Annotated in this window: 49 protein-coding genes, 1 tRNA gene and 3 pseudogenes (2 of these 53 running past the window's edge); 33 read left to right on the top strand and 20 right to left on the bottom strand. The window is 66.9% G+C overall.

Annotated elements, in window-relative coordinates; translation table 11 throughout:
- The 3 genes from car to M5I08_RS17625 all read right to left on the bottom strand — a co-directional run.
- A protein-coding gene (gene car / locus M5I08_RS17635) for a carboxylic acid reductase (protein WP_219067799.1) crosses the window boundary here: on the bottom strand, positions 1 to 2,063 show its 5' portion. It extends 1,396 nt beyond the left edge of the window; only the first 2,063 of its 3,459 coding nucleotides appear in the window; its start codon is at positions 2,061 to 2,063; its stop codon lies beyond the left edge, outside the window.
- A 219-nt stretch (positions 2,064 to 2,282) separates the two neighbouring features.
- On the bottom strand, positions 2,283 to 3,623 hold the full coding sequence (gene gabT / locus M5I08_RS17630; protein WP_219067800.1) for a 4-aminobutyrate--2-oxoglutarate transaminase: 1,341 nt from the start codon (positions 3,621 to 3,623) through the stop codon (positions 2,283 to 2,285).
- A gap of 31 nt (positions 3,624 to 3,654) precedes the next feature.
- Positions 3,655 to 3,978: a hypothetical protein gene (locus M5I08_RS17625; RefSeq protein WP_219067801.1), complete on the bottom strand. Its 324-nt coding sequence runs from the start codon at positions 3,976 to 3,978 to the stop codon at positions 3,655 to 3,657.
- 589 nt (positions 3,979 to 4,567) lie between these two features.
- Between M5I08_RS17625 and yajC the strand changes: the two genes are divergently transcribed.
- The 5 genes from yajC (at position 4,568) to M5I08_RS17600 (ending at position 10,239) form a co-directional block, all read left to right on the top strand.
- The gene (gene yajC / locus M5I08_RS17620; protein WP_219067802.1) at positions 4,568 to 4,897 is read left to right on the top strand and encodes a preprotein translocase subunit YajC; all 330 of its coding nucleotides are present in this window, start codon (positions 4,568 to 4,570) and stop codon (positions 4,895 to 4,897) included.
- A gap of 111 nt (positions 4,898 to 5,008) precedes the next feature.
- Entirely contained in the window at positions 5,009 to 6,772 is a 1,764-nt protein-coding gene (secD, locus tag M5I08_RS17615) for a protein translocase subunit SecD (protein WP_219067803.1), read from the top strand.
- Positions 6,773 to 6,776: 4 nt separating this feature from the next.
- Positions 6,777 to 8,036: a protein translocase subunit SecF gene (secF, locus tag M5I08_RS17610; protein WP_219067804.1), complete on the top strand. Its 1,260-nt coding sequence runs from the start codon at positions 6,777 to 6,779 to the stop codon at positions 8,034 to 8,036.
- Positions 8,037 to 8,068: 32 nt separating this feature from the next.
- Positions 8,069 to 9,712: an ABC transporter substrate-binding protein gene (locus M5I08_RS17605; RefSeq protein ID WP_249763393.1), complete on the top strand. Its 1,644-nt coding sequence runs from the start codon at positions 8,069 to 8,071 to the stop codon at positions 9,710 to 9,712.
- Positions 9,694 to 10,239, top strand: a complete 546-nt coding sequence (locus tag M5I08_RS17600) for an adenine phosphoribosyltransferase (protein ID WP_219067806.1) — start codon at positions 9,694 to 9,696, stop codon at positions 10,237 to 10,239. Before M5I08_RS17605 ends, M5I08_RS17600 begins: the two co-directional genes overlap by 19 nt.
- Positions 10,240 to 10,493: 254 nt before the next feature.
- Here the strand turns inward: M5I08_RS17600 and M5I08_RS17595 are convergent, their stop codons facing one another.
- The gene (locus tag M5I08_RS17595) at positions 10,494 to 11,180 is read right to left on the bottom strand and encodes a hypothetical protein (protein ID WP_249762878.1); all 687 of its coding nucleotides are present in this window, start codon (positions 11,178 to 11,180) and stop codon (positions 10,494 to 10,496) included.
- A gap of 274 nt (positions 11,181 to 11,454) precedes the next feature.
- On the opposite strand from M5I08_RS17595, the gene M5I08_RS17590 reads away from it, so the two are divergent.
- Complete coding sequence (locus M5I08_RS17590; protein WP_219067808.1) at positions 11,455 to 13,830, top strand: RelA/SpoT family protein; 2,376 nt, start codon at positions 11,455 to 11,457, stop codon at positions 13,828 to 13,830.
- A gap of 117 nt (positions 13,831 to 13,947) precedes the next feature.
- Here M5I08_RS17590 and M5I08_RS26985 read toward each other — a convergent pair whose 3' ends face one another.
- From M5I08_RS26985 to M5I08_RS17575, 3 genes and pseudogenes are all read right to left on the bottom strand, one after another.
- Positions 13,948 to 14,853 (bottom strand): peptidylprolyl isomerase, encoded by a 906-nt coding sequence (locus M5I08_RS26985; protein WP_370328656.1) that lies wholly within the window; start codon positions 14,851 to 14,853, stop codon positions 13,948 to 13,950.
- A gap of 132 nt (positions 14,854 to 14,985) precedes the next feature.
- Positions 14,986 to 15,675 (bottom strand): annotated as a pseudogene (locus tag M5I08_RS26980) (serine/threonine-protein kinase); the annotation flags it as partial.
- A 44-nt stretch (positions 15,676 to 15,719) separates the two neighbouring features.
- Complete coding sequence (locus tag M5I08_RS17575) at positions 15,720 to 16,601, bottom strand: peptidylprolyl isomerase (RefSeq protein ID WP_219067810.1); 882 nt, start codon at positions 16,599 to 16,601, stop codon at positions 15,720 to 15,722.
- Between the two features lie 111 nt (positions 16,602 to 16,712).
- On the opposite strand from M5I08_RS17575, the gene M5I08_RS17570 reads away from it, so the two are divergent.
- On the top strand, positions 16,713 to 17,375 hold the full coding sequence (locus M5I08_RS17570) for an MBL fold metallo-hydrolase (RefSeq protein ID WP_219067811.1): 663 nt from the start codon (positions 16,713 to 16,715) through the stop codon (positions 17,373 to 17,375).
- Positions 17,372 to 18,634 (top strand): histidine--tRNA ligase, encoded by a 1,263-nt coding sequence (gene hisS / locus M5I08_RS17565; protein ID WP_219067812.1) that lies wholly within the window; start codon positions 17,372 to 17,374, stop codon positions 18,632 to 18,634. Before M5I08_RS17570 ends, hisS begins: the two co-directional genes overlap by 4 nt.
- Here the strand turns inward: hisS and M5I08_RS17560 are convergent.
- Both M5I08_RS17560 and M5I08_RS17555 read right to left on the bottom strand, forming a co-directional pair.
- A complete protein-coding gene (locus M5I08_RS17560; protein ID WP_219067842.1) occupies positions 18,626 to 18,862 on the bottom strand; it encodes a hypothetical protein in 237 nt (78 codons plus the stop codon). The genes hisS and M5I08_RS17560 overlap by 9 nt on opposite strands.
- 60 nt (positions 18,863 to 18,922) lie before the next feature.
- Positions 18,923 to 20,479, bottom strand: coding sequence for a fibronectin type III domain-containing protein (locus M5I08_RS17555; RefSeq protein ID WP_219067843.1), 1,557 nt, complete (start codon positions 20,477 to 20,479; stop codon positions 18,923 to 18,925).
- Between the two features lie 330 nt (positions 20,480 to 20,809).
- Between M5I08_RS17555 and M5I08_RS26975 the strand changes: the two are divergent.
- The 5 genes and pseudogenes from M5I08_RS26975 to M5I08_RS17525 all read left to right on the top strand — a co-directional run.
- Positions 20,810 to 21,373: pseudogene (locus tag M5I08_RS26975) on the top strand (dihydrodipicolinate synthase family protein); the annotation flags it as partial.
- A gap of 247 nt (positions 21,374 to 21,620) precedes the next feature.
- Positions 21,621 to 21,920: a PE family protein gene (locus M5I08_RS17540; RefSeq protein WP_219067815.1), complete on the top strand. Its 300-nt coding sequence runs from the start codon at positions 21,621 to 21,623 to the stop codon at positions 21,918 to 21,920.
- 15 nt (positions 21,921 to 21,935) lie between these two features.
- Positions 21,936 to 23,171 (top strand): PPE family protein, encoded by a 1,236-nt coding sequence (locus tag M5I08_RS17535; protein WP_219067816.1) that lies wholly within the window; start codon positions 21,936 to 21,938, stop codon positions 23,169 to 23,171.
- A 68-nt stretch (positions 23,172 to 23,239) separates the two neighbouring features.
- Positions 23,240 to 23,536 carry a WXG100 family type VII secretion target gene (locus M5I08_RS17530; protein ID WP_219067817.1) on the top strand — a complete coding sequence of 99 codons (297 nt, stop codon included), beginning with the start codon at positions 23,240 to 23,242 and terminating at the stop codon, positions 23,534 to 23,536.
- A 31-nt stretch (positions 23,537 to 23,567) separates the two neighbouring features.
- Positions 23,568 to 23,852, top strand: coding sequence for a WXG100 family type VII secretion target (locus tag M5I08_RS17525; protein ID WP_219067818.1), 285 nt, complete (start codon positions 23,568 to 23,570; stop codon positions 23,850 to 23,852).
- A gap of 80 nt (positions 23,853 to 23,932) precedes the next feature.
- Here M5I08_RS17525 and M5I08_RS17520 read toward each other — a convergent pair whose 3' ends face one another.
- Positions 23,933 to 24,958, bottom strand: coding sequence for an ESX-1 system-associated protein (locus tag M5I08_RS17520; RefSeq protein ID WP_219067819.1), 1,026 nt, complete (start codon positions 24,956 to 24,958; stop codon positions 23,933 to 23,935).
- Positions 24,959 to 25,051: 93 nt separating this feature from the next.
- Here M5I08_RS17520 and M5I08_RS17515 point away from each other — a divergent pair, with 93 nt between their 5' ends.
- The gene (locus M5I08_RS17515; protein ID WP_219067820.1) at positions 25,052 to 26,065 is read left to right on the top strand and encodes an Rv2578c family radical SAM protein; all 1,014 of its coding nucleotides are present in this window, start codon (positions 25,052 to 25,054) and stop codon (positions 26,063 to 26,065) included.
- 3 nt (positions 26,066 to 26,068) lie between these two features.
- Here the strand turns inward: M5I08_RS17515 and ypfJ are convergent, their stop codons facing one another.
- Positions 26,069 to 26,950 carry a KPN_02809 family neutral zinc metallopeptidase gene (ypfJ, locus tag M5I08_RS17510; protein ID WP_219067821.1) on the bottom strand — a complete coding sequence of 294 codons (882 nt, stop codon included), beginning with the start codon at positions 26,948 to 26,950 and terminating at the stop codon, positions 26,069 to 26,071.
- 246 nt (positions 26,951 to 27,196) lie between these two features.
- Here ypfJ and M5I08_RS17505 point away from each other — a divergent pair, with 246 nt between their 5' ends.
- The 3 genes from M5I08_RS17505 to M5I08_RS17495 are packed head-to-tail and all read left to right on the top strand — an operon-like array spanning position 27,197 to position 30,779.
- Complete coding sequence (locus M5I08_RS17505) at positions 27,197 to 28,246, top strand: 3-oxoacyl-ACP synthase III family protein (protein ID WP_219067822.1); 1,050 nt, start codon at positions 27,197 to 27,199, stop codon at positions 28,244 to 28,246.
- A gap of 53 nt (positions 28,247 to 28,299) precedes the next feature.
- Complete coding sequence (locus M5I08_RS17500; RefSeq protein ID WP_219067823.1) at positions 28,300 to 29,361, top strand: sulfotransferase family protein; 1,062 nt, start codon at positions 28,300 to 28,302, stop codon at positions 29,359 to 29,361.
- On the top strand, positions 29,361 to 30,779 hold the full coding sequence (locus M5I08_RS17495; RefSeq protein ID WP_249762875.1) for a hypothetical protein: 1,419 nt from the start codon (positions 29,361 to 29,363) through the stop codon (positions 30,777 to 30,779). The genes M5I08_RS17500 and M5I08_RS17495 overlap by 1 nt, the downstream gene beginning before the upstream one ends.
- Positions 30,780 to 30,809: 30 nt before the next feature.
- Here the strand turns inward: M5I08_RS17495 and M5I08_RS17490 are convergent, their stop codons facing one another.
- Positions 30,810 to 31,691, bottom strand: a complete 882-nt coding sequence (locus M5I08_RS17490; RefSeq protein ID WP_219067825.1) for an oxidoreductase — start codon at positions 31,689 to 31,691, stop codon at positions 30,810 to 30,812.
- A gap of 169 nt (positions 31,692 to 31,860) precedes the next feature.
- Here M5I08_RS17490 and aspS point away from each other — a divergent pair, with 169 nt between their 5' ends.
- Complete coding sequence (aspS, locus tag M5I08_RS17480) at positions 31,861 to 33,639, top strand: aspartate--tRNA ligase (protein WP_249762874.1); 1,779 nt, start codon at positions 31,861 to 31,863, stop codon at positions 33,637 to 33,639.
- 58 nt (positions 33,640 to 33,697) lie between these two features.
- Here aspS and M5I08_RS17475 read toward each other — a convergent pair whose 3' ends face one another.
- Positions 33,698 to 34,141, bottom strand: coding sequence for a transglycosylase family protein (locus M5I08_RS17475; RefSeq protein ID WP_219067827.1), 444 nt, complete (start codon positions 34,139 to 34,141; stop codon positions 33,698 to 33,700).
- Positions 34,142 to 34,375: 234 nt separating this feature from the next.
- Positions 34,376 to 34,765 (bottom strand): MmcQ/YjbR family DNA-binding protein, encoded by a 390-nt coding sequence (locus tag M5I08_RS17470; protein ID WP_219067828.1) that lies wholly within the window; start codon positions 34,763 to 34,765, stop codon positions 34,376 to 34,378.
- A gap of 97 nt (positions 34,766 to 34,862) precedes the next feature.
- Between M5I08_RS17470 and M5I08_RS17465 the strand changes: the two genes are divergently transcribed.
- A complete protein-coding gene (locus M5I08_RS17465) occupies positions 34,863 to 35,816 on the top strand; it encodes a transglutaminase family protein (protein ID WP_370328502.1) in 954 nt (317 codons plus the stop codon).
- Positions 35,817 to 35,818: 2 nt separating this feature from the next.
- On the top strand, positions 35,819 to 36,874 hold the full coding sequence (locus M5I08_RS17460) for a zinc-binding metallopeptidase family protein (protein ID WP_219067830.1): 1,056 nt from the start codon (positions 35,819 to 35,821) through the stop codon (positions 36,872 to 36,874).
- On the opposite strand, the gene M5I08_RS17455 is transcribed toward M5I08_RS17460, so the two are convergent.
- Positions 36,864 to 39,521 carry a circularly permuted type 2 ATP-grasp protein gene (locus M5I08_RS17455; RefSeq protein WP_219067831.1) on the bottom strand — a complete coding sequence of 886 codons (2,658 nt, stop codon included), beginning with the start codon at positions 39,519 to 39,521 and terminating at the stop codon, positions 36,864 to 36,866. The genes M5I08_RS17460 and M5I08_RS17455 overlap by 11 nt on opposite strands.
- Positions 39,521 to 42,859 carry a transglutaminase family protein gene (locus M5I08_RS17450; RefSeq protein ID WP_219067832.1) on the bottom strand — a complete coding sequence of 1,113 codons (3,339 nt, stop codon included), beginning with the start codon at positions 42,857 to 42,859 and terminating at the stop codon, positions 39,521 to 39,523. The genes M5I08_RS17455 and M5I08_RS17450 overlap by 1 nt, the downstream gene beginning before the upstream one ends.
- Before the next feature lie 351 nt (positions 42,860 to 43,210).
- Between M5I08_RS17450 and M5I08_RS17445 the strand changes: the two genes are divergently transcribed.
- A complete protein-coding gene (locus tag M5I08_RS17445; protein ID WP_219067833.1) occupies positions 43,211 to 44,098 on the top strand; it encodes a DUF3097 domain-containing protein in 888 nt (295 codons plus the stop codon).
- Here M5I08_RS17445 and M5I08_RS17440 read toward each other — a convergent pair.
- Positions 44,053 to 45,090, bottom strand: a complete 1,038-nt coding sequence (locus tag M5I08_RS17440) for a hypothetical protein (protein ID WP_219067834.1) — start codon at positions 45,088 to 45,090, stop codon at positions 44,053 to 44,055. The two genes, M5I08_RS17445 and M5I08_RS17440, sit on opposite strands and share 46 nt — an antisense overlap.
- A 123-nt stretch (positions 45,091 to 45,213) precedes the next feature.
- On the opposite strand from M5I08_RS17440, the gene M5I08_RS17435 reads away from it, so the two are divergent.
- Both M5I08_RS17435 and M5I08_RS26200 read left to right on the top strand, forming a co-directional pair.
- Positions 45,214 to 46,557 (top strand): replication-associated recombination protein A, encoded by a 1,344-nt coding sequence (locus M5I08_RS17435; RefSeq protein ID WP_219067835.1) that lies wholly within the window; start codon positions 45,214 to 45,216, stop codon positions 46,555 to 46,557.
- Between the two features lie 110 nt (positions 46,558 to 46,667).
- Complete coding sequence (locus M5I08_RS26200) at positions 46,668 to 46,796, top strand: hypothetical protein (RefSeq protein WP_255564704.1); 129 nt, start codon at positions 46,668 to 46,670, stop codon at positions 46,794 to 46,796.
- On the opposite strand, the gene M5I08_RS17430 is transcribed toward M5I08_RS26200, so the two are convergent.
- Complete coding sequence (locus tag M5I08_RS17430) at positions 46,793 to 47,413, bottom strand: antibiotic biosynthesis monooxygenase (protein ID WP_219067836.1); 621 nt, start codon at positions 47,411 to 47,413, stop codon at positions 46,793 to 46,795. The two genes, M5I08_RS26200 and M5I08_RS17430, sit on opposite strands and share 4 nt — an antisense overlap.
- Before the next feature lie 124 nt (positions 47,414 to 47,537).
- On the opposite strand from M5I08_RS17430, the gene M5I08_RS17425 reads away from it, so the two are divergent.
- The 9 genes from M5I08_RS17425 to M5I08_RS17385 all read left to right on the top strand — a co-directional run bounded on the left by M5I08_RS17425 (position 47,538) and on the right by M5I08_RS17385 (position 54,926).
- On the top strand, positions 47,538 to 47,927 hold the full coding sequence (locus M5I08_RS17425; protein WP_219067844.1) for a secondary thiamine-phosphate synthase enzyme YjbQ: 390 nt from the start codon (positions 47,538 to 47,540) through the stop codon (positions 47,925 to 47,927).
- Between the two features lie 119 nt (positions 47,928 to 48,046).
- Entirely contained in the window at positions 48,047 to 50,740 is a 2,694-nt protein-coding gene (alaS, locus tag M5I08_RS17420) for an alanine--tRNA ligase (RefSeq protein WP_219067837.1), read from the top strand.
- Positions 50,741 to 51,238, top strand: coding sequence for a Holliday junction resolvase RuvX (gene ruvX / locus M5I08_RS17415; protein WP_219067838.1), 498 nt, complete (start codon positions 50,741 to 50,743; stop codon positions 51,236 to 51,238).
- Positions 51,231 to 52,532 carry an endolytic transglycosylase MltG gene (gene mltG, locus M5I08_RS17410; RefSeq protein ID WP_249762873.1) on the top strand — a complete coding sequence of 434 codons (1,302 nt, stop codon included), beginning with the start codon at positions 51,231 to 51,233 and terminating at the stop codon, positions 52,530 to 52,532. The genes ruvX and mltG overlap by 8 nt, the downstream gene beginning before the upstream one ends.
- On the top strand, positions 52,510 to 53,325 hold the full coding sequence (locus M5I08_RS17405) for a shikimate dehydrogenase (protein WP_219067840.1): 816 nt from the start codon (positions 52,510 to 52,512) through the stop codon (positions 53,323 to 53,325). Before mltG ends, M5I08_RS17405 begins: the two co-directional genes overlap by 23 nt.
- A 10-nt stretch (positions 53,326 to 53,335) precedes the next feature.
- On the top strand, positions 53,336 to 53,755 hold the full coding sequence (locus M5I08_RS17400) for a prepilin peptidase (protein ID WP_219067841.1): 420 nt from the start codon (positions 53,336 to 53,338) through the stop codon (positions 53,753 to 53,755).
- 82 nt (positions 53,756 to 53,837) lie between these two features.
- Complete coding sequence (locus M5I08_RS17395; RefSeq protein ID WP_249763459.1) at positions 53,838 to 54,161, top strand: PE family protein; 324 nt, start codon at positions 53,838 to 53,840, stop codon at positions 54,159 to 54,161.
- Positions 54,162 to 54,190: 29 nt separating this feature from the next.
- Positions 54,191 to 54,382 carry a hypothetical protein gene (locus M5I08_RS17390; protein ID WP_249763458.1) on the top strand — a complete coding sequence of 64 codons (192 nt, stop codon included), beginning with the start codon at positions 54,191 to 54,193 and terminating at the stop codon, positions 54,380 to 54,382.
- A 385-nt stretch (positions 54,383 to 54,767) separates the two neighbouring features.
- Positions 54,768 to 54,926: a hypothetical protein gene (locus tag M5I08_RS17385; protein ID WP_219070672.1), complete on the top strand. Its 159-nt coding sequence runs from the start codon at positions 54,768 to 54,770 to the stop codon at positions 54,924 to 54,926.
- A 65-nt stretch (positions 54,927 to 54,991) separates the two neighbouring features.
- Here M5I08_RS17385 and M5I08_RS17380 read toward each other — a convergent pair.
- A pseudogene (locus M5I08_RS17380) lies at positions 54,992 to 55,243 on the bottom strand (helix-turn-helix domain-containing protein); the annotation flags it as partial.
- Between the two features lie 92 nt (positions 55,244 to 55,335).
- Here M5I08_RS17380 and M5I08_RS17375 point away from each other — a divergent pair.
- Positions 55,336 to 55,412: transfer RNA gene (locus tag M5I08_RS17375), tRNA-Pro, on the top strand.
- Between the two features lie 150 nt (positions 55,413 to 55,562).
- Here the strand turns inward: M5I08_RS17375 and M5I08_RS17370 are convergent.
- A protein-coding gene (locus tag M5I08_RS17370; RefSeq protein WP_219070676.1) for a DEAD/DEAH box helicase crosses the window boundary here: on the bottom strand, positions 55,563 to 57,671 show its 3' portion. 261 nt of this gene lie beyond the right edge of the window; 2,109 of the gene's 2,370 nt are visible here — the last part of the coding sequence; the start codon falls outside the window, past its right edge — the gene reads right to left on this strand; the stop codon is at positions 55,563 to 55,565.

Raw genomic sequence — 57,671 nt, 5'->3', positions numbered from 1 at the left:
CTGACGATCACGCCCACCGGCACGTCGACGTCGAAAATCTCGTGCAACAGGTTGCCGAATGTCAACGCGGACAACGAGTCTCCGCCCAAATCAGTGAAGTGGGCGTCGGGTGTCAGGTCGGACTTCGCGGCGCCCAGCATGGCGGCCGCGGCCCGGCTGACGGTCTGCAGCGCCGGCGCCCGCGCGCCGCTGCGGCGCAGTTCGGTCAACTCGTTGGCCTGGCCTTCGGCCAAGTCGGCGTAGAGCTGTTCGAGGCGCTCGCCGTAACGCTGCTTCAGCTTGGGCCACGCCAGCTTGCGGATCCCGGTCAGCAGACCGTTCTCCAGGCTGAAAGGCGTTGCCTCGATGATGAAGTCGCGCGGCACCTCGTAGGACTGCAGACCGGCCTGCCGGGCGGCCTGCTGCAGCGACTCGGCGATCGCTGCCTTCGACGTGTTCACGTCGGTCGGCACCACGACGGCCAGCAGGTAAGGCTGCGCGCTGTTGCCGTAGAGGTAGATCTGGCGGACCAGCGGGCTGTTGCCGAACACCGCCTCCAGCTTCGCCAAGGCGACGAATTCGCCCTGCGCGAGCTTCAAGACGTTGTTGCGGCGATCGACATACACCAGCCGGTCAGGGGCAACCTCGGCGAAGACGTCGCCGGTCCGGTAGTAGCCGTCGTCGTCGAAGACGTCGGCGGTGGTTTCGGCCCGCTTGTAGTAGCCGGGGAACATGTTCTGCGTCTTGAGCAGCAACTCGCCGCGCGGATGGGGGCGGTCGGTGGCAAAATAGCCCAGGTCCGGCACGTCGACCAGCTGGTAGTCGAGCACCGGCGGACGCCGAATTTCGCCGTCGAACAAGACCATGCCGGCCTCGGTGGAGCCGTAACCGTCCAGCAGGTGCATCTCGAGCAGCGACTCGACCCAGGCCCGCAACTCGGGAGAGGTCGGCGCCGAGCCCGTCATCGCGAAGATGTAGCGCCCGCCGAGGAGGTGCTGCCTGAACTCCGCCATCACGTCCGACTCTGCGGCGCCGCGCCCCACCTCGCTTTGGTACTCGTCGTAGAGCATTTCCCAGATGCGCGGGACGAAGTTCAACTCGGTGGGCCGCACCAGACGCAGATCCTCCAGCAGCGTCGACAGGTCGCTCTTGGCGGCGAAGTACGCGGTGCCGCCGTTGCCGAGCGTGCCGTAGAGGATGCCGCGGCCCATCACGTGGCTCATCGGCATGAAGTTGACGGTGATCGAGGCGGCGCTGGGCCCAAACCAGTTCTTGGTCGAGCGGTTCCACATTTTGGCGACGTTGCTCTGCGGGTACATCGCGCCCTTGGGCGCGCCGGTGCTGCCGGAGGTGTAGACCAGCAGCGCCAACGGGTCTTCGGACTCGTCGGCCTCAAACGCCGGCGCCGCCGGCAGCCCGGCGCCGCGCTCGCGGACCTCGTTGAGCGTGTCGATGGCCAGTGCGATGTCGGCCAGCCGCTCGTGGGCGGCCTGCAGCGCCTCGCGGTGGTCGTCGACCTCGCTGCGGTAGTCGAAGATCACCAGCCGTGCGGGGGCGTCGCCGGCTTCGGCCGCGCCGACGATCAGGTCGACCGCGTCGGACAGGTAGTCGGCGCCGGCCACCAGGACCGTGGGTTGGGTCTCGGTGACGATCGGCAGCAACTGCGCGGTTGCCGCGCTGGTCTGCAGCGGAACCGACACCGCGCCGATACGGCCGAGCGCGATGTCGATGCTGGTGTAGTCGACGCTGGTGAAGCCGAGCAGACAGACCCGGTCACCGACCGCCACGACACCGTCGGCCAGGGCGCGAGACACCGCGTCGACCCGGTCGGCCAGCTCGCCGTAGGAGATGGTGTCGAACCAGGGGAGCAGCTTGGCTGACGTGCGTCCGGTCTGCGGGTCCTTGACCAGCTCGACGGCGCGTTGTCCCAGCGCCGGCCGGTCTGGGTAGCCCTCCAGCACCGCCTTGACCACCTGTGGGAGCCGTGTCCCGGCGTTCTCGACGGCGGCGCTGACGGCCTCGTCGGGCCGCGCAGCGGCGAACTGCGGGTCGTTGGCGGCTAGGTACTGGGCATCAATCGACATAAAGCAACCTCGCAACGTGTGAATCGGGAAATCTTGGCGGCGCGACGCTGCGCCTGAAAACTTGGCGGCGCGACGCTGCGCCCGGAAATTACTACGTTAGCGAAGCTAACTATATTCCTGCCGAACGCGAAACGCGACGTGAAATCGGCCACTGCCGGTGCAGGCGGGCGGCTTGGTCCTCATCTGCCTCATCGGTCACGGGCCGGAGGGTGGGACTAGCTACAGCCCGGCCAGCACCCCGGCCACAACGTCGAGGCCCTCGGCGAGAAGCCCGTCGCTGATCGTCAGCGGCGGCAGGAAGCGCACGACGTTGCCGAATGTGCCCGCCGTCAGCACGATGACGCCGGCCGCCACCGCGGCGGCGGCCAACGCGCTGGTCAGCGCGGCGTCAGGCTCGGCGGTGTCGCTTTTCACGAACTCGACGGCGATCATCGCGCCACGGCCACGCACATCGCCGATCCGATCGTCGGCGGCCTGCAGCGCAAGCAGCCGGTCCTTCATCAGCCGTTCGATCTGGCGGGCCCGCTCCAGCAGCCCGTCGGCCTCGATGGTCTCGATGGTGGCCAGCGCAGCCGCGCAGGCGAGCGGGTTACCACCGAACGTGCCGCCGACGCCGCTGGAGTGCGGGGCGTCCATGATCTCGGCGCGGCCGGTGACGGCCGACAGCGGAAGCCCGTCGGCGATTCCCTTCGCGATGCAGACCAAGTCGGGCTCGACGCCTTCGTGTTCGCAGGCGAACCACTTGCCGGTCCGCGCGACGCCGCTTTGCACCTCGTCGGCGACGAAGACCACGTCATGCCGTCGGCACCAGTCCAGCAGCGCGGGCAGGAATCCCTCTGCCGGAACGATGAAGCCGCCTTCGCCCTGGATGGGCTCAATGACGACGGCGGCCAGGTTCTCCGCGCCGACCTGCTTGGCGATGACGTCGATGGCGCGCTGCGCGGCCCGCTCGCCGTCGGTGGCCAGTCCCTTGTCAATCAGCCCGTCGCGGTACGGGTAGGACAGCGGCGCCCGGTAGATCTCCGGCGCGAACGGCCCGAATCCGCTCTTGTACGGCATCGACTTGGCGGTCAGCGCCATCGCCATGTTGGTGCGGCCGTGATAGGCGTGGTCGAACGCCACCACCGCCTGCTTGCGGGTGTACGACCGGGCGATCTTGACGGCGTTCTCCACCGCCTCGGCGCCGGAGTTGAACAGCGCAGAGCGTTTTGCACCCGAGCCGGGCGTGAGCCGGTTGAGGTGTTCGGCGACGGCGACGTACTGCTGGTAGGGCGTCACCATGAAGCAGGTGTGGGTGAAGTCGGCGACCTGGGCGCGCACCGCGTCGACGACACGAGGTGCGGAGCTGCCGATCGTGGTCACCGCGATCCCCGAACCCAGGTCGATGAACCGGTTGCCGTCGACGTCCTCGAGGATGCCGCCGGCGGCGCGGGCCGCGAAGACCGGCATGCTGGTTCCGACGCCGCGCGACACCGCCGCGGCCCTGCGCTTGGTCAGCTCCCGCGATGCCGGACCGGGGACCTCGGTCGCGAGGTGGCGACTCTGTTCGACAGCGGACACGTCAGCAGCCTAGACCGCCGGCGGCCCGAAGCTATCCGGCCGGCGGCCCTTGTCCCAGCGGCCGGCACACGTTGGTCGTCGGGTCCCAGTACTGGCCGGGATCGCAGCCCACGGGTGTCGGCCCTTGGCCCAACGGCCGGCAGACGTTGCCGCTCGGATCCCACCACTGCCCGGGATCGCAGTTCAGCGGTGTCGGCCCGACGCCCAGCGGATAGCAGGTCTTGCTGAACGGCTCCCAATACTGGCCGGCGTCGCATTGCGCCGAGCTCACCGCCGGCGTCGCGATCGTCACGAAGGCCATCGGCGTCAACGCCGTCGCCGCGATCGGCGCCAGACGGCGAACGAACTTTCTCATCCACACATCTTGGCTGACATCCGCGTCCAGCGTGCAGCCACGGCGAAAATCCGGCGAAAACTTCGCAACAGTTTCACGCTCCATGCTGCAGGAGCGGGGGAGCGAACAGGAGCGGGGGAGCGAACATGTACAGCGCCTGGCAGACGTTCTGCAGCGGGTTGTAACGCCAGCCGACATTGCATTGGCACACATCGGCATCCGGATCGAACGATGAGCCGGAAGGACATGGCAGCGTCATGCACGCATTGGCGTGCGGGCTCCAAAATTGGCCATCTTCACATGGGGCCGAGCTTGCCGTCGGCACCGTCATGGCCCCCATCGGCATCAGCGCGATGGCTGCTACTAGCGCCCGGCGGCGAACGGAGTTTTTCATGTGCCAGCCTCCCCTACACGGTACCGCTAGGGCGGGCCAAATGGTGTTCCCCCTGCGGGCGGCCGGATGATCGATGACGTCGGCCCATAGCGAAGCGCAACCCGGTTTCCCACGCCGCCACCCGGGCGGTCGAGACCGCGCGGCCGGGCAGTTGCCAGGCCTGAGGTGGCAGACTGGTGACCGACTCACCGACCAACAGGAAAGATCGTTGCCGTCATGAACCAAATGGTTGTCTTCTTGCCGCTGCTCATCGTGTTGGGCGCATTCATGTTTTTCTCGTCTCGGCGGCAGAAGCGCGCGACGCAAGCCACGATCGACCTGCACGAGTCGCTGCGCGTCGGCGACCGGGTGCACACCACCTCCGGGTTGCAGGGAACGATCAGGCACATCACCGACGACGACGTGGACCTCGAGATAGCGCCGGGAGTGGTGACCACCTGGATGAAGCTGGCGGTCAGGGACCGCGTCCAGCCGGAGATCCTGGACACCCCGGCCGACCGGGCCGACGATTTGGCCGATGGCCCGGAGCGACTGCCCAGGGACTGAGGTGGGCAATCCGCCACGTACCCTTTGCGGGTGCAGTCGAACTGATCGACACGCGACAACCGAGCGCGGGCCGCTGCCGACCCGCGCGGACCGGATGAGGAGACTCGACACGTGGCATCGCCTTCGACGCCGGTGCACCCCGCCCGTCATCTGACGGTGTTCCTGATCCTGCTCGTCGGTGTTTACCTGCTGGTCTTTTTCACCGGGAACAAGCGGGCCGACGCCAAGCTCGGCATCGACCTGCAGGGCGGCACCAGAGTCACGTTGACCGCACGAACCCCGGACGGATCGCGGCCGACACGCCAAGCGCTGTCTCAGGCGCAGGAGATCATCAGCGCCCGCGTCAACGGGCTGGGCGTTTCAGGTTCTGAGGTTATTGTCGACGGCGACAACCTGGTCATCACGGTTCCGGGCAAAGACAGCAGCGAGGCGCGCAACCTGGGCCAGACCGCGCGGTTGTACATCCGTCCTGTGATCAACGCGATTCCGGCGGAGAGCGGTCCGCTGCCAGGGGGCGCGCAACGGCCACCTCCTCCACACGGCAGACCGCGGCTGCCGCCGGGACGACTGCCCGGCCAACCTGTGCCTGGTGGACCCGCAGCACCGGTGCAGCCGGGCGGTCCCGCACCCGGTGCGATTCCTGGCGGCGGCGCGCCTGGCGGTGTTGCGCCGGGCCCGGCGGCGCAGCCGCGGCCTTACCCGCTGGAGCCGCCGCCGACACCGGCACAGCCCGCGCCGGCACAGCCCGGCCCGCCTGATCCGCGGCTGGCACTCGCCGAGCGCATCGCCAAGGAAAAGGAATGGCGCCAGAGCACCAATCAGGGCGTGCAATTCCTGGCGCTGCAAGTCGAGGCCAGGCAGTGCAACAAAGACGACATTCTGGCCGGCAACGACGACCCCAACCTGCCGCTGGTGACCTGCGACAAGGACCACAACGAGGCGTACCTGTTGGCGCCGTCGATCATCAGCGGCGACCAGATCGCGAACGCCAGCTCCGGGTTCAACCAGCAAAACGCCAACTACGTCGTCGATCTGCAATTCAAAAGCGACGCGGCAAACACCTGGGCGGATTTCACGGCCTCCCACATCGGTACCCAGACCGCGTTCACCCTGGACTCGGAGGTGGTGAGCGCACCGCGGATCGAGGAAGCCATCCCCGGCGGGCGGACTCAGATCCACGGCGACTTCACCTCGAGCACGGCACGCCAGCTGGCCAACGTGCTCAAATACGGCTCGCTGCCGTTGTCGTTCGAGTCCTCGGAGGCCCAAACCGTCTCGGCGACATTGGGATTGACGTCGCTGCATGCAGGCCTGATTGCCGGCGCCATCGGGCTGGCGCTGGTGCTGCTGTATTCGCTGCTGTACTACCGGGTGCTGGGGTTGCTGACGGCCCTGTCGTTGGTGGCTTCCGGCGCCATGGTTTTCGCGATCCTGGTGCTACTCGGCCGGTATATCGACTACACGCTCGACTTGGCCGGCATCGCGGGTCTGATCATCGGTATCGGGACGACGGCCGACTCGTTCGTGGTGTTCTTCGAACGCATCAAAGACGAGATACGCGAAGGCCGTTCGTTCCGGTCGGCGGTCCCGCGGGGCTGGGCGCGGGCCCGCAAAACGATCGTGTCGGGTAACGCGGTGACCTTCCTGGCCGCCGCGGTGCTGTACTTCCTGGCGATCGGCCAGGTAAAGGGATTCGCGTTCACCCTGGGCCTGACCACCATCCTCGACATCGTCGTGGTGTTCCTGGTGACCTGGCCGCTGGTGTACATGGCGTCCAAGTCGGCGACGCTGGCCAAGCCGGCGTACAACGGCCTGGGCGCGGTCCAGCGAGTCGCACGCGAACGGCGCGCAGCCCAACTTACGGGACGGGGGTAGCGCGATGGCCGACGAGACGACCGCCGTTGAACTGTCCGACGACACGGCAACCGTCGCCCGCTCAACCGGCGACGAGACCGGCGCTGGCCTGCCCCACCACAGTTTCCTGTCGCGGCTCTACACCGGCACCGGCGCGTTCGAAGTCATCGGCCGGCGGCGGCTGTGGTACGGCGTCAGCGGGACGATCGTCGCGATCGCCATCGTCAGCATCGTGTTGCGGGGCTTCACCTTCGGCATCGATTTCAGCGGCGGCACCACGATGTCGTTCCCGCGCGGCGGTGCTCAGGTGAGCCAGGTGGAGCAAGTTTTCCGGCAAACGCTGGGCAGCGACCCCGAGGCCGTCGTGATCGTCGGCAACGGCGCCGGCGCGACCGTGCAGATTCGCTCCGAGACGCTGTCCAACGACAAGACCGAGAAGCTGCGCAACGCGCTGTTCGACAGATTCCAGCCCAAGGGCTCCGACGGTAAGCCCAGCAGGCAAGCGATCTCCGACTCGGCGGTGTCCTCGACCTGGGGCGATCAGATCACCACGAAGGCCGTGATCGCGCTGGCGGTGTTCCTGGTGCTGGTCAGCCTGTACATCACCGTCCGCTACGAGCGCTATATGGCGATATCCGCGTTGACCACGATGTGTTTCGACCTGACCGTCACCGCGGGGGTGTACTCGCTGGTGGGCTTCGAGGTCACCCCGGCGACGGTTATCGGCTTGCTGACCATCCTGGGTTTCTCCCTCTACGACACCGTCATCGTGTTCGACAAGGTCGAGGAGAACACCCACGGCTTCCAGCACACCACCCGGCGCACCTTCGCAGAGCACGCCAACCTCGCGATCAACCAGACCTTTATGCGCTCGATCAACACCAGTCTGATCTCGGTGCTGCCGGTGCTGGCGCTGATGGTCGTTGCGGTGTGGCTGCTCGGCGTCGGCACGCTGAAGGACCTGGCGCTGGTCCAGCTGGTCGGGATCATCGTCGGGACCTACTCCTCGATCTTCTTCGCCACCCCGCTGCTGGTCAGCCTGCGTGAACGCACCGAGTTGGTGCGGACCCACAGCCGCCGAGTGGGCAGGCGCCGCGGCCCCGTTCCCGAAAAGGACACAGCCGCGCAGGCCAAGGACGAGCCGGACGGGCCGGACGGGCCGGGCGCCGCAACCGTCGCGGCCAGTGCCGGCGCGCCGGCCAACAAGCCGGCCCCCGGTGCGCGGCCGGTGCGCGAGGGCGCGAGTCGCCACCCGCGTCCGACCGGCAAGCGAAACAAGCGATAGCCGCGGTGGCCGCAGCTGCCCGACGTTGGCGTGTGGCCGCCAGCTGGCTGGCGGCGGTGCTCGCGGCAGCCGCGCCGGGCACGTTGACGGGCTGCTCCGGCAGCGCCGCCGGGCAGATCGACTACATCGTCGACGGCACACTGGTCAGCTATAACAGCAACACCGTCACCGGTGCCGCCTCGGCGGGCGCGCAGGCCTTTGCCCGCGCGCTGACCGGATTCGGCTACCACGGCCCGGACGGCCAGGTCGTCGCCGACCACGACTTCGGCTCGGTCTCGATGGTGGGTGGTTCGCCGCTGGTGCTCGACTACCAGATCGGCGACAACGCCGTCTACTCCGACGGTAAGCCGGTCACCTGCGACGACCTGGTGCTGGCCTGGGCAGCCCAATCCGGTCGGTTTCCCGGCTTCGACGCCGCCAGCCAGGCCGGCTATGTCGACATCGCGGGTATCGACTGCCAACCGGGACAAAACAAAGCCCGAGTGACGTTCGACCCAGACCGCAACATCGTCGACTACAACCAGCTGTTCACAGCGACGGCGATGCTGCCGTCGCACGTCATCGCCGAAGAGTTGGGGATTGACGTCACCACGGCGCTGATGCGCCACGACCTGCCGGCCATCGGGCGCATCGCGCAGCTGTGGAACACCACCTGGGACCTCAAACCCGGCACGGAGCCGGGCGCCATCGCCAAGCACTTCCCGTCGTCGGGGCCGTACAAGATCGAATCGGTGTTGGACGGCGGGGCGGTGGTACTGGTCGCCAACGACCGCTGGTGGGGCCCCAAGCCGATGACCAGACGGGTCACCGTGTGGCCGGAGAAAGCCGACATCCAAGACCGCGTCAACGACAAGAGCGCCGACGTCGTCGACATCGCGGACGGCTCGTCGGGAACACTGACCACCCCCGACACCTACCGCCGCAGCGATTACCCGTCGGACGGCATCGAGCAGCTGATCTTCGCGCCGCACGGCCCGCTTTCGGACGTCGCCGCGCGCCGGGCGCTGGCCTCGTGCACACCGCGTGACGCCATCGCGCGCGACGCCCGGACACCGATCTCCAACGCGCGGTTGCACACCGCGTCCGACGACGCCATCGGACTGGCGGAAAACGTTCCCGAGGCGGGCCGGTACGTGAAGGCGAACCCGGTCGCCGCGCGCGGCGCGTTGGGCGGCAAGCCGCTGACCGTGCGGATCGGCTATCGGGCACCCAACGCGCGGCTGGCCGCAATCGTCGGCGTGATCGCCAAGGCCTGCGCCCCGGCCGGCATCACGGTCTCCGACGTCACCTCCGACACGACGGGCCCGCAGACGCTGCGGGACGGGAAGATCGACGTCTTGCTGGCCAGCACCGGCGGCGCGACCGGTAGCGGTTCGAGCGGGTCGTCGGCGATCGACGCCTACGACCTGCACACCGGCAACGGCAACAACCTGTCCGGGTACAGCAACGCCCAGATCGACGGAATCATCGACGCGCTGATCGTGTCGGCCGACCCCGCCGAGCTGGTCCGGCTGCTGGCGCAGAGCGCGCCGGTGCTGTGGGGCGGTATGCCGACGCTGCCGCTGTATCGCCAGCAGCGGACCTTGCTGGCGTCGAAGAAGATGTACGCCGTCAGCAATAACCCGAGCCGCTGGGGGGCCGGCTGGAATATGGATCGATGGGCCCTGGTGCGGTGACCGACCTGCCGGTTGCCGACCTCATCGCGTCGCTGACTCGGGAGGTCGCCGATTTCCCCACGGCCGGCGTCGATTTCAAGGATCTAACTCCGCTGTTCGCCGATCGCCGGGGCCTGGCCGCGGTGACCGACGCGCTGGCCGGTGTGGCGTCCGGCGCTGACCTGATCGCCGGAATCGACGCGCGCGGGTTCCTGATCGGGGGCGCGCTCGCGGTCCGGCTGGGCACCGGCATGCTGGCCGTCCGCAAGAGCGGCAAGTTGCCGCCGCCGGTGCGCGCCGTCGAGTACCAGCTCGAATACGGCACCGCGCGCCTGGAGATTCCCGCCGAGGGAATCGAATTGGCCGGCCGCAACGTCGTGATCGTGGACGACGTGCTGGCCACCGGGGGCACGGTGGCCGCAGCGCACCGGCTGCTCGAGGAGGCCGGTGCGCACGTGACGACGGCCGCGGTGGTGTTGGAGCTGACCGCGCTGGGCGGTCGTGGGGTGGTGGCGCCGCTGCGGGTGCACAGCTTGCGCCGCATCTAAGAGCTCACCTGACCGGCTCAGGCGATGAGCGGTCAAGTCGGTCGGCTGTCTTCCAAGCAAATTCCCAGCAGCGACAAGCACGCCGCCAATGGCGTCCTGCCTCGTCCCATTTCTAAACAATCAGCACGGCTGCTCGGTTCGGGTGATGTGATGTGGCACCAAATGGGCCTGCAGCTTGGCTGACTGTCCGTTTCAGCGTTCCCGTTAGCCATCCCGGGATGTTTATGGAGTCGTTCAGCTCACCCGGTTAAGCCTCACAGGCCGAGGAACGACAGCGGGTCGGTGCTCCCGACCGCGTCAGCTGCAGCGCCGGCCGCGTCAGTGCCGACACCGAAGGCCGCACCCGGGTCGAGGCTCAAAAGGTCAACCGCGCTGACCAGGCTGGACAGGATGTTGTCCCCGGACTGCGGGGTGACGATGTCGAAGACCCCGGTGTTGACGACATCGGTGTTGGGCAGGCCGTTGCCTATACCGAATGCAAAGTCGTGGCCGCCGCCGGCGACGATATTGTTGGCGCCGTTACCGACGCCAGAGCCCAAGTCGTAGACGGTGTCGTAGTTGTAAGTGGCCTGAGCAAAGCTGTTGCTGCCGATGTCCGTGGCGGTGTCGTTGCTGCCGTCGCCGGCGCTGGCAAAGGAGTAGGTGCCGATGGCGGTGGCGGTGTCGTCGCTGCCGCTGCCGCTGCCCAGGTTGCCGGCCTGGGCGAGGTCGCCGCCGCCGTCGGCGAAGGCGACGTCGTTGCTGCCGCGGGTGGCGTCGGCGATGGTCTGGTTGAGGATGGCGGGGCTATTCGTGGCGATGGCGGCTGCGACGTCACTGTCGGGGCTCGACACGGCGACCGCGCCGGTCAGCGGGTTGACAATCTGGTTGGTGTCGACCACGAGGTTCCCGTCATAGGACACCTCAACCGGGAGGCCGTTGTTTTCGGCTTGCACCGGCATACCAATCATTGGTATTACGGCGCTCCCTTCAGGCGCCGCGTGGACAAAGCCCGGCCAAAGTCGCCGTTTAGGAATGACAGGCATCGGGTATCACGCGTCAGGTAGCTCCGTGTTGTCATCCGACCCCCAACCCGATGGCAGCGCGGAGCTTTCCCATTGCAGTTAGTCGACGGCTCCCGTTGAAACGCAGGGAAGTCCTCCGCGGCGGCGAGCAGCCTGGCGTCGCATCTAGCCCAGGGATGAGCGATATCCTTGGACGTCGGAGGTGACCAACGTGGCGGACGATAAGGTGACGGCGATTCAGCCGCCCACCGAGCCGCTGCAGCTTGCCGACATCCCTAAGCCGGCCGAGCCGCTGGCCTCCGAGCCTGCGATCAGCCTCAAGACGTCCAGCAGCGCCTCGCGCCGGGTTCGGGCCCGGTTGGCGCGGCGGATGACGGCTCAGCGCGGCGCGTTGAGCCCGGTGCTCGAACCACTGGTGGCGGTGCACCGGCAGTTCTACCCCAAGGCCGACCTGTCGTTGTTGCAGCGGGCCTACCAGGTCGCCGAGCAGCGGCACGCCACCCAACTGCGGCACTCGGGGGACCCGTACATCACCCACCCGCTGGCCGTGGCCAACATCCTTGCCGAGCTGGGCATGGACACCACCACGCTGGTGGCCGCCCTGCTGCATGACACCGTCGAGGACACCGGCTACGCGCTCGATGCATTGGCCCAGGATTTCGGCGAAGAGGTCGGCCACCTCGTCGACGGGGTGACGAAGTTGGACCGGGTGGTGCTGGGCAGCGCCGCCGAGGGCGAGACCATCCGCAAGATGATCACCGCGATGGCACGCGATCCGCGCGTGCTGGTGATCAAGGTTGCCGATCGGCTGCACAACATGCGCACGATGCGCTTCCTGCCGCCGGAGAAGCAGGCCCGCAAAGCCCGTGAAACGCTGGAAGTCATTGCGCCGCTGGCGCATCGGCTGGGCATGGCCACCGTCAAATGGGAGCTGGAGGATCTGGCGTTCGCTATCCTGCATCCCAAGAAATACGAGGAAATCGTGCGGCTGGTCGCCGACCGGGCGCCGTCGCGGGACACCTACCTCGCCAAGGTGCGCGCCGAGATCATCGCCACCCTCAATGCGTCGAAGATCAGCGCGGTGGTCGAGGGACGGCCCAAACACTATTGGTCGATCTATCAGAAGATGATCGTCAAGGGCCGCGACTTCGACGACATCCACGACCTGGTCGGCATCCGCATCTTGTGCGACGAAATCCGGGACTGCTATGCGGCAGTGGGTGTGGTGCATTCGCTGTGGCAGCCGATGGCGGGCCGGTTCAAGGACTACATCGCCCAACCGCGCTACGGGGTGTACCAGTCGCTGCACACCACCGTCGTCGGCCCGGAGGGCAAACCGCTGGAAGTGCAGATCCGCACCCGCGATATGCACCGTACCGCCGAATACGGCATCGCGGCGCACTGGCGCTACAAAGAAGCCAAGGGCCGCAACGGAGTTCCGCATCCGCATGCTGCAGCCGAGATCGATGACATGGCCTGGATGCGGCAACTGCTCGACTGGCAGCGAGAGGCCGCCGACCCCGGTGAATTCTTGGAGTCGCTGCGTTACGACCTTGCGGTACAACAGATCTTCGTGTTCACACCGAAGGGCGACGTCATCACGCTGCCCACCGGATCCACGCCGGTGGACTTCGCCTACGCCGTGCACACCGAAGTCGGCCACCGCTGCATCGGCGCTCGGGTCAACGGCCGACTGGTAGCGCTGGAACGCAAGCTTGAAAACGGCGAAGTCGTCGAGATTTTCACGTCGAAGGCGCCCAACGCCGGGCCGTCGCGGGACTGGCAGCAGTTCGTGGTGTCGCCGCGCGCCAAAGCCAAGATTCGCCAGTGGTTCGCCAAGGAGCGCCGCGAGGAAGCACTCGAGACCGGCAAGGAAGCGATTACCCGCGAAGTTCGCCGCGGCGGACTTCCGTTGCAGCGCTTGGTCAACGGCGGGTCCATGGCGGCGGTGGCCAGCGAGCTGCACTACGCGGACGTATCGGCGCTCTACACGGCGGTCGGGGAGGGTCACGTATCGGCCAAGCACGTCGTGCAGCGGCTGGTCGCCGAGCTCGGCGGTATCGACCAGGCCGAAGAGGATCTCGCCGAACGGTACACCCCGGCCACCACGCCGCGACGTCGACCCAGCACCGACGACGTCGGGGTGGCGGTGCCCGGTGCCCCGGGCGTTTTGACCAAGCTCGCCAAGTGCTGCACGCCGGTGCCCGGCGACCAGATCATGGGTTTCGTCACCCGCGGCGGCGGAGTCAGCGTGCACCGCACCGACTGCACCAACGCCGCGTCGCTGCAGCAGCAGGCCGAGCGGATCATCGAGGTGCACTGGGCACCGTCGCCGTCGTCGGTGTTCCTGGTGGCCATCCAGGTCGAGGCGCTCGACCGGCACCGGTTGCTGTCGGATGTCACGCGCGTGCTGGCCGATGAGAAAGTCAACATCCTCTCGGCGTCGGTGACCACGTCCGGTGACCGGGTGGCGATCAGCCGGTTCACTTTCGAGATGGGCGACCCCAAGCATCTGGGACATCTGCTTGGCGTGGTCCGCAACGTCGAGGGCGTCTACGACGTCTACCGGGTGACGTCCGCGGCGTAAGCGAATCGCGTTACCGCAGCGGAAAGGCGGGGATAACCGGCGGCGTCCGTTCCATGGGACTGCGTCCAGCGTCGTGGTCTTTCGAAAACCACAGCCCTGGCTGCAATCTCGCGCCGCTCAGTCCGGCCGCACCGAGGTGATGGTGACTTCGGTGGCGGGCGTGCCGTCGTCGCCGCCACCGGCGACGCCCGCCGCGGCGATCTTGTCCAGCGTCGCCAGGCCGGCGGCGCCGATTGTGCCGAATACGGTGTATGCCGGCGGCAATTGCGAGTTGCGGTAGACCATAAAAAATTGGCTGCCGTTGGTGTTCGGGCCGGCATTGGCCATCGCCAGCGTGCCGCGCGGATACGTGACCGGCTTCTTCAGCGCCGGATCGCCGGGCGGGTACTGATCGACCGGGTATTCGTCGGCGAACTGATAGCCCGGGCCACCGGTGCCGTCGCCTCGCGCGTCACCGCACTGCAGTACTGACAGCCCCGGCGACGTGGTCAGCCGGTGACATTGCGTGTCGTCGAAGAACCTCTGCTTCACGAGGCTGACGAAACTGTGCACTGCGCAAGGTGATTCGTTGTTCGCGAGCTGCAGTCCGATCTTGCCCCGGTTGGTGACGACGGTCACGTCGATCCGGGCGGGATGGGTGGGCACAGCGCCGGTTTTGGGCGGGTTCACCGGCTTGGCGGCGGAATCGGTGGTCGCGGGGTATCGGCAGTCGGCGCCCAGGCCAGCGGAGGGGACGAACGGCGGCAGCTGCGGCCCGGCCGACGGTTTGGCCGTGGCCGGGGTGGTCGCAGTGGTGCTGCTGCTGGTGGTGGCCGACGTCTTGGTCGGGGCCGCCGACGACGTCACGGTGGTGCCGCGATCCGAGGTTGCGGCGCTGACGACTACCAGCGCGATCACCCCGAACAAAGCCAACCCCGCTGCGGCCAATCCCGCGATCAGCGCCACGGTGTGCCTAGTTTCGGATTCCACCGGCTGCTCTGGCTGCCGCGCCGGTGCGGGCCGGGGCCCGGCCGATGGCGACAGGCTTGCCGGTGGACTGAACCGGTTCTCCAGCGCTGCGCGTGCGGCTTCGGCGAACTGCAAAGCCGTCTGGTAGCGGGCCTGCGGGCTTTTGGCCATAGCGGCGGCGATCACTGCGTTAAATGCCGGCGCTACACCGGGGGAGGACGTCGACGGTCGCGGCGGCGGGGCCGTCAAGTGCCCAACGCGTTGTTCTTCGAAGGTGTCTCCGGGATAAGGCTGTTGTCCCGTCAAGCATTTGTGCAACACACCGGCAAGTGAATAGATATCAGCGCGGGAATCGCCTGTGCCGCTGAACAGTTCGGGCGCCATGTAGGCGCCGGGGACATGGCCCACGCTGGCCCCGGCGATATCTGCGGCGCTGCGGGCCATCCCGAAATCGGTCAGGTAGACGAAATCTCGCGGCCCAATCAAAATATTCGAGGGCTTGACGTCGCGATGCACGAGTCCCACCCGGTGGGCGCTGTCGAGGGCCGCGGCGACTTGCTCGACGATCGTGACCGAGCGGGCAGGAAGTATGCGGCCGCCTTCGTTTCTGATCAGCCGACCAAGGTTGGCGCCCTCGATCAGCTGCATGTCCACATACAGCCGGCCGTCGATCTCGCCGTAGTTGTGAATCGGGACCACGTGCCGGTTGTCAAGGCCGGCGGCCGCGGCTACGTCGCGGCGAAACTGCTCGAGGAACTCTGCATTCTCGCCCAATTCCGATGGCACTATCTTGAGCGCGACCACCTGGTTGGTGACGGTGTCGTTGGCCCGGAAAACGTTTCCGGTTGTGCCGCGACCGATGAGATCGAGAAGCTGGTAGCGCCCGAATGTCGTCACCTGCACAAAGAGTTCTCCTGTTAGCTAGGGCGCCGAAGCCTCGATCAGTCCAGCCGCACTGATGTGATCGTGACCGGGACGGCTGGCTGGCCGTCCTGACCGCCGCCGGCAACGCCGCCCTTAGCGATCTTGTCCAGGGTGGCCAGCCCGTCTTGTTGGATCTTGCCGAACACGGTGTATTCCGGTGGCAGCTGGGTGTCCTTGTACACCATGAAGAACTGGCTGCCGTTGGTGTTCGGGCCGGCATTGGCCATCGCCAGCGTGCCGCGCGGATAGATCACCGGCTCGTGGGCGGCGGGGTCACCAGGCTTGTACTGGTCGGTCGGATACTCGTTGGCGAACTGATAGCCCGGCCCGCCGGTGCCGTCGCCGGTCGGGTCGCCGCACTGCAGCACCGCCGACGTCGGCGCGGCGGTGAGCCGGTGGCACTGGGTGTTGTCGAAGAATTTCTGCTCCGCCAAGCTGACGAAATTGTTGACGGTGCAAGGTGATTCGTTGTTAGCGAGCAACAAGCCGATATTGCCCTGGTTGGTGACCATGCTGACGCTGACCTGAGCCGGGTCGGTGGGCACTTTGCCCTGCCTCGGCGGCTTCACCGGCTTGCTGGCCGGCTCAGCCGAAGGCGCGTACTGGCAGTTGGCGCCCAGGTTGGCGGCCGGCTTGAACGGTGGCAACGGCGGAATCCCGGACGGCGAGGCCGCAGCGGCGCTGGTCGTCGTGCCGGGGCTGGCCGAAGCCTGCTTGTTCTGGTGCTCCCTGTTGGTCTTGACGACGGTGAAGACCGCCGCGGCCAACACGACCACTGCCGCAACCGAGCCGCCGACGATCGCCAGCATCCGGCGACGACGGGCCTGCTGGGCGCGGCGCTGCAGCTGCCGTTCGAGTTTGCGCCTGGCCGTCGCACGTCGCTCTTCGTTGGTGGGCACCGCCGATATCCCTCCGTGGTTGTGTGGCTGAGTCAGCAAAGAGTGTGCCAGTTGACGCCGGACAGGGGTGGCGCGACCCATGCCCGCTGCAGGGATGGGAAACTGGAGACCGTGTTTGTCACCGGATTTCCCGCCGGGTTGCTGCAGTGCAACTGCTATGTGCTGGCGCCGCACCCCGGAGCCGACGCCATCATCGTCGACCCTGGCCAGCGCGCGATGGGCCCGTTGCGGCGCATCTTGGACCAAAATCGGCTTGCGCCCGCGGCGGTCCTGCTCACCCACGGCCACATCGACCACATCTGGTCGGCGCAGAAGGTGTCCGACACCTTCGGCTGCCCCGCTTACATCCACCCCGAGGACCGGTTCATGCTGGCTGACCCCATCAAGGACTTCGGGCCGAAGCTGGGCCAGCTGGTGTTCGCCGCGATTTTCCGCGAGCCCCAACAGGTCGTCGAACTCGATCGGGACGGCGCCTTGATCGACCTCGCCGGAATCAGCGTCACCGTCGACCACACACCGGGCCACACCCGCGGATCGGTGGTCTTTCGAGTCGGCGGCGATGAAGAACTGGCGTTCACCGGCGACACCCTGTTCGAGCGCTCGGTGGGTCGGACCGACTTGTTCGGCGGCAGCGGACGCGACCTGATGTGCTCGATTGTCGACAAGTTGCTGGTCCTCGACGACAAAACAGTGGTGCTGCCCGGGCACGGCAATTCCACGACCATCGGCGCGGAACGTCGGTTCAACCCGTTCCTCGAAGGCCTCAGCCGGTGAGCGGCGACTTCTCCGGCCCCAAAGGCGTACCGGACTACGTCCCGCCGGATTCGGCGCGGTTCGTCGCGGCGCGCTCGGGGCTGCTCGACGCCGCCCGCCGGGCCGGCTACAGCGACATCGAGCTACCGATCTTCGAGGACACCGCGCTGTTCGCCCGCGGGGTGGGTGAGTCCACCGACGTGGTGACGAAAGAGATGTACACCTTCACCGACCGCGGCGGCCGCTCGGTGACGCTGCGGCCGGAGGGCACGGCCTGTGTCGTGCGCGCGGTGATCCAGAACGGCCTGGACCGCGGCGCGCTGCCGGTCAAGCTGTGTTATGCGGGGCCGTTCTTCCGCTACGAGCGGCCACAGGCCGGCCGCTACCGCCAGATGCAGCAGGTCGGTGTGGAGGCGATCGGCATCGACGACCCCGCGTTGGACGCCGAGGTGATCGCCGTCGCCGATGCCGGATTCCGCTCGTTGGGCCTTGACGGGTTCCGGCTGGAGATCACCTCACTGGGCGACAACACCTGCCGTCCGCGCTATCGGGAACTGTTGCAGGACTTTCTGTTTCAGCTTGACCTCGACGACCAGACCCGAAAGCGCGCCGAGATCAATCCGCTGCGGGTGCTCGACGACAAGCGCCCGGAAGTCAAGGCGATGACGGCCGATGCCCCGGTGATGCTCGACCACCTCTCCGATGTGGCCAAGCAGCATTTCGAGACCGTGCTGGCCTACCTCGACGCGCTGGGCGTGCCCTATGTCGTCAACCCGCGGATGGTCCGCGGCCTGGACTACTACACCAAGACCACCTTCGAATTCGTGCACCCTCGCCTGGGCGCGCAATCCGGCATCGGCGGGGGCGGCCGCTATGACGGCCTGATGCGCCAGCTCGGCGGAGCCGACCTGTCCGGTATCGGGTTCGGTATCGGCGTCGACCGCACCTTGTTGGCGTTGCAGGCCGAGGGCAAAGAGGTCGGGCCGACCGCGCGATGCGACGTGTTCGCAGCGCCGCTGGGCGAGCCGGCCAAGCTGCGGCTGGCGGTGCTGGCCGGGCAGCTGCGGGCGGCGGGGGTGCGGGTGGATTTGGCGTACGGCGATCGCGGCATCAAGCCCGCGATGCGCGCCGCGGACCGATCCGGTGCACGCGTGGCGCTGGTCGCCGGTGATCGCGACATCGAAGCCGGAACCATCGGCGTGAAGGACCTCACGACCGGGGAGCAGGTCGACGTTGCGACGGATTCCGTTGTCGCCGAGGTCCTTTCGCGGCTAAGCTAGGCCGACTCGCCGCGAGTTGGGGGCCGAGACGACTTCTCCGCCGGTGACGCTCACCGTGTAGCCGTTCGGGAACTCGACGGGCGGCACGGAGATGGTGGTCTTCGAGTCGGCCGGGAAGCTGCCCATGCCATCGGCCTTTTCGGTGGCGTAGCTGAACTCGAAGGCGCCGTTGTCGAACGAATAAGACGTCGGGGTGACATGTTCGCGACGAGTCGGGCGCGCTTCAATCTAACAAACTACTTAGAAACAATCTAGTTTTCCTAACCCTGCCGGCCAGTGGGGAAACACTCAGCCGCGGCGGGGCCGAGTGAGCGTGAATTGTTCGACCACGCTGATCGCCCCGTACGGGCCGTTAACCGCATAGTGCGTTGCCTTGATCGACGTGTTGCCGCCCGCCGAGCCGGGGTCGACGTCGAAAGCCGCGAATCCGTACGGGTTTTCGCGGTCGCGGAACGCCGACCACGGCGCCTCCTCTACCACGTAGAAGGGCGCCTTGCGTCCGATTGCCGGATCGAATTGCCCGACGCTGGTCAGCACGCGGCATTTGGGCTCGGGGAAGAACATGGTGTTCGACGGCGCCGACGTGCCCCCACCGCCGATGACCAGGTGCACGGTGCCCTTGCTGGTGTCGATCACGTCGCCGCGGGAATCGGCCGGGATCGGCGTTTTGGTTTCGCTGTCTTGTGTTCCCCGCACCGGATGCGAGCGTTCGTAGTGGTGCTCATGACCGCACACCACCAGGTCGACCTGGTAGCGGTCGAACAGCGGCAGCCAAACCTGGCGGATGCCCAAGTCGGCGCCGTTGGTGCGGTCGGCGGTGGACACCGCGGTCTGGTGCATGCAGACGACCACCCAGTCGATTCGCTGGTCAGCTCGCGCGGCGGCGAGTTCGGTTTCCAGCCAACGCTTTTGCGCGCCGCCCGAGTAGCCGTGCACGTAGAAGTTTCCGCCGTCCTGAAAGCAGACGTCGTCGTTGCTGAGGCTGATGACGCGCACCGACCCGGCGGTGAACGAATACCACAGTCCGCGCAGTTCGGCGTCGGACCCCGAGTCGGGCAGGGCGAAGTACGTCTGATACGCGGCGTAACCGACCGGCCCGTTGCCCAATTCGTTCTCATGGTTGCCGGCCGCCGGCATCCAGGGCCGGTAGCGGGCCGAGCGGGTGTTGTTGTCGAACCAGTCCGACCAACTGCGGATGCGGTCGTCGGCCAGGTTGGCGTAGCACAGGTCGCCGTTGACCAGGTTGAACAGCGGGCCGAGGCGTTCGACGGCGGTGGTGGTGTCCCCGGCTGCCGGGGAGCCGAGATTGTCGCTGCGGTAACTGTTGTCCTTCAGCCGGCCAAGAGTCGGAGTGGCCTGGTCGCCGAAACTGGTGAAGCGGAACGGCTTTCGCCCGAACGGCGCAGTTCGGAGCGTCCCCAGCTCGGGGTCGGCGCCGTCGTGCACCGCGGCGTACACGTAGTCGGTGTCGGCAGCCAGGTTGTCGAGCACGGCGTGGTTGACCCGAACCTCGGTCTTGGACTTCGCATCCCGATACGTGCGGGTCTCGGCGTGCACCACGCGGCCGAAACCGGACATCGGTGTGCCGACCATCACCCGCGGGTTGTGAACGGGATCGGTGGTGTGCCATGAGACGACGACTTCGGTGGAAGCGTCCCTGCCGAATTGCAGATGCAGCCCGCCAACCGGTTGCGCCCCGCTTCGAGTGGGCCGAGTCCACAGGGTGGGCCCACGATGCGCTGCGCCGAGCAGTGCAACGCCGCCCGCGCCGACACCCGCGCCGACGATCGCGGCCGCAGCCCCCGTCGTCAGCACCGTCCTGCGGCTGATCCCGTCGCTCACCACTCCTTCATACCTGGCGCCGAGTGTGGGGTTCGGAGCTGTTGCGGCTGACACGAGCCCACATTCGACGCGCTGCCCGCCGGCGCGGCGCGCACCGCGTTCGACTTCGGACGGCGAAAAGCTCCGAGGGCTGCGGTCGTTCGGCTCGATGCTCTGGCCAACGCTACCGGGTTGACCCCGGAGGCGGTCAGAGCCGTCGCTCAACGTCGTGCCGGCGGGTGGCCTGCTTCGACTGCGGCGTGTGATCGAGCCGATACACGATCGTGTCGGCTATCCGTTCGCCCGCACCGACATGGGCTTGGCCGGTGTCTCCGATTTGACGACGGCAACGACGGCGCTGATGCGGTGATGGTCTTGCCGGGTCTTCTGGAAACTTTCCGAACGAGAAATCTTTAAGCATTTTCTCAGAATTGGCGAAGTGATTAGGGATTTCGATCATGACGGACAACAACCCGGCCACTAGCGGGTCGATATTGCTATCGACGACGTCACACAACAGCGCAATGGTCAAAGAGTGCACCGGTGGTCTTTCCCGGATGCGGCGCATCGACGAGCTCAGCGGCGGCCGGCTGCCCTTCTGCGCCGGCAGCAATCCGCTAGTGCTGGACGCGCTGCGGGCCGGTGCCGCCGGTGTGTGCACGGCCGCGCGGTGTCGGCGTCTGCAGCCCTGTATCGACGTGTACGATGAGGCTAACCGCTGGCGAATTGCCAACAGCACAAGCCACTTACACCGAGCTCAAGCCCGTGCTCGAGTTCATCGTGGTCGGCGGGGTGGCCACCACAGTCGAGGCCGGGTTGGAGTTGATCGCAGCCGGAGTCGGGGATCCGCGCGGACCACCGCTGCCCTTGGACCTCGACAGCCGAGCGAAGCCGCAGAAGATATTGACAAGTATCTAATCGCGCCACTAGGTAAGGTGCGGTTGAGCGGGTTGCGGCCTTGCTCGAGAGCACGGTGTCTGAACATTGGAAAAAAATGTCGATGCGGGCTGAATGTCTTTGGTTCTTATCAGCTCAACGCGCGTGTTCGTGATTTACGATTTACCGCACCGTTGGGCCCCCGGACGAGCGCTGCCCCCAAGAGTTAATTGCATTACTCTTGGGGGCAGCTGACCGGGGGTTTGACGTCATCTCAAGGAGGGCTCAGGTGTCGTTCGTAACTACGCAGCCGGAAGTGTTGTCCGGTGCTGCGAGCACTTTGTCCGGTCTCGGTGACGCGATGGTGGCGCGCAATGCTGCTGCGGCGGCACCGACGACGGGGTTGGCCCCGGCGGCATCCGACCTCGTGTCGGCGATGACGGCGACCCAGTTCGGTCGGCAGGGGTTGACCTATCAGCAGATCGCCGCCCAGGCGGCGGAGGTACATGAGCAGTTGGTGGCCGCGTTGCGCTCCGGCGCGGGGGCCTATGCATTGACAGAGGCGGCGAATGCGGCATCTGCAGGCTAAGGGGGGCTGGGGGCAATGAGTTTCATGATGTTCCCGCCTGAGGTCAACTCGGCCCTGATGTATTCCGGGGCGGGCTCTGGGCCCTTGATGGCGGCGGCGTCGGCCTGGAACGAGTTGGCCACCGACTTGGAGACCACTGCCAACTCGTATCAGTCGGTGATCCAGCAAGTGACCAGCGGGCCATGGCTGGGTCCGACTTCGGCGCGGATGGCCTCCGCGACCGCGCCGTACATCGCCTGGTTGCAGGGCAGCTCGATCCAAGCCGCTCAGACCAGCGCCCAGGCCAGTTTGGCTGCCGCCGCTTACGAAGGCGCGTTTGCAGCGACGGTGCCGCCGTCGGTGATCGCGGCCAACCGAGCGCTGTTGGCAGCGCTGGTCGCCACCAACTTCCTGGGCCAAAACACACCGGCGATCGCGGCCACCGAGGCGCACTACATGGAGATGTGGTTCCAGGACGGGCTGACGATGGACACCTATGCGCTGACGTCCCAGCAGGCCACCGCGCTGCCCGAGCAGAGCCCGGCGCCGCCGACCAGCGACGGGGGCACCTCGGCCAACGCGGCCGCCGCCGCCCAGTCGGCGAGCACGACCGGCAATTTGGCCACTGGCCTGGAGAATCTGCTGATCGACTATCTGACCTCGAATTCGGGGAACCTGACGACCGACTGGACCAACGTGCTGGGCGGTGTCGGCGTGCCGTCGAGCTGGGACTCGACGCTATTGAGCACGCTGGTGCCGCCGGCGTCGGAAGCGGCCATCTCTTCGGCCGAGGGGACGATCCTGCCGGCTCAGCTCTCCTACTACGTGGCCATGGGGGGCAGCATGCCGGCGAAGATGCTGATCAGCATGTCCAACTCGCTGAGCGCCAGCCAAGCGCTGCAGGCGGGCCAACAGGCGATGCTGGCTCAAGTCACCCAGGTCATCGACGGCAAGATGAAAGCTTTGATGGGCGGCATCGCGGGCGAGATGCGGGGGTTCTCGTCGTCGATCAGTGCGCAGCTGGCTTCGGCGAGCCGCTTGGGCGGGTTGTCGATACCGAATGGATGGGCGCACAACGCGCCGCAGATGGCCGTTCGTGCGGCCCCGGTGCTGCCCCAGACCAGTGTCAGCCCGATGAACCCGTCGGCGGGCCTGCCCAACAGCCCGTTCACCCAGGCGCTGATGGGTTCGCTCAGCGGGCGCGGGGTAGGGACCCAGGCTGTCAAGACAGCCTCCGTCAAAGTCGAAACCCGCACACCGGCCGGCGGGTGAGAGGTGGGGGGATGCCGTTGCCGCACAACGCATTAATGCCGAAATGATATCGAGATAGGGAGAAAGTTATGCCTACGCGTTTTATGACCGACCCGCATGAGATGCGGGCGATGGCGGGCCGTTTCGACGTGCACGCCCAGACGGTGGAGGACGAGGCCCGCAAGATGTGGGCGTCGAGCCAAAACATCGCCGGCGCCGGCTGGAGCGGCAGCGCCCAGATGACGTCGCATGACACCATGGGCCAGATGAACCAGGCGTTCCGCAACATCGTCAACATGCTGCACGGGGTGCGCGACGGGCTGATCCGCGACGCCAACAACTACGAGTCCCAAGAGCAGGCCTCCCAGCAGATCCTGTCCAGCTAGCCCACTCGCACCAGCCTTTTAGGAGAACACAATGTCGATCAGTTACCAGTTCGGGGACGTGGACGCCCACGGCGCGCTGATCCGGGCCCAGGCCGCGTCGTTGGAGGCCGAGCACCAGTCCATCGTGCGCGATGTGCTGGCCGCCGGTGACTTCTGGGGCGGTTCGGGTTCGGTGGCCTGCCAGGAGTTCATCACCCAGCTGGGCCGCAACTTCCAGGTCATCTACGAACAAGCCAACGCTCACGGCCAAAAGGTGCAAACCGCCGGCAACAACATGAACTCCACCGACAGCGCCGTCGGCGGCAGCTGGGCCTAATCTCAACGAACCGCTGTGGCCTGCACACCAAACGGTGTGCAGGCCACAGCGGTTCGGGCCTAATGGCCTAAATCGCAGCGCTACATGCCGACCGCTATGCACGCGCCGAGGATCGTGGTCGACACGAAGTTAGCGGCGTTGGCCAGGTGATTATCGGTTGGCGTATACGTGGGCAGCGACACCACGAACGCCCGGCGATACTGCGCGGAGAGGTTGGCAAAATCCTGCCAGACCGCGTTATCGCTTTGCCGGCCAAGCTGTTCGAGGTTGCGGGCATAGGCGTTCATCACCGGGGCAACCGCATAGTTGACGGCCTTTTGTTCGCGATTCCAATAGATCGCGGGGACGTTCGGGTCCAGCTTCTGCCAGTCGGCGATTTTTTCGCCGAATCGATCTAGCGCCGACTTCCAGTCGCCGCACACGGGATTAGCACTAGTCAGGAAGGGCTGCGGGTTAGCCGGATTGCCCACCGGGGCAATGTCCGACGGCGGCGCCGACGGCGGCACCAAGGGACCCCGCGCAGCCGCGGAGCCGTCGCTGATCGCCGCGCAGATCGCCCCCAAAGCAGACGAGGCGCTGTTCGCGGTGCCCGCCAGGGTGTTGTCCGCGGGTGTGTACTTGGGGATGCGTTCGGCATACGCGCGGGCGTAGGCGATGAACTGCTGATAGAGCTCGCGCATCACCCGATGCGGCGTCAGCTTGACCAAGCCGATCGTTTGCGCCGCGGCGCCGCGCATCGACTGCGCGGCCGCAATGTATTGCGCACGTTGCCTCGGCGTCCACGCCGAGGCAGGCACCGATCGGTCTCGCTCGTTCCAGAGGCCCGTGCCGCTGTTCGCGAGCTCGTTGTTGATCGCTGTCCACGCCGCGCAGCTGGCGTCCTCGGTGATGACCGAGACCGGCCCGATGTCTTTGCTGCTGGCCACTCCGCTCGCATCCGCGTTCGAACCCGCGTCGGGGTTACCCCCTTGCGGTAGCCCGGAACCGCCGCCGCCGAAAAGCAGGACCACGGCAACGACCGTCGCCAGGACAGCCACCACGCCGACCGCGCCCATGGCCCACTTGAGGCTTTTGTTGTCGGTCGGACCGTCAGATTCAGACGTCACGGTGGTTCAGCTTAAATGACAACCGGCTCACCGCAGGCAATTGGCGCGGACGGCGGCCCTTGACAGCCACCCGAACAAGCGTTCGAATAGGGTATGCGGTGGGATGGCCAGAGCGTGGCGGTCGACGACGGCGCGCTTCCCGGGCTGGAGCGCATCGGTTTGGTCCGCAGCGTGCGGACACCGCAGTTCGAAGGGATCACTTTTCACGAGGTTTTGTGTAAGTCTGCGCTGAACAAGATTGCCGGCGGCGGCGCCATGCTGCCGTTTAACTACACCGTCAACGGGTACCGCGGCTGTTCGCATGCGTGTCGCTACTGTTTCGCCCGCCCGACTCACGAATACCTGGAGTTGAACTGCGGCAACGACTTCGACAGCCAGATCATCGTCAAGACCAACGTTGCCGACGTGCTGCGACGGGAGGTGCACCGTAGATCGTGGCGGCGCGAAACCGTTGCGCTGGGCACCAATACCGATCCCTATCAACGCGCGGAGGGGCGGTATGCGTTGATGCCGGGCATCATCGGCGCGCTCGCGGAGTCGGGCACGCCGCTGTCGATCCTCACCAAGGGCACGCTGCTGCGGCGTGACCTGCCGCTAATCGCCGACGCCGCCGGGCAGGTGCCGGTCAGCCTCGCCGTGTCACTCGCAGTCGGTGACGCCGAACTGCACAAGCAGGTCGAGCCGGGTACCGCGTCGCCGCAGGCCCGGCTGGGCTTGATCGCGGCGATTCGCGACGCCGGCCTGGACTGCCATGTGATGGTGGCGCCGGTGCTGCCGTGCCTCACCGATTCCGTCGAGCAGCTCGACGCCTTGTTGCGCCAAATCGCATCGGCCGGGGCCACGGGTGTCACGGTGTTCGGGCTGCATCTGCGCGGGTCGACGCGCGGCTGGTTCATGTCCTGGCTGGCGCGAACGCACCCCGGGCTGGTCGGGCGGTATCGCGAGTTGTACCGGCGCGGAGCATATCTGCCGTCGTCGTACCGAGCCGAACTATGGGCGAGGGCGGCACCGCTGATCGCCAAGTACGCATTGGGCGGCGATCAACGACGATTCGAGGCGGCCCCGGCGCATCGGGTGATCGAGGCGCCGCAGCCGATGCTGTTCTGATGGCTACCCGAGGTTCGGCTCGCGGAAGGTGTCGCACTGGTTGGGGTCACCGGTTCGATAGCCGACGGTGAACCAGTGCTGCCGCTGCTCCGAAGAGCCGTGCGTCCACGACTCGGGGTGAGTGCGGCCGGTCGCGGCCCGCTGAATCCGGTCGTCGCCCACCGACGCCGCCGCCGACAGCGCATCTCGAATGTCCTTGTCGCTCAGCGGTTCCAGATACGCGACACCGGTGCTCTCCTGTTTGACGGTCGACGCGTAGTGCGCCCACACCCCGGCGTAGCAGTCGGCCTGCAATTCGGTGCGCACGCCGTTGCCGCCGGCGCCCTGCGCGCCCTGCTGGGCACGCCCGAGTATTCCTTGCAGGTCCTGCACGTGATGGCCGAACTCGTGGGCAACCACATACTCCTGCGCCAATGGGCCACCGCTGGAACCAAATTGGTCGACCAACACCTGGAAGAAGCCGGTGTCGAAGTAGGCGGTCTTGTCCACCGGGCAGTAGAACGGCCCGACTTCGGTGCTAGCCGGTCCGCAGCCGGTGTCGACCTGATTGCTGAACAGCCGCACCCGAGGGCGGGTGTACCCGCGCATCAGCTGCTTCCAGACCGCGTCCACGGAGTTGCCAGTGGCCACCACGCGGCACTGCACATATTCGTTGGCGTCGGCTCCGGTCCGGCACTTGCTCAGGTCGAAGCCGGGGGCCACGCCCTGGCTGGTGTTCATCGGCAGCTGGGTTGCCACTTTGCCGGGATCGACGCCGAGCAGCAGCGCCACGACGAGAAACAACAATCCGCCCAGTCCGCCGCCGATCGCGATCATCCGCCCGCCTCCGCCGCCGGATGCCGACGTCGTGCTGGTGTCGATCTGCATACCCTCGTTGAAGGTCATCGCATTCTCCGTCGCGCATCTGTCGCGGCTCCCAAGAGCTCACACCGGGGCGAGATCAGCTTCGCACACGCACCACGATTCGGGCATGACCGCGGTCGCCGAAGTCGCCGCACGCCGCTCGGTGGAGGACAGAGCAGCACTAGTCCGAGTCTCCGGACCCAGGTAGCTGAGCCGCGGCGGCTGATGTAGTTTGTGGAACTAATCGACAAAGTCGATCGACACGGCTGAAAGAACGGGGGGCTGCACGTGTCTCGAGACTCCAGCGCCTGTTCGAAGCTTCCGCGCCTTTACCTCTCGCGACCCGCGACCGTTCTTCCCGACGAGGCGATCGACAACGAAGCCGCGCTGTCACGCGTCCGCGAATCATTCCGCGGCGCGGCGGCCGAATGGGAGCCGATCGAGCAGGGCATCCGGTACGTGTTCGACCGATGTAACACCAAGATGCGCTACCTCGACGAGGATTCCGCGCTATCGCCCGGCGAGTTCGCCGCCCGCGCGGCCAGCGCCTGTCTGCGCGAAAACGGCTCGGCGGCAACCGATATCGACCTTCTGATCTATGGCGGGATCGCGCGTGACGCGTTCGAGCCGGCGACCGCGGCCGAAGTGGCCGGGCGGCTGGGTGCGCGACCGCTGCACGCCATGGACGTGACTTGCGCCTGCGCCGGGCTCATCGAGGCACTGCACGTCGCCGCCGCTTATTTCGCCCTGCACGACGACATCCACACGGCGCTCATCTGTGCCGGTGAGCTGACCCGCGACCGGATCACTTACGACATGCAGTCGCTGGAGGAGATGGCAGTCGGCGTGGCCGGCCTGACGCTCGGAAACGCTGCCGCGGCGCTGCTGATTTCGCGGGAGCCGTTGCGGGCCGGCAGCGCGCGGCTGGTCGGTGTCTTGCACAAGACGCTCTCCGAGCACTACGCCCTGTGCCGCGCGCCGGTCGACGGGCACTTCACGTCGCATTCCAAGGAACTGTTCGCGCTGGCAGTTCACGTGCCACCGGAGATCCGCCGACTGGTGGCCGACGCCGGTTGGACGCCCGAAGAGGTCGACCACTACGCCTTCCACCAGCCGAGCGAGGCGGTCCTGGAGCGAGTCTTCGCCGAGCTCGGTGCGCGGCCCCAGGCGTGCGTGCACACCCACTCGTTGTTCGGGAACACGGCGAGCACCTCGTGGGCGCTCGCGTTGGACTATCGCCTGCGGAACGGCACCGTGGCGGTCGGCGACAAAATCGTCGTCGCCAGCGCCGCGGCCGGGTTCACCATCGTGGCCGCCGCCGCGGTGTGGGAAGGCTGATGGGGCGCTACCTGCACCTCTACCGGGTGATCGGCAAAACGTTCGGGTTCTGGTTGCGCCCGCTCGGCGCGTTCGCGCTGCTGCAGGTGCGTCAGGTGATCTCCGCGGCGACGCTGGGCCTCGACCATCTGGTCTATCCCCGCCACCGCAAGCAGACGATCGACCGGCCGATCTTCATCGTCGGCAACCCGCGCAGCGGCACCACGTTCCTGCACCGGCTGCTGCTGGGCGCCGGGGACATGGCCGCTTTCGAGCTGTGGGAGATGCTCTTCCCGGCCATTGCCGCACGCAAGCTGCTCGGCCGGATCGTCCCGCGGCTCGACCGCCTGTCGCCGGCGCGTTACCACCCTTCCGACGTGCACGACACCAGCCTCCGCGGTATCGAGACCGACGACGTGGCGTGGTTCTTCCGCACCCTCGACGGCCCGTTCGCGTGGGCGTATTTCCTTGCTTGGCAAGATATTTGGGGCAGTGAACTGTCGCGGCGCGAGTTCGGTATCGCCGGCGTGACGGCGCGCGAGAACGAGCGCTTCTTCCGTTACTACGAGGCTTGCTGGCGGCGCAACCTGACCCTCAAGCGCGCCAACCGCGTCCTGGTCAAATCCAGCATGCTGATCTTCCGGCTCGAGGAGCTGCTGCGGCGCTACCCCGATGCCCGGCTGGTGTACGTCGTCCGCGATCCGGTCGAGGTCATCCCGTCCGGGATGTCGCTGCTCGCCAGCGTGCTGGAGAACGGCTACGACGTCTGGAACCGCACGAACGAGGAGGACCAGCGGCGCTGGATCGAGAACCTCTACCAAGCCTCGTGCGCGATGCTTCGCGACTTCCACGACGCCCGAACGGCCGGGCTCATCCCTGAACGGAACCTGTGCGTGGTCCGCTACGAGGATCTGCTGCAGAATCTCGAGCCGACGACGAAACGGATCCTCGACTTCATCGAGATCGAACCCAGCGAGGCATTCCGAGAAGAGGTGCGGGCGCAGGCCGAGCGGCAGCGCAGCTACACCAGCCGTCACGAACACTCGCCCGACCAGTTCGGCCTGAGCGCCGAACGCATCCGGGCCGACCTGGACTTCGTCTACGACGCGTTCGGGCTCTCCGACAAGGCTGGCTGATGCTCATGCATTGTCGCCGTATCACCCGCCGCACCTTGGGCGCGGCGGCCGGTGGGCTGCTGGGCGTCGCGTTTCTCCCCGCGGCGGTCGCCTTCGCCGATAGCTACGAGATCATTGCTGATCCGTCGTCTACCGAAACGTACACGGGGATGTACGGATTGGAGAACACGGCTCCTCCGGCTGTGAGCGGAAGCATCCAGGGATATCAGGAGTTCGAGGTTTACGACACCACTAGCCAGCAGGTGGTCGGGGCTTTCTACGCCGACGAGTCCAATTCGGTGGATATCGCCGGTGACAGCAACACCGAATTGCTCGTCACCTCTGACCTCTCCGGCGCCCCAGGCACTGCCGCCGGGGACGTTCCGCCGGTCGGGTCGGTGATCGACACTTACACCTACGCTGGCGACGAATACGGGTACGTGTACTCCGCCCTGACCCCGACGTCTCCCGGCGGCGCGGTCACGGTCTCGGATACCTTGACGACGGTGGGCTACGGAGACTTCCCGGTTGGCAGCACTTATGACGCAGTCGCGCCCGAATCGGACAGCTCGGTTCCTCCCATTCCGCTGGCCGGCGGCGACGAAATCGTTCCTGCCGCCGATTCTCCGGAACAGTTCACCGCGGTAAACGGGGCCGTGCCTATCGACGCGGCCATTCAGGGCATTCAGGTGTTCGACGTGGATAACAGCGCTGGCACGGTCGTCGGGTCCTTCACCGGCGACGTGACCACCACGACGGATGCGGTTGGTACGAACACCGAGGCAATCCTGGTCACTGCTGACGGATCAGGCACGGTAGGAACCGCGGCCGGGGACATCCCGGCGGTCGGCTCGGTCATCGACAGGATCGACAGCGGCGATGGCGCCTACCCGGTGATCTACACCGACCTCGTCTCGCCGAGCGGCGGCGCGGACGTGATCTCGACCATCAACACCAGCCCCTTCGGGAACCTCAGCCTTCCCAGCAGTTTCGACGCAGTCGCCGCCGAATCGGACAGCAGCCCAATATCGTTCGACGGCGGCAGCATCACTCCCACTGGCCCGGAGACGTTTACCGGAATCAACGGGCTTCCGCCGGCGGATGTCGCCATTCAGGGCACCCAGGAGTTCGACGTTGCCGACAGCGCCGGCACCGGGACCTTCGACGCCGACGTGACCACCACCAGCACAACCGTCTATGACGCGACCACCGAGACACTTCTCGTCACCAGTGCAACCGGCGACGCGCCTGCGGCCGGCTCGGTGATCGACATCGCCAACTACGGTAGCGGCTTCGAAACCGTGTACTCCGACATCCTCTCGACGGGCGGAACGAGCGTGATCACCGATACCTTCGTGACCCCGTTCGGCGACATCGCCATGCCCACCACGTTCGACGCAGCCTCGGGTCTCACCGCCGATACGGTCGCTTTGTTCTGAGGCCGCCGCCTGAGCCGCATCGCCGGTCGGCTAACCCGGGCCGTCGCTGGCCGCGGCGAACAGGGGAACCAGCACGTCGCCGATCGGCGTCGCGATTCCGTGCCCGCGTGCCCTGCGGATGATCACCCCGTTGCGGATGTCCCACTCCTGCGGCCGGCCGGCCTCGCGGTCAGCCAGCATCGAGGTGCCCATGTCGGTGGGCGCCTGGCGGAACATATCGACCAGCTCATCGGCGACGTCGTCACCGAGCTTGGCGCCCTCGGCGCGAGCGACCGCCGCGCACTCGGCGCCGTATCGGCGCGCCACCGCGGCCACGTCGTCGCGGCGGAACATCCCGGACCGTCGCCCGGTCAGCACCATCAGCCCGGCCAGCGCGTTCACCAGCAGCTTGCGCCAGGCCGCGGTGGTGAAGTCCGGGTCGCACTCCACCGTGCAGCCGGCGCCGTTCAACAAGTCCGCGATCTTGGCCGCGGCGGGTCCGTCGGGCAGCACCAGCCGAACGTCGGTGCGCAGCCGCACCCAACCTTGTGGCTGCGTCTCGGCGCCGTACCAGACGATGCCCGGTACCACCGTCGACGTCGGGCAGTGCGGCTGCACCTGCTCGACTTGCTCGACACCGTTTTGCAGCACGACGACGACGGTGTGCTCATCGCACAGCCGGGCCAGCCAGCGAGCACCGTCGTCGTTCTGGGTGGCTTTGACGGCCAGAAAGACCACCCCGACCGGGCCGGTCACCTCGCCGGGATCGGTGTGTACCGGGCCCGGCACGACGATCCGATCGGCCCCGTCGGGACGCAGTTCGAGCTGTGAGCGCGGCGTCCGCCCGCACACCAGAACTTGGTGACCGGCGGCGGATAGGTATGCCGCGACCGTCGTACCGACAGCACCGGGACCGACAACTGCAATATCCATGACGGTGCTTGAAACTACCGGCTCGCAGCGGGTCGCCGCTATGAACGCGCGGCGATCGCAAGCGCGGCGTAGCCGGGCGCAGCGGGTCGCCGCTATGAACGCGCGGCGATCGCAAGCGCGGCGTAGCCGGGCGCAGCGGGTCGCCGCTATGAACCTAGACTGTGCTGTCGTGCTACGCAGTCATGCCTCCGGATCATTGCGCGCCGCCGACGCGGGCCAAAAGGTCACGCTGGCCGGATGGGTCGCGCGCCGGCGCGACCACGGCGGAGTGATCTTCATCGACCTGCGCGACGCGTCGGGCGTGTCGCAGGCGGTGTTTCGCTCCGGGGACGTGTTGGCTCATGCCCACCGGCTACGCGCCGAGTTCTGCATCGCCGTCGAAGGTGTGGTCGAGATCCGCCCGGAGGGCAACGCCAACCCCGAAGTCGCGACCGGCGAAGTCGAAGTCAACGCAACGTCGCTGACGGTGCTGGGGGAGTGCGCGCCGCTGCCGTTTCAGCTCGACGAGCCCGCCGGCGAGGAAATTCGGCTGCGCTATCGCTACCTCGACCTGCGCCGCGACGGCCCTGGCGGGGCAATTCGGTTGCGTTCCAAGGTGAATGCGGCCGCCCGGGAGGTGTTGGCCGCCAATGACTTCGTCGAGATCGAGACCCCGACGATGACGCGCTCGACGCCGGAAGGCGCCCGCGACTTCTTGGTGCCCGCGCGACTGCAGCCCGGCTCGTTCTATGCGTTGCCGCAAAGCCCGCAGCTGTTCAAGCAACTGCTGATGGTGGCCGGCATGGAGCGCTACTACCAGATCGCCCGGTGCTACCGCGACGAGGACTTCCGGGCCGACCGCCAGCCGGAATTCACCCAACTCGACATGGAGATGAGCTTCGTCGACGCCGACGACGTGATCGCGATCTCCGAGCAGATCATCAAGGCGGTATGGGCGTTGACCGGTTACGACGTACCGCTGCCATTGCCGCGGATCAGCTATGCGGAGGCGATGCGACGGTTCGGCACCGACAGGCCCGACCTGCGATTCGGGCTCGAGCTGGTCGAATGCACAGAGTTCTTCAACGACACCACATTTCGGGTATTCCAGGCGCCGTATGTGGGTGCGGTGGTGATGGCCGGCGGGGCGTCGCAGCCGCGGCGTGCCCTGGATGGCTGGCAGGAGTGGGCCAAGCAGCGCGGGCACAAGGGTCTGGCGTACGTGCTTGTCGGCGACGACGGCACGCTGGGCGGGCCGGTTGCCAAGAATCTGTCCGATGCCGAGCGCGCGGGCTTGGCGGCGCACGTGGGCGCCCAGCCCGGTGACTGCATCTTCTTCTCGGCGGGGCCGGCCAAGGCGTCGCGCGCGCTGCTGGGCGCCGCCCGCGTGGAGATCGCCCACCGGCTCAACTTCATCGACCCGGACGCCTGGGCGTTCACCTGGGTGGTGGACTTCCCGCTGTTCGAGCCGGCCGACGAAGCCGCCGCCGCGGGTGAGGTCGCGGTAGGCGCGGGCGCGTGGACCGCGGTGCATCACGCATTCACGTCGCCCAAGCCGGAATCGGAGGCCACCTTCGACACCGACCCGGGCAGCGCGCTGGCAGACGCCTACGACATCGTCTGCAACGGCAACGAGATCGGTGGCGGCTCAATTCGTATCCACCGCCGCGACATTCAAGAACGGGTGTTCGCGATGATGGGTATCGGCGCAGCGGAGGCGCAGGAGAAATTCGGCTTCTTGCTGGACGCTTTCACTTTCGGCGCGCCGCCGCACGGTGGGATCGCCTTCGGTTGGGACCGGATCGCCGCGCTGTTAGCGGGCAGCGACTCCATCCGCGAAGTCATCGCATTCCCGAAGTCCGGCGGTGGCGTCGACCCGCTGACCGACGCGCCGGCGCCGATCACCGCCCAACAGCGCAAGGAGTCGGGCATCGACGTCGTGCCCGACTCGCACCGAGATCGACGCTAGCGCAGCATTTGTCGCGTTTTTCGACGCTAACGTCGGTCTCGGCGATACCCGCGCCGCTCTACTGCGCAACCGATAGCGACCACAGTTTGTGAAGCGTGCTGCGTAACGGATGCCCCGACCGCAGGATGTTGACCACTTCAACGGGGAAGAGGTCTCCGTTGCCGCCGCACTTGGGCCAGGCCTCGGGGCCCTGAGTGGCCAGCACCCGGTTGGCCACCGCGATCTGCTGATTGCGCGAAGCGTTGGCCGGATTGCCGGTGCCGCCATTCTCGTCCCAGGTGGACTGCTTGAACTGCAGGCCACCGTAAAACCCGTTGCCGGTGTCCGCTCTCCAGTTGCCCCCCGATTCGCACTGCGCGACGGCGTCCCAATCCATGCCTGCGGCGTACGCCACCCCGGTCGTCGGGTCGATGACGAGCGATACGCCCAGTACGACTACCGCGGCTAGCACCAGCGATTTGCAAACCGATCGCAGACTCGGTGGTCCCCCTAAATAACCCATTTAACACGTCTAACAAACCCGCGTGAAAAATGTCAACGTCTGGGGCTTTAGTAATTTAATGAGATATTTGATGTGAGGGGGTTTCAAGTTGCAGAAGTTAACAGAAGTTACAAATTAATTTTAGAGTTATATAAGTTATCTAGTCGTGATGGAGTTATCTAGAGTGTCTAAAGTTGCGATTGTTATTAAAGTTACTGACGATGCTGCTGTGACAAGCGATGCTGCGGCACAGCGTCAGGTGACCTCGCCGAGAAACTCTTGCACCAGCCGTTTCGGGGCGTGGGTCAGCCAGGCCTCGACAACCACCTCGCGCAGCCCCAACAAGTCGATCTCGGCGAGCTTGACCAGCACCGCCGCATAGCCGTCAAAATGCGGGGTGGTGAAGTAGACGTCCGGCTCGTCGGCGATCAACGAGAACTTCACGCCCTCGTCGGCCACCCGCACGGCGAGGATGTCGCCCCCCGGCGGGTCAACCCCTAACGCGGTCAATGCTTCCCGATCGGACTCTCGCAGCGGCCGCTCCCAGGCGATCAGCTTCTTGCCGATCCGCCACTCCCGCGGTGACCGCTCGTCGGCGAACGGGAACTCGCCGAAGACGCTGGCGACGTCCTCCCACGTGGCCATGACTCATTGTGCTCTTTCGGAAACGACCCATGCGGTAGATCGTGGCCAGGCGTTGTTCGGCCGTCGCTGCGCCGCGGCGCTGGCTAGTGTTGCAGCTGTGGCCGACGTGCTTCCCGACGAGTCGCCCCGACCCCATCGGCATCCGCCGGGTCCGGGGACCCGCTACCGGATCACCCACCGCACCGAATACCGCTATTCCGACGTCGTGACCAGTTCCTACGGACGGGGATTCTTGACCCCGCGTGAGCTGGCCCGGCAGCGTTGTCTGTTCCACGAGCTGCGGATCTCCCCGCCGCCCGCCGACAGCTCCACCAGCCGCGACGCCTACGGCAACACCAGCTCGTATTTCCACGTCACCGAGTCGCATCAGAGGCTGACCATCACCAGCGAGTCGATCGTCGAGGTGTATCCGTCGCCGCCCGAGCGTTGGGGCAGCGGACCGGCGCAGGCGCCGTGGGAGCAGGCCCGGCCGGTGGGCGCGCAGGGCGCTTTGGCCACCGAGTTCGCGTTGGACCTGGATCCGCCCGAGATCACCGACGGCGTACGCCAATACGCCGCGCCCAGCTTCACGCCCGGACGGCCGCTGATCGAGGTACTGCGGGATCTCGCGTCGCGGATCCACACCGACTTCACCTACCGAACCGGGTCGACGACGATTTCGACCGGAGTGGATGAGGTTCTGATGGCGCGCGAAGGGGTATGCCAAGACTTCGCTCGGCTGGCAATCGCCTGCCTGCGAGCCAACGGGTTGGCCGCCAGCTACGTGTCCGGATATCTGGCCACCGATCCACCGCCGGGAAGGGACCGCATGATCGGCGCCGACGCAACCCATGCCTGGGCCGCGGTGTGGACACCGCAACAATCCGGGCAGTTCGAGTGGTTGGGCCTGGACCCCACCAATGACCAGATGGTCGACGAGCGTTACATCGTCGTCGGCCGCGGCCGTGACTACGCCGACGTCCCGCCACTGCGCGGGATCATCTACACCAACTCTGACAGCAGCGTGATCGACGTCGCCGTCGACGTTGTGCCCTGCAAAGGCGACGAGTAAAGATGCGTGACTTCCACTGTCCCAACTGCGGCCAGCGTCTGACATTCGAGAACTCGGCATGCCTGGCCTGCGGCAGCTTCCTGGGTTTCTCACTCGAGGAGATGGCCCTGCTCGTGATCAGCACCGGTGACGATGCCGACAACGCCGGCTTCGTCAGCGCCGGTGATTACGAACTGTGCGCCAATCGCCACCTTGCCGAGTGCAATTGGCTGGTTCCAATCAGCTGCCCCGGCAGGCTTTGCGCATCGTGCGCGCTGACCATTGAGCGGCCCAACGACGCCGACGCTGCCGGTCTCGCGGAGTTCGCTCGAGCGGAGGCGGCCAAGCGCAGACTGGTCGTCGAACTATCCGAGCTGAAGCTGCCGATCGTCGGGCGTGACCAGGATCCGGACTGCGGATTAGCGTTCCGGCTGCTGTCCAGTGCGCATGAGAAGGTGCTGACCGGACACGAAAACGGTGTCATCACGATTGATTTGGCTGAGGGCGACGACGTGCACCGCGAGCAGTTGCGGGTCGAGATGGAGGAGCCGTATCGCACCTTGTTGGGGCACTTCCGCCACGAGATCGGCCACTACTACTACTACCGGCTGATCGACCCGTCCAGCGACTACGTGGCGCGGTTCGCCGAGTTATTCGGCGACCCGGACGCCGACTATCAGCAGGCGCTGGACCGCCATTACAGCGAAGGCCCGCCCGAAGGTTGGAAGCACCGCTACGTGTCGTCGTATGCGACCATGCACGCTGCCGAGGACTGGGCCGAGACGTTCGCGCATTACCTGCATATCCGAGACACTTTGGACACGTCGGCCTGGTCGGGATTCGCGCCGGCCACGGCGACCTTCGACCGGCCGGTATTGGGGCCCAGCGCTTTTGCGACCATCATCGACATGTGGCTGCCATTGTCCTGGTCGCTGAACATGGTGAACCGGTCAATGGGCCACGACGACCTGTATCCGTTCGTGCTGCCGGTGGCGGTACTGGAGAAAATGAACTTCATCCACACCGTTGTCGACCAGGTGGCCTCGGTGTCGGGCAAGACCGACCCGGTCAGGGCCTGATACTCGCCGGGTGTCCCCACAACGGCTGCATACCGCTGGGCAGCGCCAACTGTGTCGCTGTGATGACGTCGGCCAGTTCGCGCAGCGCGGTATGTACGGTGCTCAACAGGCCGGCCAACTTGTCGCGGCTTGCGTCCGCGGAGACCGCTTCCAGTTCGACAGGATCGGATCGGCGCAGCATAGCGCTGATCTCGGCGACCATCCGCTCCGGACGCGAGGATCCCGACGAGCCGGGCAGCTCGCCGAGATCCGCGCGCAGCCGCTCCAGCTGATACACCAGCGACCGCGGGTTCGACGCGTCGAAGAGCATCAATTCGGCCAACGTGGCGACGCTGATCTTGCCCACCGTACGGCGCCGGTAGATGACCGACGATTCGCACGCGACCAGGGCTGACTCGATGATGGTTCGCTCACCGGCTGCGGCACGGGCGGTCGTCACGGTCTGCCCCAGCAACGCGGTCAGGCCCAGACCACGTTCGATCCGTTTGCCGATGTCCATCATCGTCCAGCCGACGTCGTGCACCATCGACTCGCCGGCCACTCCCGCCAACGTCAGCATCCCGAACAACGTCTGGGATTGGGCCGAGCCGAGCGCCGCATCGGCCTCGGCAAGCGAGTCCGGCGGCTCGGACTGGTGCGCCAACTCGCGCTCGACACCGGCCAGCACCGCCCACGTGTCGGTGGACAGCTGGTCACGCACGGCTCGGGCGGCAAGGGCAAGCCGGTCCACCGAGTGCACCAGCGACCCTGGCCGATCGCGGTCCATGGTCAGCGACCACAGCGTCGAGGGCGCGGTAGCGATCGCCTCGGCCGCATCGCCCAAGCCGATCGCGGTCCCGGTGATCCGGTCCAGCGCAGCCATCAGCACCGGCACGCATTCGCTTTCCTCGGTGTGCTGGCGGTGGCGGTATTCGTAGTAACGCTGGCGGGCGACGATCAGCAGCCGGGCCATGTTCTCGGCGCGTTCGCCGTAGCGCCCCATCCAGAACAGGTCGGACAACACGCGCGGCGAGCTGACCCCGAGGACGCCCGCACCCGTCTTCACCGGAGGCACGGGTGCGGGCGAGGTTAGCGTCTCGGCTCTGGCACGTTCGGTAGGGCGAACCCAGATATCTTTGGCCACGACAGTTTTCAATGTGTATGCGGCCGGACCCGCCGCCAGCACGTAGCCAAGTCCGCCGATCATCGGCGCGTAGCCGCCACGCTGTGCGACCGTGAACAACCGCAGACCCACGGTGGACGAGGAGAATTCACCGGCGTAATTAGTTGGCGCCGAGGAGAATTGGGGGAGCTCCTGGCCCACCCACTGCCAAGGCACGGCCGCGATGCGGGCGGCCAGTTCGGCCCGTTGTGCCGCCGAAAGTGTGGGTCCGATAAACATTCGTCCACCGACGGCGGTCCTGATCACCAGTGACGGCAGCCGTGCCAACAGGTGAGAGCGTTCGCGCTCGATGCCGCCCCAATAGCTCGGCACAGTCGCCAGCAGCGGCGCTTCACCGAGCAACTGCTCGGCCAGCTCCGGCAGGAACCGAAGCAGCCCCGGGCTTTCCAGGACGCCGCTGCCGAGCGTGTTGACCACCGTCACCGTTCCGCGGTGTTGTGCTTCCACCAAACCGACGACGCCCAGCCTTGAATCGGCGCGCAGATCCAGGGGGTCCACGTACGCCGCGTCGACCCGGCGGAATACCACGTCGACGCGTTTGAGCGTGCCCAACGACCGCATCCACAGCTTGCCGTCGCGCACCACCAGATCCGCACTCTCCACCAACGGGAAGCCCAACATCGTCGCGAGATACGCCTGATCGAAAGCGGTCTCGGAGTAGATGCCCGGGCTGAGCACGACGACAACCGGGTCTTGGACGCCGTCGGGTGCGGCGTCGATCAGGGCCAACCGCAGCGCCTGCGCGAACGGCGTCGTCGGCCGCGGCGCGACACTTTCATACAGGTCAGGCATCGCGTGCGCGACGACCCTGCGGTCAGCCAGGGCGTAGCCGGCTCCTGAAGGGGCCTGAGTCCAGTCGGCGTTGACCTGGAAGCTGCCGTCGGGCAGGCGGCTGACATCGCAGGCGTGCATGAAGAGTTGGTGGTTTCCCGGTACTTCGATTCCGGTGGCGGCGCGAATGTAACCGGGGTGGCCGAAAAGGAATTCCGGCGGCAGCACGCCCTCGGTGATCGAACGACGGGCCCCGTACAGATCGGCAAGAACGGCATCGAGCACCCGGGAGCGCTGCACCAGCCCGGCCTCGAGGGCGTCCCAATCGGCCGCGGAGACCAGCAGCGGCAGCGGGTCCAGCCGCCAGGGCCGGGACTCGGGCTGGTGGCCGTTGGCAGCGGCGCAGATGCCGGAATCGGTTCCGGTGTATGTGATGTCGTCGTTGTCCACCAGTTGGCGCACCGCGGAGCGCAGCCGATCCAGGCCGGCGCGCCCGCGCTCTCCGACAGCGTCGGCGAGCTCGGTCCAAGCCGGGCGCAGATTACCGGCTGCGTCGACGAATTCGTCGTAGCCGCTGACCGGGCCCACGGCGCCGGGGGTGCGTAGGTCGAATAGCGCTTCCTGGGCACGTGCGGCGCGGTACCCGGCCAGCAGCTGGTCGATGTCGGTGCGATGGTGAAAAGCCGCCGACGACGCGCTGGAGTGCAAGGTCATTACTGCAGCACGGTACGCACGCGCCGCAGGTCGAGGATGCCCGGCGCGCCGATGTCTGTGAAAATTCGGGCCTGCTTTTCCCGGATGTCGGACAGGTCGAGCTTGCCCGGGGTGAATCCGGCGGGCTCGAAGCGGCGGGCGCGGCGTGACTCGGCCTCGACCGCGTTGACCGGGGGTTCGTCGTAGGCTCGCCCGCCGGGATGGGCGATGTGGTAGGTGCAGCCGCCACGCGACGTTGCGGTGGCGAGGTCGACGAGCTCGAACTGCAGCGGACCGTCGACCGTGATGCTCGGGTGCAGCGCGCTGGGTGGTTGCCAGGCGCGAAAGCGCACCCCGCCCACATGGATGTCGGGGTTGTCGGTGGCCAGTAGCGGTATCGGGAAGCCGTTGCACGTCACCAGGTAGCGGTGACGGTCGGCGCCGATGAGGCGCACCTGGATGCGCTCGACCGACGAGTCGACGTAGCGGGCGGTGCCGGTGGCGCTTGCCTCCTCGCCGAGGGTGTTCCACGGCTCGATCGCCCCGCGCAGCTCGATCTCGACGCTGTTGAACACGGCGGTGCCGATGCGCGGGAAGCGGAACTCGGTGAACGGGTCCAGCCAGCTTGTGTCGAACGGGATCCCCTGTGCACGCAGGTCGGCGGCGACGTCGGCGATGTCATGGATAATGAAGTGCGGCAACAGGTATCGCCCGTGCAGATTCGAGCCGTGCCGGATCAGCGGAGCTCGCAGCGGCTGGTCGGCGAACCAGGCCACCAGTGAACGCACCAGCAGCGACTGCACCATCGCCATCCGCAGATGCGGCGGCATCTCGAAGCCGCGCAGCTCCAGAAGGCCCAGGCGACCGCGGGGGCTGTCCGGGTTGTAGAGCTTGTCGATGCAGAACTCCGCGCGATGAGTGTTGCCGGTGATGTCGGTGAGCAGGTGCCGCAACGCCCGGTCGCCAAGCCATGGCGGTGGCCGGCCATCATCGTTGGAAGATGAAGCGAGCCGGGCGATTTCGGCGAACGCGATCTCGAGTTCGTAGAGGGCGTCGGCGCGGCCCTCGTCCACTCGTGGCGCCTGCGACGTGGTGCCGACGAACCGCCCGGCGAACAGGTAAGACAGCGACGGGTGGCGTTGCCAATAGGTCAGCAGCGACACCAGCAGGTCGGGACGGCGCAGCAGCGGCGAGTCCGCGGGCGTGGCGCCGCCCAGGGTGATGTGATTCCCGCCGCCGGTGCCGCCGTGGGTGCCGTCGACGTCGAACGACTCCGTGGCCAACCGCGCCAGCCGGGCCTGCCCGTAAAGGGTTTCCAGCTGCTGGCGTTGTTCGTCGAAACTGGCGGTGGGCGCGATGTTGACCTCGATGACGCCGGGGTCGGGGGTGATCGTCGTCGACTTCAGCCGTGGGTCCGGCGGCGGTTCGTAGCCTTCGATCACCACCGGGCAGCCGACCTTGGCCACCGCCGCCTCGACCCGGGCGATGAGGTCGACGAAGTGTTCCAGCGCCTCGGTGGGGGGCAGGAAAATGTAGAGCAGCCCGTCGCGAACCTCGGCGACCAGCGCGGTGACCGGCGCAGTGTCGGTGTCCTCGAGCAGCGTCTCGCCGTCTGACAGGCTGATCGACTCGCCGACGGCGGTCGGATCAGCGACGAACGACGTCCTCGGCGGCTTCCAGCTGATCGAATCCAGCGGCAGTCGCAGACCCGCCGGCGAGTCGCCGTCCAGCAGCACGACGCGGCCGCGACGCAGCTGCCAGTCGGCGCTGGCCCAGCCGAGGTCGTCGGCGCGGCGATGCAGTGGCAGCACGAATGCCGCTGCCGCCGTGGTGGATTCGTCGAGGCGTGCCAGCAGCGCGGCGCGACTGGCGGCGGTGTCCCCAACGTCGGGGCCGAGGTCGTCGTCGCATTCCACCGGATCACCTTGCGGCTGACGAACTTTCGCCGCCAGCCGGGACAGCGGATCCTCGTAGGCCGGTCGCAGGCGCGAAAGCGGCAATCCCAGGCCGTCGGCGACCGCGGCGACGAGCTGGTACGCCGTCTCGTGATCGGCGGGCGGGCTGTTCGAGTCGGTACACCACGGATCGGCCAGCAGCGTGTCCGCTGTCCACAGCGGCTGCTCGTCGGCGCGCCAGTACACTCCGATCTGCCAGCGCGGCAACGGTTCACCGGGATACCACCTGCCCTGGCCGCGCTGGATCAGCCCCTGCGGCGCCCACGCCGCCTTCAGCCGGGCGGCCAGATCGGATGCCCGGCGGCGCTTATCCGGGCCGTCGGCGGCGATGGTCCATTCCTCGTCGGCCTGGTTATCGACCGAGACGAAGGTGGGCTCGCCGCCAATGGTGAGCCGAACGTCGCCGGCGGCAAGCCGCTCGTCGACCTGTTTGCCGACCGCGCAGATCGTCTGCCAGGCCTCGTCGGTGTAGGGCATCGTGACGCGCGGGTCTTCGTGCACGCGGGTGACGGTGTTGGAGAATTCCAGCTCGCATTCGCAGGGCTCGACGCCGCCGCTGATCGGGGCCGCGGTCGCCGGGTGCGGCGTGGCCGCCAGCGGGATGTGGCCCTCGCCGGCGAACAGCCCCGACGTCGGGTCCAGCCCGATCCAGCCCGCGCCGGGGATGTACACCTCGGCCCAGGCATGCAGGTCGGTGAAGTCGGCGGTCGGTCCCGACGGCCCGTCGATCGCCTCGACATCGGACGCCAGCTGTACCAGGTAGCCGGACACGAACCGGGCGGCCAACCCGAACTGGCGCAGGATCGACACCAGCAGCCACGCGGAGTCACGGCACGAGCCGATGCCGGTGCGCAGCGTGACGTCCGGGGTCTGAACGCCGGGTTCCATCCGGACGCTGTAGCCGACGTCGGCGCTGATTGCCTGGTTGAGCGCGACCAGGAAGTCGATGGTGCGGGTGCCGGCGCGGACGGAGAAGTCGCGCACCCATTCGGTCACCAGTTCACCGGGCCCGGAGCCCTCGCCGTCGTCGTCGACCGGCCGCAGGTACGGTTCCAGGTCGTCGGCGAGCGCTTTGGGATAAACCAGGCCACCGGCAGGCCAGACTTCGGCCCAGTCCTCGATGAAGAAGTCGAACGGGTTGATCACCTTGAGGTCGGCGATGAGCCCGACGGTGATGGTCAGCCGGTTCGTGGGATTCGGAAACACAAGCCGGGCAAGGAAATTGCCCAGCGCGTCTTGCTGCCAGTTGATGAAGTGGTCGGCCGGCTCGATCCGCAGCGAGTAGGCCTCGATGGGCGTGCGGGAATGGGGCGCCGGACGCAGCCGCACGATATGCGGATACACCCGGACGGGCCGGTCAAAGGTGTAGCTGGTGCGGTGCTCCAGTGCCACTTTGATGGTCATAATCGCTGATCCCATCACAACAGTGGGAAGGCCGCAGCGCGGGGCTATTCAATGTCGTGGCGCGCAGACCACTCCGCGACAGGCAGCGCGACCTATTCTGGGCTTCCGATGCCATGATTGCATCTCGTGTCCGGCCTGACCCGACGATCTTTGCCCGAGAGCGAGAAACCATGACGTCTCCACAACCGGCGCCCGGCTGATACCCGGACCCAAGCGGCGGCCCCGGGCAGCGGCATGGGGATGGCCGGCAACGTCGCCGACGCGCAGGGACGCCCGCTACGAGACTGACGTCTGCATTTCGGCGAGTGGCGTAACCGGGTTTTGCCGGCCGGTGTTCCTAGGATCGCTCGGGTGGATGATCGTTACGGTTCCGACGTGCTGGCCCGCGACCCGCACGGCTCGCGGAAGGGCCGGTCGGTCGAAGTCCCGATAGAACTCGGCATGGTCGTCGAGGATGCGCAAACCGGCTACGTCGGCGCCGTGGTGCGTGTCGAGTACGGCCGGATGGAGCTCGAGGACCGGCACGGCCGCGCTAAACCGTTCCCGATTGGTCCGGGCTACCTCGTCGACGGCAAACCGGTGATCCTGACCGCACCCCGAAGCCCGGCACCCAGCACCGTTACCCGCACGGCGTCGGGCTCAGTGGCGGTGACCGCACCCCGGGCCCGCGCCGCCCGGTCCGGCCGGATTTACGTCGAGGGTCGCCATGATGCCGAGCTCGTCGAGCAGGTGTGGGGCGACGACCTGCGGATCGAGGGTGTGGTGGTCGAGTATCTGGGCGGTGTCGACGACCTCGTCGACGTTGTCGAGCAGTTCCGGCCGGGCCCGAGCCGACGGCTTGGTGTGCTCGTCGACCATCTGGTGTCCGGCTCGAAGGAGGCGCGGCTGGCCGAAGCGGTGCGCCGGGGCCCGGGCGGCGCGCACACGCTGGTGGTGGGACACCCGTTCGTCGACATCTGGCAAGCCGTCAAACCGGCCCGATTGGGTCTGTCGCAGTGGCCGGTGATACCGCGCGGAATCGACTGGAAACACGGGGTGTGTCAGGCGCTGGGCTGGCCGCACGCCGAGCAGGCTGACCTCGCCGCGGCCTGGCGCCGCATCCGCGGCCGGGTCCGCGACTGGACCGATCTCGACGCCGCCCTGATCGGCCGGGTGGAAGAGCTGATCGACTTCGTGACCAGCCGTGACGAGCCCTACGGGGTCAAGGGCGCGATCGGACCCCCGGCCAGCCGACGGTAGGTGTAGACCTGCACCAGCAGTGCCAGCGGGCCGCCCACCAGGATGCCGACGCCGCAGGCCAAGGCGCCGACCACCAGCAGCAGAACCTGGACCACAAACGACAGCAGCGTGCTGCCGAGATTGGACCGAACAGTGGCGATGCTGGCCTTGAGTGCATCGATCGGCGGCGCGCCGCGATCTGTGGCGAAGGCGATCGTGAACAGCGCGAAGAAGGCAAAGACGACGATCGCCGCGAACGACAATGCGGCGAAGATGAAGGTCGGCAGCAGCGACAGCAAATCCAAAGCCACGCTGATCACGCTGAGCAGTGCACCGGCCAGGACCACGTTGCCGAAGTGGCGCGGCTTGAAGAACGAACCGATGCTCACCGGCCGGCCGTCGGCGAGGTCGAGCGCACCGGACAGGAACGCGGCCTGCACGAAGATGCCGAAAACGAACAACACGATCGACAGCACCAGCGTTTCGGCGGCGCCCAAACCCGCCGTGAACGACGCGCCGTAACCGCCCTCGACGTCGGTGGTGTCGGCGTTGGTGCCGCCCATCGACACGAACACCAGCGCGTGCACGACGAACCCGATGACGGAATACACCAACATCGCAACGATCAGCGGCACCGCGTTGTGAACGAACTTGTTCCACGCCCACCTGAACGCATCACCGATGTCGAAGGGCTGCCCGGGAGGCGGCGGATAACCGGGTGGCGGCGCCGCATAGCCAGGAGGCGGTGGGCCGTAGCCGGGGGGCGGCGGTGGGGGCGCCCCATATCCCGGTTGAGGCGGGCCGTACCCCGGCGGCGGTCCCTGAGGCGGGCCGTACCCCGGCGGCGGTCCCTGGGGTGGTCCGTACCCCGGCGGCGGTCCCTGGGGTGGTCCGTACCCGGGCGGCGGTCCTGGAGGTGGTCCGTAGCCGGGTGGCGGCGGGTAGTCGCCGGGATGGGGGTTGCCGCCCCACGGATCGCTCGGGTTGCCGGGGTGCTCTGGGGGCTGGCTCATAGCCGCTCCTGCCTCGCGGTCCAGTTGTTTCAGGCGGATGCCTCGCGCCTCCGCGAACTTAGCAAGTATTCGGCGGTCCCGCTCAGACCCGGACATCGCGAACCCATGTCGCGGTGGCGTGGTATGCCTGAAACCGTGCCAGACGGTCTGTTCGACGTCGCCGACGCGACCAGCTTGACCGAACATGCGCAGAGCGGTTCGGCCGCTGCGCCGTTGGCCGTGCGAATGCGGCCGGCCAGTCTGGAAGAGGTCGTCGGCCAGGACCACCTGTTGCAAACTGGTTCGCCGCTGCGGCGTCTGGTCGAGGGCTCGGGCGTGGCGTCGGTGATCCTCTACGGCCCGCCCGGTAGCGGCAAAACCACGCTGGCGGCGCTGATCTCGCAGGCCACCGGTCGGCGGTTCGAGGCGCTGTCGGCGTTGTCGGCAGGGGTCAAAGAAGTCCGGGCGGTGTTGGAGGGCGCGCGCCGGGCTCTCCTCAGAGGCGAACAGACCGTGCTGTTCATCGACGAAGTCCACCGGTTTTCTAAAACCCAGCAAGACGCGCTGTTATCCGCCGTGGAGAACCGGGTGGTGCTGCTAGTGGCGGCCACCACCGAAAACCCGTCGTTCTCCGTGGTCGCCCCGCTGCTGTCGCGATCGCTGATTCTGCAGCTGCGGCCGCTGAGCGCCGACGACATCCGCACGGTGGTGCAGCGCGCGATCGACGATCCTCGGGGGCTGAACGGCCAAGCCGTCGAGCCCGATGCCGTCGACCTACTGGTGCAACTCGGAGCCGGGGACGCCCGGCGTGCGCTGACCGCTTTGGAGGTCGCTGCCGAGGCGGGCGAGCAGGTCACCGTCGAGGCGATCGAGCAGTCGCTGGACCGGGCGGCGGTGCGCTACGACCGCGACGGCGATCAGCACTACGACGTCGTCAGCGCGTTCATCAAGTCGGTGCGCGGCTCCGACGTCGACGCGGCGCTGCATTACCTGGCCAGAATGCTTGTCGCCGGTGAGGATCCGAGATTCATCGCGCGCCGGCTGATGATTCTGGCGAGCGAAGACATCGGCATGGCCGACCCGACCGCGCTGCACATCGCCGTCGCCGCGGCGCAAACCGTGCAACTGATCGGCATGCCCGAGGCTCAGTTGACCCTGGCGCAGGCCACGGTGCACCTGGCCACCGCGCCCAAGTCGAACGCGGTGACCACTGCGCTGGGCGCGGCGATGGCCGACATCAAAGCAGGCAAGGCCGGTCTGGTGCCGCCGCACCTGCGCGACGGCCACTATTCGGGCGCCGCGGCGCTCAGCAATGCGCAGGGCTACAAGTACTCGCACGATGACCCCGATGGCGTTGTGCCGCAACAATATCCGCCAGACGAGCTGGTACGGGTGGATTATTACCGCCCCACCGGACACGGCGCCGAGCGCGAGATTGCCGGCCGGCTCGAGCGGCTGCGGGCGATCATCCGGCGCAAGCGCGGCTAGGAGCGCGGACAGCCCGGGGCTGATCTCCGTCACACCAGCACCAGAAACCGACCGCCACATGGTCTCCCAAAGCGATGGCGTATGCGATGGCGCCCGATCAAGCAGCGTCGATGAAAACGTTCACCGACGACGAGAGGAATGCACTGTTGCCGGCCGTCAAGGCGTACAGCGTCGTCATCCTCAAACAGGGCCCCAATTTCGCCGACGACACAGCGCCAGCGCTCATGTGGGACCGCTAAACCAGCTCCGGCACCCGCAGGTGGGCGATCGCGAGTTCGAACTCGCCGACGTCGAACTGGTCGGCGCCGAGGTCGCGAAGCCGTGCGGTCCGCAGCGAGCGGGCGCGTTCTTCGTTGCGCTGCATGGCCGCAAGGCTGTCGAACGTCGACGACGACACCGCCCGCCAGGACGTGCGGTCGATCATCAGGCTCGCGCTGCAGAAACCTTCGAGCTCCTCGATCGCCGGCAGCACCGACTCCCGGTAGAACTCGATGGCCCGGTCGAATTGATCAGGGTGCACTTTGAGCCAGGTGGCCCGCACGCCGGCTCCCGGGCCCGAAGGGTGGTTTCGGTGCAGCACCGCGATCTCCCATTCGTCGACCGTCGGGCTCCCGCCGAAGGCCTGCGCCGCCTGATCGCGAACCGGCCGTATCCCGTCGGCGCTCGCGCGCATCGCCTGTTCGTTCTCCCACGAACTGGTCGCGATGCAACGACCAGAATCACGGTCGACCAACAACGACATGCCAAGACATCCGTCGACTTTTTCGAGCGCGGGCATCACGACGTCGCGAACGTGCGCGATCCCGGCGTCGATGGACGACCGCTGCGCCTCGATAGTGGTTGAGCGCGCGTACACGACTCCTCCTCGTCCTCCTCGCTGTGGGCGCCCCGGTAGCGCCACCGGTTCCACCGACCACCTTCCTCCGCTCGATTCGCCATGACAATGGGCAAATCCGTAGGCTGGTCCGGTGAATACCGATGTGCTGGATGTGGACACCGCACGTCGTTGTGTCGTCGACTTGACGGAGTCAGTGCGCGCGTTTTGCTTCCCGCGAGGCGACGGGCTCTGCAACGTCTTCGTCCCGCATGCGACGGCCGGGCTGGCGATCATCGAGACCGGCGCCGGTTCCGACGGCGACCTCGTCGAGACCCTGGAACGGTTGCTGCCGCGCGACAACCGCTACCGGCACGCGCACGGGTCGCAGGGCCACGGTGCCGATCATGTGTTGCCGGCCCTGGTCGCGCCGTCGATCACGGTGCCCGTGCAGGGCGGCGAACTGATGCTGGGCACCTGGCAAAGCGTGGTCCTGGTCGACCTGAACCGGGACAATCCGCGGCGCTCGGTGCGATTGAGTTTTCTCAACGGTTGAGACGGCAGCAGGCGGCGGTCCGGGGTCGCCGCACCGGTACTGTAGTGCGGTCGATGACGGCCTGAATAGTGTGGAAATTGGCCGGTCCGGCAGCAGGACAGCAAAAGGAAAGCGGAGAAGTGCAGACACACGAGATCAGGAAGAGGTTCCTCGATCACTTTGTGAAAGCGGGTCACTGCGAGGTGCCAAGTGCCTCGGTGATCCTCGACGACCCCAACCTACTGTTCGTCAACGCCGGCATGGTCCAGTTCGTGCCGTTCTTTTTGGGCCAGCGGACCCCGCCGTACACGACGGCGACCAGCATCCAGAAATGCATCCGCACCCCCGACATCGACGAAGTCGGGATCACCACCCGGCACAACACGTTTTTTCAGATGGCCGGCAATTTCTCGTTCGGCGACTATTTCAAGCGCGGCGCCATTGAATTGGCCTGGAGCTTACTGACTAACTCCGTTGCCGACGGCGGTTACGGATTTGATCCCGAAAAGCTCTGGGCCACCGTCTATTTGGACGACGACGAGGCGGCGAAGCTGTGGGAGGACGTTGCGGGTCTGCCCGCTCAGCGGATCCAGCGCCGCGGCATGGCCGACAACTACTGGTCGATGGGCATTCCCGGACCGTGTGGCCCGTCCTCGGAGATCTACTACGACCGGGGCCCGGAGTACGGCCCCGAGGGCGGCCCGCTGGCCAGCGAAGAGCGCTACATCGAGATCTGGAATCTCGTGTTCATGCAAAACGAGCGTGGGGAAGGCAGCGCCAAAGACGACTACGAGATCCTGGGGCCGTTGCCGCGCAAGAACATCGACACCGGGATGGGCGTCGAGCGGGTTGCGGTGCTGCTGCAGGGCGTGCACAACGTCTACGAGACCGACCTACTGCGCCCGGTCATCGACACGGTGGCCGCCCGGGCGCCGCGCGGCTACGACGTCGGCACACCTGAAGACGATGTGCGCTACCGCATCATCGCCGACCACAGCCGCACCGCGGCGATCCTGATCGGCGACGGCGTCAGCCCCGGCAACGACGGCCGCGGCTATGTGCTGCGCCGGCTGCTGCGCCGGGTGATCCGCTCGGCCAAACTGCTGGGGATCGACGGACCGGTCGTCGGCGACCTGATGGCCACCGTGCGTGACGCAATGGGTCCGTCCTATCCGGAACTGGTGGCCGATTTCGACCGGATCAGGCGCATCGCGGTAGCCGAGGAGACCGCGTTCAACCGCACATTGCAGTCCGGGTCACGGCTGTTCGACGAGGTGGCCGGAGCCACCAAGAGGTCGGGAGCCGACGTGCTGTCCGGGTCGGATGCCTTCACCCTCCACGACACCTACGGATTCCCGATCGAGCTCACCCTGGAGATGGCCGCCGAGGCCGGCCTGCAGGTCGACGAAACGGGTTTCCACGAACTGATGTTGCAGCAGCGCCAGCGGGCCAAGGCCGATGCCGCCGCACGCAAACACGCGCACGCCGACCTGTCGGCCTACCGCGAACTGGTTGACGCCGGCCCCACCGAGTTCACCGGCTTCGACGAGTTGACGTCGCAGGCCCGAATCCTGGGCATCTTCGTCGACGGCAAACGGGTGCCCGTCGTGGCCCATGGGATCGACGGTGCGGATCGGGTCGAGCTGGTATTGGACCGCACGCCGCTCTACGCCGAGTCGGGCGGGCAGGTCGCCGACGTCGGCAGCATCAGCGGCGCCGGCGCCAGCGAAAGCGCCCGGGCCGCGGTAACCGACGTGCAGAAGATCGCCAAAACCCTGTGGGTGCACCGGGTCAACGTGGAGTCCGGGGAATTCGTCGAGGGCGATGTCGTCACCGCGGCGGTGGAGCCGGGCTGGCGTAAAGGCGCCGCCCAAGGCCACTCGGGCACCCACATGGTGCATGCGGCCCTGCGAGAAGTGCTGGGGCCCAACGCCGTTCAGGCCGGCTCGTTGAACCGTCCGGGCTATTTGCGTTTCGACTTCAACTGGCAGGGCCCGTTATCGGACACCCAGAGCTCCCAAATCCAAGAAGTAGCCAACCAGGCGGTGCAAGCCGACTTCGAGGTGCACACCTTCAGCGAGCGGCTCGACAAGGCCAAGGCGATGGGAGCGCTGGCCCTGTTCGGGGAGAGCTACCCCGACGAGGTGCGGGTCGTGGAGATCGGCGGCCCGTTCTCGCTGGAGCTGTGCGGCGGCACGCATGTGCGCAACTCGGCCCAGATCGGCCCCGTGACAATCCTGGGCGAATCGTCGGTGGGCTCCGGTGTGCGTCGGGTGGAGGCCTACGTCGGGTTGGAATCGTTTAGACGCCTGGCCAAGGAGCGCGCGCTGATGGCCGGGCTGGCCTCGTCGCTGAAGGTGCCCTCCGAAGAGGTGCCGGCCCGGGTGGCAAACCTGGTCGACCGGCTCAAAGCCGCGGAAAAGGAACTCGAACGCATTCGGTTGGCGGCCGCGCGGTCAGCCGCGGTCAATGCCGCCGCCGGGGCGCAGCGCATCGGCGATGTCCGTGTGGTCGCGCAGCGGATGTCGGGCGGGATGACCGCAGCGGATCTGCGCTCGTTGGTCGGCGAGATCCGCGGCAAACTGGGCAGCGACCCGGCGGTGGTCGCGTTGATCGCCGAGAGTGACGGCGGCAGCGTGCCGTACGCGGTGGCTGCCAACCCGGCCGCCCAGGAGCGGGGCATCCGGGCGAACGACTTGGTCAAGCAGCTCGCCGCAGCGGTCGACGGCCGGGGTGGCGGCAAAACTGACCTGGCCCAGGGCTCGGGGAAGGACGCATCGGGTATCGACGCTGCGCTCGACGCGGTGCGAGCGGAGATAGCGCGGGTCAGCTGAGTGGACTCTGCACACCGCCTGCCGGATCGTCCCGCGGGGGACGATCCCGGACCCGGACGGCGGCTCGGCATCGATGCGGGCAGCGTGCGCATCGGCGTGGCCTGCAGTGACCCGGATGGCATTCTGGCCACGCCGGTGGAAACCGTCCGCCGCGACCGGTCCGGCAAGCATTTGCGACGGCTGGTCGAACTGATCACCGAGCTGGCGGCGGTCGAAGTGGTCGTGGGGCTGCCGCGAACCCTGGCCGACCGCACCGGCCCCTCGGCGCGCGACGCGATCGAGCTTGCTGACGAGCTGGCCCGCCGGATTGCGCCGATCCCGGTGCGGCTGGCCGATGAACGGCTGACGACCGTCAGCGCCGCGCGGTCGCTGCGCCAGGCGGGGGTGCGGGCCAAAGGCCAGCGTAGGGTCATTGACCAGGTGGCCGCGGTGGCCATCCTGCAGGGTTGGCTCGATGAACGCCGCGCCGTGTTGCCCGGGGAGGTCAACGGTGTTTGACCGCCGAGGGCGCACCCGTGCCGAACCGCGTCGCGATCGCCAGCGCGGCGAAGCCGGGGGCGCCCGCGCCGAACCCCAGGCGGTCGGACCGCCGCGTCGTGGCCAGTCGCGCACCGAGCGGCTCCGCGCCGAGCGTTGCCGCCGGCGCCGGCGCCGGCGCCGGCGCATGGCACACGGATTTGCCGCCAGCCTGCTCGTCGTCGTCGTGGTTGCGGCGGTGTTCGTCGGCTCCAAACTGTGGCACAGCTTCGGCCGGCAGAACGACTACGCCGGCAGCGGCAAAAAGGATTTGGTGATTCAGGTCCACGCCGGCGACTCGACCACCGCGATCGGCGAGACGCTGCACAACTATGACGTCGTGCGTACCGTCAATGCGTTCGTCGAAGCGGCGCAAGGCAATGACGCGATCTCGTCGATCCAGCCCGGCTATTACCGGCTGCGCACCGAGATTCCGGCGTCGTCCGCGGTCAAACGGCTCGCCGATCCCGAGAGCCGGGTGGGCAAGCTCGTCATCCCCGAGGGTGAGCAGCTCGACGACACCACCGACGCCAAGACCAATGCCACCACACCTGGGATCTTCACGATGATCTCCAAGGCCACCTGCGTCGACCTGGACGGGGACAAGCACTGCGTCTCGGGCGCCGAGCTGCGGACGGCGGCCGAAAAGACCCCGCTCGCTTCGCTTTCGGTGCCGGCCTGGGCGATCGAGCCGGTCACCCGGATGGGCGACGATCACCGCCGGCTGGAAGGTCTGATCGCGCCGGGAACGTTCAACGTCAACCCGTCGAGCTCGGCCCGGACGATTTTGGAGACCCTGATCAGCGCCAGCACGCAGCAGTACGTGAAAAAGGGTCTACTGGACACGGCAACCGCGATGAACATGTCGCCGTACAACGTCTTGGTGGTCGCATCGCTGGTCCAGCGTGAGTCCAAACCGCAGGACTTCCCGAAGGTTGCCCGCGTCATCTACAACCGGCTGGCCGAGCACCGCACGTTGGAGTTCGACTCGACGGTGAACTATCCGCTGGATCGTCGGGAAGTGGCCACCACGGACGCCGACCGCGAGCAGCAAACGCCTTGGAACACCTACGTTTCCGAGTGGCTGCCGGCGACGCCGATATGTTCGCCGGGTACTGACGCGCTCAAAGCGGCCGAGCATCCCGAACCCGGCGACTGGCTGTACTTCGTCACCATCGACGCGCAGGGCACCACGCTGTTCACCCGCGATTACCAACAGCACCTGGCGAACATCGAGCTGGCCAAACGCAACGGTGTCCTCGACTCCGCGCGCTAGGAAGGCCGGCGTTCTCGGTTCGCCGATCGCCCATTCGCGCTCTCCGCAGCTGCATCTGGCCGCCTACCGCGCGCTGGGCCTCGTCGGCTGGACCTATGAGCGCATCGAGTGCGGCGCCGATGAACTAGCCGAGGTGGTCGGCGGATTCGGGCCGGAGTGGGTTGGGGTCTCGGTCACGATGCCGGGCAAGTTCGCGGCGCTGCGGTTCGCCGACGAGCGCACCCAGCGCGCCGAGCTGGTCGGCTCGGCCAACACCCTGGTGCGCACGGCGGGCGGCTGGCGGGCCGATAACACCGACATCGACGGTGTCATGTGGGCGTTGGGCGCAGAAGGCATAGCGTCGGGTCACGCAGTGGTGTCGGGGTCCGGCGGCACCGCCCCGGCGGCGATCGTGGCGTTGGCCGAGTTGGGCGTCGGCGCGATCACCGTGGTGGCCCGAAACCTGGACAAGGCCGCCCGAATGGTGGAGTTGGGCGGCCGGGCCGGCGTGACGGTCCGGTTCTGCGGCCTGGACAGCACGGCGTTGCCAGACGCAATGGCGGGCGCGGCGGTGCTGGTCAACACGCTGCCGGCCGAGGTGGCTGGGCGGTATGTCGAGGTGTTCGCGGGGGTTCCGGTGGTGTTGGACGCGATTTATGACCCGTGGCCGACGCCGTTGGCCGCGGCGGTGAGCGCGGCCGGGGGTCGGGTGATCGGTGGCCTGCAGATGCTGCTGCATCAGGCGTTCGCGCAGGTCGAACAATTCACAGGGCTGCCTGCGCCGCGAGAGGCGATGCGCGCGGCGTTGGGTTAGCCTGCCGCGCATGCTGACGGCGGCGGTGGTGCTGTGGATGGCGGCGCTGACCGGCTACGACATTGGGCAGCGCCGGTTGCCGAATTGGCTGACGGTGCCGGGTTTCGCGGTGATCATGCTCGTCGCGGCCGGCTCCGGGCATGGCCGGGCCGCTGCGCTGGGGGCGGTGCTGCTGGCCGCGGCGTATCTGCTGGTCCATGTCGCGGCGCCGGCGGCGATGGGTGCCGGTGATGTGAAGCTGGCGCTTGGGCTGGGCGCGTTGACGGGCTGCTTTGGCGGCGGAGTGTGGTTGCTCGCGGCGGTCGGCGCGCCGTTGCTGAGCGCGGTGGTCGGGGCAGTGGCCCGGCTCGGCTGGTCGGTGAGGGCTGTGCCGCACGGCCCGTCGATGTGTTTGGCCAGTGCGGTGGCGGTAGGTCTGAATCAGCTGTAACCGGCCGCCACAGGGCGGCGAGCGCAATGTCGACGATTGGGGTCAGCGGGATCCGCGCATTCTCGCTACGATCTGTCTAACTGTGCCCTTGGTTTTGCGGAGGTTTGCGGTGGTGTTTGCGATGGTGCCGGCGGTGGTGGGGGTGTCGGCGGCGGCGGAGGCGGGGGTGGCGGCGGAGTCGGCGGGGGTGGCATCGGGGGCGGCGGGGGTGTTGGTGCCGGCGCCGATGGCGTTGGATGCCGATTCGGCGAGGTTTTCGGCGTTGGTGGCCGCGGCGGGCCAGCAGCATGTGGCGATGGGTGTGCAGCACGCGGCCCAGCGGGGGTTGTATGCGGGGGCGCAGCTTTCGGCGATGCTGGATGCGGTGGCGACTGAGGCGCTGCGGGCGGCGGCAGCCGCCATTTAGCGCCGGCCGGCGCCGCTGAAATTATGGGTGTGCATCCGTGGCCGGGGATCGATCCGGCGAGCGCGTACGTGACGATGACCGGCGGGGCGGGGGCGGCGCCGATGCATGCGGCGGGCGCGGCGCTCTCGGCGCTGGGCGCTGCGGTGGATGCGACGGCGGCGACCTCGCAAGTCAACGACGGGGTTGTCGGGGCGGACTGGTCGGGGGTGGCTCCCTGCTGACGAGTTTGGCGTTTTCCTGGCAGCCGCCTGTTTCTGGGTGTGTCGTTAGCGGGATTCGATTGCGGTTTATGCGATCATTTGTGTGATGGTTTGTCTCAGGTTTGTCTCGGATCGATGTGGTCCAACTAATGGCAGTGGTGACCCAGCCGGTGTTGCCGCTGACTCCTGCAGGGGCGACACCGATCGGCCCGATCGCCGCGCTGGTGGCCGATCCGGATGGGGGCAGGGCCCGGAAAGGTCACGTCTCATGAGGTCAGGATCAGTTTGTGGTTACAGCCCGTGGTGTTGACGCTGCTGTTTTTGGCGTTGCTGCGCGATCCGCGCGCCGAGGGCCGTCGAGGGCCTGACCCGGCTGACCCCGGCCGATCTGGGCCGCCTACGCGGGTTGGGTCGAGCACCCGAGGTCAAGACCCTGCGACGCAAGCTTGGTGAGCTGGTCGCCTATCGGCGCGGGGCGGCGCTGCAGGGCGCGCTGGCCGCCGCGCACGCCGCGACGGGCTCGCCCGGGCACGCGCCGACCGCATCGACTACCGTGGACACCTGAAAGAAACCCAATCATGATCACGCACCCCTCTTGGCTGGGTATTTCCAGCCACGAATGCCTCATTGAGTCAGACACACGTCACCGCGACGCAGCAGGGCCATCGCCCGCTCGATGCGCCGGGTCATCAGGTAGGAGTACGGCGACTCGCCGAAGGCGGTCTTGAATTGGCGGCTGAGGTGGCCGGCCGACATGTTGGCATCGCGGGCGAGCGCCTCGACGTTGAGCGGCCGCGGGTACTCGCGGCCGAGCCGGTCGCGGATGCGGCGCAACCGCACGAGGTCGTGCAGGTGCTGTTCGCCGGCGGGTCTGGATCGCACGTGTGCGATGGCGCCAGGTCGCGTCGGGCTCGGGCGAGCTTGGCCGTCTGCTGTAGGCTTTCCACCTGCTGCCGGTGATTCTTCGGCGGCGCCGGGCTGTGGCGCAGTTTGGTAGCGCACTTGACTGGGGGTCAAGTGGTCGCAGGTTCAAATCCTGTCAGCCCGACCAAGAGAAGTGGGGTTTGACCTGCGGTAATGACCCAAGAGTACCTCTACCATGGTTTAGCTTTAAGTCGGTTGGGACCACAGATCTCGACCTTCGGGCTTGCCGTAGCGCACTTGTCCGCTCGTCAAGTGCTTCGATCTGCGGCATTGAGTTCTATCGGTTCATCTTGCGCGGGTCCGGGAAGCCCATCTTGAGGTAGCCGGGTGTTCGTTTCCTCAGCGATGAGGCGATGACGGGGGTGAGTTCGTCGTGGTAGTCGTGCACGGTTGCGGTGCTCTTCGAGGGGTAGGGACGGGTGACGCGACCGATGTATTGCACGAGGCGGTTCTTGAAGGTGATTGGCGCTGCCAGGAACAGTGTGTCGAGAGCGGGGCAGTCGAAGCCTTCCCCGATGAACGAGCTGGTGCCGACGATCAGGAGTGGATCCGAATCGGGCGTGTGGTTGGCAAGTTGGTCGGCGATCTGGCGGCGTTCACGAGCCTTCATGCCGCCGCTGAGAACGGTGGCGGTCTTTCCGGCGGTGCGTAGCTGGTCGGTGATGGCGTTGAGGTGTTCGACCCAGGTGGTGAGCACCAGGATGTTGGCTCCGGCTTCGGAGGCGGTCAGCACGTCGTCGACGATCTGCTCGAGCCGATTGCGGTCGGCGACGAGGGCTCGATAGATTTCGGCCATTCCACCGGGTGCGGTGGGGTCGGCGTCGCCGCGGTATTGGAATTCGGTCGGGTGCAGGTGCAGAACCGGGTGGGGCGTCAGTAGATCGGAACCGTCGACCGGGAGTTGTCCGGTACTGGGCGGCTCGATGGCCACGTGGTGTGATTCGAGTTGGTGATAGATCAGGTCTTCGAGCCCGTCACGGCGCTCCGGCGTGGCGGTCAGGCCGAGCCAATACCGCGCGGCTATGCGGCTGAGGACGCCGAAGAATGCGCTGGCGGCGACGTGGTGGCATTCGTCCACAATGACGAATCCATAGCTGGCGGTGATGCCCTCGACGTTGTCGCGGCGGGCAAGCGTCGGCAGCAGCGCGATGTCGAGGATGCCCGTGGTTTTCGAACGCCCGCCACCGATCTGACCGCATGCGAAACTAAGGTGGCTGCTGATCCGGTCGCGCCATTGATCGGCAAGGGCCTTGCGATCGACCAGGACCAGGGTCACGGTAGCTCGCGATTCGATTGCCGCACAGGCGATAACTGTCTTTCCCGTGCCCGGAGGGGCGATGAGGACACCGGTGTCCTGCTCCAGGATTCGGTGCAGTGCGGTGGTCTGAACGGTGCGCAACGGCGTGCTGCAGGTGAACTTGTGGGGTTGACCGAGGATGCGTTTGTCATCGACGTGAAGCGTGCTGTCGGCCGATTCGACGAGTTCTGTCAGCAGAGGATGCAGGCCGCGGGGCAGGACGAGATCACCGTCAGCGGTTTCGTCGTAGCTGTAGAGGAACCGTGGCGTGTCCCAGGTGCTGCGGCGCGCACGTTGGCGCGCATCGAATTCCGGGTTGCGTATCGATGCGGCGTGTTTAACGGCCGAGATCATCGCTGGACCAAGATCGTTGGCGGTCAAGGTGAGTCGTGATGTGAACTCTGCGCGCACGATTGCCGCCGGCCGTGGGATGATGCGCGATGACGTCGGTAGCTGCAGACGCCGGACATTGTGGCCGATCTGTGGATCAGGAAGTTGGCGTGCCAACGCGGTCACGTCTTTGGTGGACAACCGGGCGATGCTTGACAGGTAGGCCCACTGATCCTCGTATGCCTCGAGGGTGGCGGGATCGAGGAAGACGGTGGTGCCGTGTTGACGGCGCTTACCGTTCATCGGTGCGGCGATCAGATTGCCCACCCCTCGCCCGGTGTGGACGTCCTGGGATGGGAACAAGCGGTCATAGCTACTCAGATGCATGCTGCCACGCACGCGAAATGCCTCACTCAGCAGACTTGTAGCGATGCTGCGGGCGACCGATGCCGAGATCACATGAGCGAAGAAGATCCAAACGTGAGCTCCGCGCCCGGATTGTGATACCTCCAGCGCAGCCGGAATCCCATAGGAGCGAGCCGCTTTCATGTACGCGAGTGCGTCGAGCATCGCTGCTTCCTTGTCGAAATCGGCCGCCACCCACCAGCAGGTGTCGTCATCGCTGAGCGGATACAAGCCGATATGTGCCTCGCCCCGCAGGTGGGCATCAACGACCTCCGGGGTCAGCGGAAGGTAAGGTGCGTCGGCCCGATTCATACCCTTGCGCCAATAGCCCTTGATCGCCGGCATCCAACCTGA

This window comes from Candidatus Mycobacterium methanotrophicum (assembly GCF_023515995.1).
GTDB lineage: Bacteria > Actinomycetota > Actinomycetes > Mycobacteriales > Mycobacteriaceae > Mycobacterium > Mycobacterium methanotrophicum.
Note: the sequence above shows the minus strand (reverse complement) of the source record. Positions and strands in the feature narration are given on the sequence as shown.

Excerpts from the sequence above, each read along its gene's own strand:
- M5I08_RS17625 (WP_219067801.1), bottom strand. The coding sequence starts at position 3,978 with ATGAGAAAGTTCGTTCGCCGTCTGGCGCCGATCGCGGCGACGGCGTTG.
- yajC (WP_219067802.1), top strand. The coding sequence starts at position 4,568 with ATGAACCAAATGGTTGTCTTCTTGCCGCTGCTCATCGTGTTGGGCGCA.
- secF (WP_219067804.1), top strand. The coding sequence starts at position 6,777 with ATGGCCGACGAGACGACCGCCGTTGAACTGTCCGACGACACGGCAACC.
- M5I08_RS17600 (WP_219067806.1), top strand. The coding sequence starts at position 9,694 with ATGGGCCCTGGTGCGGTGACCGACCTGCCGGTTGCCGACCTCATCGCG.
- M5I08_RS17595 (WP_249762878.1), bottom strand. The coding sequence starts at position 11,180 with ATGCCGGTGCAAGCCGAAAACAACGGCCTCCCGGTTGAGGTGTCCTAT.
- M5I08_RS17535 (WP_219067816.1), top strand. The coding sequence starts at position 21,936 with ATGAGTTTCATGATGTTCCCGCCTGAGGTCAACTCGGCCCTGATGTAT.
- M5I08_RS17530 (WP_219067817.1), top strand. The coding sequence starts at position 23,240 with ATGCCTACGCGTTTTATGACCGACCCGCATGAGATGCGGGCGATGGCG.
- M5I08_RS17525 (WP_219067818.1), top strand. The coding sequence starts at position 23,568 with ATGTCGATCAGTTACCAGTTCGGGGACGTGGACGCCCACGGCGCGCTG.
- M5I08_RS17515 (WP_219067820.1), top strand. The coding sequence starts at position 25,052 with ATGCGGTGGGATGGCCAGAGCGTGGCGGTCGACGACGGCGCGCTTCCC.
- ypfJ (WP_219067821.1), bottom strand. The coding sequence starts at position 26,950 with ATGACCTTCAACGAGGGTATGCAGATCGACACCAGCACGACGTCGGCA.
- M5I08_RS17495 (WP_249762875.1), top strand. The coding sequence starts at position 29,361 with ATGCTCATGCATTGTCGCCGTATCACCCGCCGCACCTTGGGCGCGGCG.
- M5I08_RS17490 (WP_219067825.1), bottom strand. The coding sequence starts at position 31,691 with ATGGATATTGCAGTTGTCGGTCCCGGTGCTGTCGGTACGACGGTCGCG.
- M5I08_RS17475 (WP_219067827.1), bottom strand. The coding sequence starts at position 34,141 with ATGGGTTATTTAGGGGGACCACCGAGTCTGCGATCGGTTTGCAAATCG.
- M5I08_RS17470 (WP_219067828.1), bottom strand. The coding sequence starts at position 34,765 with ATGGCCACGTGGGAGGACGTCGCCAGCGTCTTCGGCGAGTTCCCGTTC.
- M5I08_RS17460 (WP_219067830.1), top strand. The coding sequence starts at position 35,819 with ATGCGTGACTTCCACTGTCCCAACTGCGGCCAGCGTCTGACATTCGAG.
- M5I08_RS17455 (WP_219067831.1), bottom strand. The coding sequence starts at position 39,521 with ATGACCTTGCACTCCAGCGCGTCGTCGGCGGCTTTTCACCATCGCACC.
- M5I08_RS17450 (WP_219067832.1), bottom strand. The coding sequence starts at position 42,859 with ATGACCATCAAAGTGGCACTGGAGCACCGCACCAGCTACACCTTTGAC.
- M5I08_RS17440 (WP_219067834.1), bottom strand. The coding sequence starts at position 45,090 with ATGAGCCAGCCCCCAGAGCACCCCGGCAACCCGAGCGATCCGTGGGGC.
- M5I08_RS17435 (WP_219067835.1), top strand. The coding sequence starts at position 45,214 with ATGCCTGAAACCGTGCCAGACGGTCTGTTCGACGTCGCCGACGCGACC.
- M5I08_RS26200 (WP_255564704.1), top strand. The coding sequence starts at position 46,668 with ATGAAAACGTTCACCGACGACGAGAGGAATGCACTGTTGCCGGCCGTC.
- M5I08_RS17400 (WP_219067841.1), top strand. The coding sequence starts at position 53,336 with ATGCTGACGGCGGCGGTGGTGCTGTGGATGGCGGCGCTGACCGGCTAC.